The following is a 57,671-nucleotide window of genomic DNA, read 5'->3' on the forward strand; positions in this document are numbered from 1 at the left end:
ACAACGCCTCCAACAGCACCCCACGCACGCCCCGCAAGGGCGCTGCTTTGCGCCTGGTGTCCACCAAAGACCTGGAGCGTGATGACTGGCTGGAGGTTCGCCGTACCGGCATTGGCAGCTCCGATGCCGCTGCAGCGATTGGCCTCAATCCCTACCAGTCCCAGCTGGAGCTGTGGATGCAAAAGACGGGCAAGGGTGATCTACTGCCAGCCGTCGATCCTAATGATGACACCAGCCCCATGTTCTGGGGAACGATGCTGGAGCCCATCGTGGCAGCCCATTACACCAAGCGCACAGGCAACAAGGTGCGCCGAGTGAATGCAGTTTTGCAGCATCCTGAACACCCTTGGATGCTGGCCAATGTGGATCGAGAAGTGGTCGGCTCTTCGGAGGTTCAGCTTCTGGAGTGCAAGACAGCAGGCATCCATGGCGCTCGCCTGTGGCGTGACGGTGTTCCCGAGTATGTGCAGCTGCAGGTGATGCACCAGTTGGCCGTGACTGGCCATCGTGCAGCTGACGTAGCAGTACTGGTCGGCGGTCAGGAGCTACGTATCTTCCGGATCGAGCGAGACGAGGCCTTGATTGCCCGCCTGATCGAGATGGAGCACGCATTCTGGCAGATGGTGGAAAGCAAAATGCCGCCTGCTGGGGATGGTTCGGACAGTGCAGAAAAGGCCTTGCGTAGCCTCTATCCAAACAGTGCAGGCGATGACGTGGACATGACTGATGACCCAGGTCTCAATGCCACGTTTGAAGCCTTGCTGTTGGCCCGAGAGCAACTCGATGCTGCACAAAAGCAGGAAGCCCGTTTGCGTCAAGCCATTCAGATCCACATGGGCGAAGCTGGCAAAGCCACGTTTGCCTGCGGTGGCAGCGTGACATGGCGGCGCAGCAAGGATGGCCAAGTGTTCAACACAGCGCAGTTCAACAAAGACCATCCAGAGTTGGCCAAGGCCTATATGTCCACGCGGGCTGGATCTCGACGGTTTTGCGTCAATGAATCGTAAGCGCTTACTCTCACCCCCTCTATTTATCCATCCCCCTATGCTCTCTGCGGCTCACAGCCCCAGAGAGCTTTCTTTTTTTTTGGGAGCAAGACATGATCAAAGGTTTGATGATCACCCCGCCTGTAATTGGCCGGATTTCGATTGGCAAGGTGGTGGAGAAGAACGGCAAGCGCCTGCCAGAGAAGGACGATGAGTTCACCATCACCACGCAGGTCCAGCAACGCGGTCAGTGGGTGCTACACCCCTTGGATGAGGCTTTGCGCCAGAGCCAAGCGCCTGTTCAAGTTTGCAGCAGCATAAAGGAAGGCTCAGAGCCTTCCGATGTGCAAAGTGAAACTTCCACAAACACTGCCCCCGGTCGGCAAGGCAAACGCTCACTCAAGGACAAGATAAGCGTGACAGATACAACAACGGCTGCACCGAGCACTGCAAGGCGCAAGCTACGCAGCATTCCAGTACGGGTGCTATTCAACGATCCAAATTTGAACCTCCGAGCTGATTACTGCATGTTCGATCGCAGCACCGCTCGCCCGCTGTGCGTGGGCAATGGCGAGAGTTGCAAGCGCGTGACAGATAAAGGTCTGGAGGAGCTGGCCTGCCCAGGTCCTGATGCTTGTCGATTTGGCATGGTAAATTGCAAGCCCTATGGCCGCTTGAACGTGAGTATTGGCGACAGCGATGAGTTGGGCAGCTTTGTGTTTCGCACCACAGGTTTCAACAGCATTCGCACTCTGGCAGCGCGGCTGCAGTACTTCGCTGCTGTCTCTGGCGGGCACCTGGCGTGCATGCCACTGGAGCTCAAACTGCGAGGCAAGTCCACCACCCAATCGCATCGCTCAGCCATCTACTACGCGGACCTGATCGTGCGCAGTGGTTTGTCTTTGAATGCAGCCATCGCACAAGCCCAAGAACACACGGCTCAGCGCCAAGCGGCTGGCTTTGATCAAACGGCTTTGGATGCTGCTGCACGACAAGGCTTTGCCAGCGGCAGCTTTGAAGATACGCCAGACGAAGCCGGTGCGATTGTTGAAGAGTTCTATCCCATCTCTACAGAAGAATCCACCAGCGAAACCTAATGCAACCCCATGCACCGAATCCACCTGCGCAGGTGGATTCGGTGTGAATCTTCAGCAGTCTTTTTTTGAATAGACTGCTTTAGAAAATTCAAAAGATCAGGTCGTGCAAAATAGCTGTTGCACTTTTTACAAACAAGCATCTCCTATCGGCATGACTCAGCCGAGGTCGAATGCTCAAGAAACGAACCACAAAGAAATGACCAGCATTCAACAACGTGCAGAGCTGCAGCGCCGCATCTGGGCCATCGCCAACGAAGTCCGTGGGGCCGTCGATGGCTGGGACTTCAAGCAGTACGTGCTGGGCACCCTGTTTTACCGCTTCATTAGCGAAAACTTCGCCAGCTACATCGAGGCCGGTGATGACAGCATTGACTACGCTATGCTGAACGATGCGGTTATCACCCGTGACATTCGTGAAGATGCCATCAAAACCAAGGGTTACTTCATTGCCCCCAGCCAGTTGTTTGCCAACATGGCGGCGACTGCCCACAGCAATGACAGCCTGAACACTGACCTGGCTGACATCTTCAAGTCCATTGAAGCGTCTGCCAACGGCTACCCGTCAGAGCGAGACATCAAAGGCCTGTTTGCCGACTTTGACACTACCAGCAACCGCCTGGGTAACACCGTGGCAGACAAGAACAAGCGCCTGGCTGCCGTGCTCAAGGGCGTGGCCGAACTGAACTTTGGCGAGTTTGGTGACAACCAGATTGACCTGTTTGGCGATGCGTACGAATTTTTGATCTCCAACTACGCGGCCAATGCAGGCAAGTCTGGCGGTGAGTTCTTCACGCCCCAGCACGTCTCCAAGTTGATTGCGCAGCTGGCCATGCACAAGCAAACCAGCGTCAACAAGATCTACGACCCCGCCTGCGGCTCTGGCTCGCTGCTGCTGCAGGCCAAGAAGCACTTTGATTCGCACATCATCGAAGACGGCTTCTTTGGGCAAGAACTCAACCACACCACGTACAACTTGGCGCGGATGAACATGTTCTTGCACAACGTGAACTACGACAAGTTCAACATCCAGCTGGGCGACACGCTGGAAGACCCGCAGTTTGCCTACGACAAGCCGTTTGATGCCATCGTCTCCAACCCGCCGTATTCGGTGAAATGGATTGGCAGCGACGACCCCACCCTCATCAACGATGACCGCTTTGCGCCTGCAGGCGTGCTGGCACCCAAGTCAAAGGCTGACTTAGCCTTTGTGATGCACGCACTCAGCTACCTCTCTAGCAAGGGGCGCGCAGCCATTGTGTGCTTTCCGGGCATCTTCTACCGGGGCGGGGCGGAGCAAAAAATCCGCAAATACCTAGTGGATAACAACTATGTAGAAACCGTGATTGCGCTGGCACCCAACCTGTTCTTTGGCACCACCATTGCCGTGAACATTATGGTGTTGTCCAAACGCAAGACAGAGAACACCACCCAGTTCATTGACGCCAGCGGCCTGTTCAAAAAAGAGACCAACAACAACGTGCTTCTGGATACGCACATTGAGCAGATCATGGCCGCCTTTGACAGCAAGGCCAACCAAGACCACTTTGCGCAATCTGTTGAGCTGGAGAAGATTGCCGCCAACGACTACAACCTGTCCGTCAGCAGCTATGTAGAGGCCAAGGACACCCGCGAGGTGGTAGACATTACCCAGCTCAATGCCGAGCTGAAAACCACCGTGGCCAAGATCACCGAGTTGCGTGCCCAGATTGACGCCATCGTGGCAGAGATTGAAGGCGAGGAGTTGGATGCATGAGCGATGTCATCATCTACACCACGGATGACGGTGCCACCAAAATCGACCTTCAGCTTGAAAACGGCACCGCCTGGCTCTCACAGCTGCAAATTGCCGAGCTGTTTCAGACCAGCAAGCAAAACATCAGCAAACACATTCAAGCGATTTTTGACGACCAAGAGCTGGATGAACAGGCAACTGTCAACCAACAGTTGACAGTTCAAACAGAGGGCGAGCGCGAAGTCTCGCGCAGCATCACCCTCTACAACCTCGATGTGATCCTGGCCGTCGGCTACCGTGTGCGCTCACCACGCGGTGTGCAGTTTCGCCGCTACGCCTCTACCGTTCTCAAGGAATACCTTGAAAAAGGCTTCGCGCTGAATGACGAGCGTTTGAAGGGCTTGGGTGGCGGCAATTACTGGAAAGAGCTGCTCGATCGCATTCGCGACATCCGTTCCAGTGAAAAAGTCATGTACCGTCAGGTGCTGGACTTGTACGCCACAGCAGTCGATTACGACCCCAAAAGCGAAGCCAGCCTGCGCTTTTTCAAAATTGTGCAAAACAAACTGCACTATGCCGCCCATGGGCATACCGCCAGCGAAGTCATCTACCTGCGCGTAGATAGCAGCAAACCCTTTGCGGGATTAAGCAGCTTCAAAGGAAGCCAGCCCACCCAGGCCGAGGCCATGGTTGCCAAGAATTATCTGGATGAGCAAGAGCTCAAGGTTCTCAACAACCTCGTGTCGGCTTACTTCGATCTGGCTGAAATCAACGCCATCGAACACAGAGAAATGCACATGGCCGACTTTGTGCGTGAGCTGGACACCATACTTGGGTCTGCAGGGCGCAAGTTGCTGGATAACGCGGGCAAGATTTCGCATGCCCAAGCTGAAAGCAAAGCCAAGGCAGAACTGCAAAAGTACAAAGCCCAAACCTTGGCCAGTGTAGAAAAAGCATACCTCAGCACCATCAGCACGCTGGAAAAGCAAGCCAAAAAAGAGAGCCGTAAAAAATGAGCAATGTGAATTTTTTGGAGAAGCTGCTGGATGGCGTGGCAGTGGAGTGGAAGCCTCTTGGAGACGTAGGAAGCTTCATTCGTGGAAATGGAATGCAGAAAAAGGACTTCATTGAAGACGGATTTCCTGCTATTCACTATGGTCAGATTTACACAAAGTATTCGCTTTCTGCCAAACACACCTTTTCATTTATTTCCAATGATTTATCAGCCAAATTAAAGCAAGCCAAATATAACGATTTGCTATTAGCAACAACATCTGAAAATGATGAAGATGTTGTAAAGCCATTGGCTTGGCTGGGTGATGCTACAGCTATATCTGGTGACATGATGATTTTTAGGCATCAGCAGAATGTTAAATATCTGGCGCACTTCTTCAAAACAGGACAATTCCAAGAAGAAAAAAAGAAATATATTACTGGCGCAAAAGTGCGTAGAGTTTCTAGTGGTGATTTATCAAAAATAAAAATCCCCATCCCCTGCCCAGAAAACCCCGAAAAATCCCTTGAAATTCAGGCTGAAATCGTCCGTATTCTGGACGCCATGACCGCCCACACCGCCGAGCTTACCGCCGAGCTTACCGCCGAGCTTACCGCCCGCATGAAACAATACAACTACTACAGAGATAAGTTGTTGAGTTTTGAAGATGGGGAGGTGGAGTGGAAAACGCTGGGTGATATTGGCGATGTGAAGATGTGCAAGCGAATTCTTAAAAATGAAACCCAATCAGAAGGGGATGTGCCTTTTTATAAAATTGGAACATTTGGAAAAAAGGCTGATGCATTCATTTCTCTTCAAATTTACGAAGCATATAAAAATAAATATTCATTTCCCCAAAAAGGCGACATCCTGATATCAGCATCAGGAACAATTGGTCGAACAGTTAAATTTGATGGGGAACCTGCATATTTCCAAGATAGTAATATTGTCTGGATTTCAAATGATGAGAAAAAAGTGCTCAATACATACTTGTGGCACTTTTATAAAATAGCAAAGTGGTTTGTATCTGAAGGTGGAACAATTGATCGTTTGTATAACGACAATATTAGGAAGACCAAAATTCCTGTTCCATACCCTAACGATCCATCAAAATCATTTGCTGAGCAAAAACGTGTAGTCGCCATCCTCGATAAATTCGACACCCTCACCACATCCCTCGCAGAAGGCCTCCCCCGAGAAATCGAATTGCGCCAAAAGCAGTATGCCCATTACCGCGATTTGCTGCTGAGCTTTCCCAAGCCCGCAACGGTTTGACCTTGCAGCGCGGCGCCTTGCTTGCAGGGCTCTGCTGTAAGCATTTTTGGCCTCTAGTGCTTACTGGGACTGCGTAAGCAGCTATCAATAGAGTAGTAAACGCATCCAACCTTTGATTACCCTTAGTCTGTCCTTCGACCGCCTTCAAATGCCCGACTACCCATGAGTGAATACCAAACCATTGCGGAATCCAGCACCTTCATTGTTCTGAACAAGTACACGCCGCAGTGGGAGCCGGTCAACCCCTACCAGACGGAAGACGCGCTGGAGCGCGAACTGGTGCAAGATTTGGTCAATCAGGGTTATGAGTTTGTACCGGGCCTGAACTCGCCCGAGAAACTGCTGGCCAATGTGCGCGTGCAATTGCAGGCGCTCAACAAGGTGCAGTTTACCGATGCCGAGTGGCAGCGCTTTGTGACTAACTGGCTGGACAAGCCTAGCGACAGCATCGTGGACAAGACCCGTAAGGTGCACGATGACCATGTGCACGACTTTGTGTTTGATGACGGGCACATTCAAAACATCTACCTGCTGGACAAGAAAACCATAGCCCGCAACAAGGTGCAGGTGATCAAGCAGTTTGAGCAAACTGGCTGCCACGCCAACCGCTATGACGTGACGATTTTGGTCAATGGCCTGCCGCTGGTACAGGTGGAGCTGAAAAAGCGCGGTGTGGCCATTCGGGAAGCCTTCAACCAGGTGCACCGCTATAGCAAAGAGAGCTTTAACAGCGATAACTCTTTGTTCAAGTACCTGCAGTTGTTCGTGATCAGCAACGGCACGGACACGCGCTACTTTGCCAACACCACGCAGCGCAACAAGAACAGCTTTGACTTCACCATGAACTGGGCGAAGTCAGACAACAGCCTGATCAAAGACCTCAAGGACTTTACCGCCACCTTCTTTCAAAAGCACACGCTGCTGAATGTGCTGCTGAACTATTCGGTGTTTGACGTGAGCAATACGCTGCTGGTGATGCGCCCCTACCAAATTGCGGCCACCGAGCGCATTTTGTGGAAGATTACCAGCAGCCACGAGGCCAAGAAGTGGAGCAGCACGGAGAGCGGCGGCTTTATCTGGCACACAACGGGTAGTGGCAAGACCTTAACTAGCTTTAAGGCAGCGCGGTTGGCTACGGAGCTGGAGTTCATCGACAAGGTGTTTTTTGTGGTGGACCGCAAGGATCTGGACTTCCAGACTATGAAGGAGTACCAGCGCTTCTCACCCGACAGCGTGAACGGCTCAGACAGCACGGCGGGCCTCAAAGCCAATTTGGCCAAGGACGACAACAAGATCGTGGTCACCACCATTCAAAAGCTCAACAACCTGATGAAGAGCGAGGCCGACTTGCCCATCTACGGTAAGCAGGTGGTGTTCATCTTTGACGAATGCCACCGCAGCCAGTTTGGCGAGGCGCAGAAGAACCTGAAGAAGAAGTTCAAGAAGTTCTGCCAATTTGGCTTTACCGGCACGCCCATCTTTCCGCAAAACGCCCTAGGCGCAGAAACCACGGCCAGCGTGTTTGGGCGCGAGCTGCACTCTTACGTCATCACCGATGCGATCCGCGACGACAAGGTGCTGAAGTTCAAGGTGGACTACAACGATGTGCGCCCCAAGTTCAAAGCCATCGAGCAAGAGCAAGATGAAAAAAAGCTCAGCGCAGCCGAAAACAAGCAAGCCTTGCTGCACCCGGATCGTATTCGTGAGATCACGCAGTACATCCTGACCCATTACCGCCAAAAAACCCACCGTCTCAAGCCCGGTGCCAAGGGTTTTAACGCCATGTTTGCCGTCAGCAGTGTGGATGCAGCCAAGGCGTACTATGAGAGCTTCAAGGCGCTGCAAGCGGGCAGCGACAAGCCTTTGCGGGTCGCCACGATCTTCTCGTTTGCGGCCAACGAAGAACAAGACGCTATTGGCGACATTCAGGATGAAAGCCTGGATACCTCTGCCATGAACAGCAGCGCCAAGGAGTTTTTGAGCGCTGCCATCAAGGACTACAACGGGCTGTTTAACACCAGCTTTTGCGTGGATGGCGAGGGCTTTCAGAACTACTACCGTGATCTGGCAAAGCAGGTCAAAGCCAAAGAGATCGACCTGCTGATTGTGGTGGGCATGTTCCTCACGGGGTTTGACGCGCCCACGCTCAATACGCTGTTTGTGGACAAGAACCTGCGCTATCACGGGCTGATGCAGGCGTACTCCCGCACCAACCGCATCTTTGACGCTACCAAGACCTTTGGCAATATTGTCACCTTCCGCGATTTGCAGCAGGCCACCGTGGATGCCATTACCTTGTTTGGTGACAAGAACACCAAAAACGTGGTGCTGGAGAAAAGCTACAAGGAGTACATGGAGGGCTTCACCGACCTGGTCAGTGGTGCAGCGCGGCGTGGCTTTTTGGAGGTTGTCAAAGAGCTGGAGGAAAAATTTCCAGACCCTGCTGCCATCGAGAAGGAATCTGACAAAAAAGCCTTTGCCAAGCTGTTTGGCGAGTATTTGCGCCTGGAAAACGTGCTGCAAAACTACGACGAGTTCGCCAGCCTGAAAGCCTTGCAAGAGGTGGACTTGAGCGACGCTGCTGCTGTCGAGGCCTTCAAGGCCGAGCACCACCTGAGCGATGAAGATCTGCAGGCTCTCCAAACGGTCACTATTCCCTCTGAGCGCAAGGCACAAGACTACCGATCAACGTACAACGACGTGCGTGACTGGATACGCAAAGAAAAGCAAGGCGACGATACAGCCGCATCGACCATAGATTGGAACGATGTGGTGTTCGAGGTGGATCTGCTCAAGTCCCAAGAAATCAATCTGGACTACATCTTGGAGCTGATCTTTGAGAACAACAAAAAGACCAAGGACAAGGCCACGCTGGTGGAGAATGTGCGCCGCGTGATTCGCGCCAGCATCGGCAATCGGGGCAAGGAAGGGCTGGTGGTGGACTTCATCAACCAAACTAACCTGGACCAAATTGGCGACAAGGCCAGCGTGATTGATGCTTTCGGCCAGTTCGCTCAGGCTGAGCTGCAACGTGAAGCACAGGAGTTGATCAACGATGAAAAACTCAATGCAGATGCCGCCAAGCGCTACATCACCACATCCCTCAAGCGCGAGTACGCCAGCGACAGCGGTACAGAGCTCAATGCCGTGCTGCCGAAGATGAGTCCGCTCAATCCACAGTACCTGACCAAGAAGCAAACGGTGTTTGGGAAGATCGCTGCGTTTGTGGAGAAATTTAAGGGGGTGGGCAAGCAAATTTAAAGAAAAGAGCTTGCCAGGAGCTTGATGTCGGAGGCGTGGAGGCTGCAAGGCACTTCTACAACTGACCCGCTGTTTCCCTTCACACTCGACTCTATGTCATTCACATAGTTTTTAAAAATTCATTCAGATAAATTCTTTGCAGCGCCTGGGGCTAACTTTAATCTCTGCTTAGACGTTCACACCAGTTCTTATGGCAATTTGTTGATTTCCATCCAGAAGTGACCCACTAGCCCCCGTGTCACGTTTTGTCACCCCAATTGACAAAAATTTGACGTAATGTTCAATGGCTATCAATTAATTTCTATATCCACAGCCAGCCTATCAACCAGCACATCTAGAGGGAAAGCGCATGACAGTACCCATCCAGCTCCAATGCCTACCCCGCCGCAAGAGATCGACTCTCCAGCGCGCCATGCCTTTTGTGACCCTGCTAGTTCTAGCTGTCATGGGATTAGCAACGTTCAATGCCATGGCCGCTGACGTTGCACACCCGAGTATTAAGTTGGGTGCACACCGTTCGTCACCCCACTGAGCTCGGCAGCATCAACCTCAAAAATTTTCACTACAAGCCTGCAGATGCGGGCTTTTTTTTCCACGAAAAAGCATCCATGCACACAGCAAACACGACCTGTAACCACCGCTTGGAGCCATGGATTCCAGCACTGGCACTCAGGGCGATTGCAGGCCGCAGTTACACGGTGCCCACAGCCGTGGCACGGTAACGGCCGGGAGGCCTATGGTCGCTGTACTGGCTGCTACCGTGCAAATCCAAACGTCTTGCACAAAGGCGCTGGTATTTGTGAAGCTCTAGATGGATAACCAAATAAAGGGCATGCCTTCACACGGCACATGCCTGATGCCGTATCAGCCGCAACTCAAGCTGTAGCCATCGCGCCCATTGTCCTTGGTGGCATACAAGGCCATGTCAGCCAGCTTCAGCAACTGCCCCAGACCGTAGTTGCCAGGGGTTCTGGTTAATGCTGCTACGCCAATGCTGATTGTGGGGCGCAGCACCTGTCCGTCATCCTGCTCCAGCGCCAAAGCACGAACGGCCTTGCACAAGCGCTCAGCCGTTGCACAAGCTTCATGCCCGTCTACACCCTGTAGGAGCAAGGCAAACTCTTCGCCTCCAATCCGTCCCAGCAGCTCATTTGGCCGCAACGTCTGGATCACCGCCTTACTCACGGCCTTCAAGACCTCATCTCCGGCCGAGTGCCCATAGGTATCGTTGACCTTTTTAAACCAGTCCAGATCAAGCATCAGCATCGCCACAGGCCTGCTGTCATGGGCCAGCCGCACCAGTGCCCTCTGCGAGCGCTCTACGAATGCGGCCCGGCTCAGCATACCCGTCAAATGGTCATGAGTGGACAGGTGCTCCAGCTTCTGCAGCGTCTCTCTCCACTGTGAACGTGCACACGCCACGGTCAGCATCGTGACACTTAGCATGGCCAGCCCCAAGCGCATCGACATCGCGGCCGACACGTTCTGGTAGCTGAAATCAAAGCCCGCCCACACAAGGACGAGAACATGCCACGCGCCAATCAAAAAGCACAACAGCGATACGGCAAACACTTTGTAGCTGAGTGCGCACAGGATCAACCCCGGCAGCACCAGAAGTTGTGCCCCTGGCCCGCCGATATAGAGCGCCACGCACATCAATGTCACCAAGGTGGCCAAAGGCAAAAGAGACAAAGCGCCATCATTGCCAAACAAATGCCGCAGCTCACGCATCGGCGGTGCGTTGAGCAGCAAAGGCACAATCAGCATCATGTGCATGGCCTCTGCACCAAACCACATGACTGCCGTGCGCTGCCAGGGGCGTTGCATCAGGTACTGCACCATGCAGCCTCCCAGCACAGCCCCGACAACACAGGCAATGGCAACACCCACCAGCAAATGGAGTACCCCTGTGGGAGTGCGCATATCGATCACATGACTGGTGCGCGAGCGCAGGTACAACCACCCTGCCGCCACGCCGGCCATATTGGAAAATGTCAGCGACAACACCTTGGGCAGCCAAACTTCACCCACGTAGCTGCCCAGCAGATAGCCACATGCCGCCATGGCCCAGCCTTGTGGCTGCGCCATGACAGGAAAGCGCACAATCAAGCCCACCATCAGAGCGTCGGCAATCCAGAAGAAAGAAAGCTGCTGGGGCGACTTGATAGCCGTCGCGGCCGCACACGCTACAAAAATTATGCAGCCCAGTACTAGGTGCTCAAGCATCAGCCCAGCAGACTGGCGTCTCGTTTGAATCTCCAACACAGACATGGGCCCCCCCCCTTGTCGGCAATGGTTCTACTGTGCCCAGTCACGCCGACGAGTGAATAAGCAATAGCTCAACCAACGAAGCACTCACACTTTTTCGCAAGGTAACTGTCGCACACCGCCTCTTCGCATGTAGGACAAGGCGATGAACGGTACACGAGCACCCCCACCTGCATGCAAGTTCTCATCTTGCAGACGGTGTATTGCAGGTGATAAATGTACCTGTTGACACAAAAAAAACCGTCTCAAAAGACGGCTCACTGATGATTACCCCTACAGGAGATTTCCTACGCCCACTCAGTCCCACTTGAAGCGCCGAGCAGGCGCAGTCTACGCTTCACCTCTTTTCAATTTTCACTCTGAGCCTGAGTGCCCCCTTCAAGTACCCCAGGCACGCCGGCATCCGCGGGCATCGGCGCTTTTACGACACAGTTGAGCGATTCCAAGGCGGAGAACGCCACACCATTCTCGTCAGCTTCGGCGTAGCAGATATCGACGTCATTGGTGGTGAGGAAGCTTTCTTGATGCAGCTACAGCGCACCAACGTTGCGGTTTCACGCGCGATGGGGAAGTGCATCATTGTGAGATAGCCCCCTGAATCTCCGGACACGGTCCATCGTTTATCTTTGAGATAGGCATAGGACTGTGCGTATGACTAGACATACAGAGACGATTGAGGTCATCACCCGAGACCAGCGCAGGCGACGCTGGTCGGCTACCGAGAAGGCGGCCTTGGTTCGCAAAACTTATGAGCCAGGCATGAGCGTGTCGCTCGTAGCCCGCCAGGAGGGTGTGTCAGCGAGCTTGCTATTCACTTGGCGGCGACTGGATCGTGAAGGCGCGCTGGTGGCCGTGAGCGCAGGCGAAGCGGTTGTGCCAGCTTCGGAACTGGCCGCAGCTCGCGCCGAGATCGCCAAGCTGCAACGTGTGCTGGGCAAAAAGACCTTGGAGAACGAGATACTCAAGGAAGCCGTGGAGCTCGCCGCCGCAAAAAAGTGGATTGCGCGCTCGCCCTTGTTGCCGGGGGACGACCAATGAAGTCGGTCTGCTCAGCGCTGGGTGTGGCGCGCTCGAATCTGTATGTGCGCCATCGCAGGCCCAGTGACTGGCGAGATGGCCGCAGTGGCCGTGCGCCAGCCCAGGATGAGGCATTGCTGGTCGATATTCGCCGCCACATTGCCGAGTTGCCTAGCTATGGCTATCGCCGCGCCGGTGCGCTGCTCAATCGAGAGCGGCGTTCGCAAGGTCAACAGGTGCTGAACCACAAGCGCATCTATCGGGTCATGGCGCAGCATCGACTGCTGTTGCCCAAGGCGCCCAAGCGCCGGCATTCGAGCCGTGTTCACGATGGCCAGGTCAGTGTGCCGATGAGCAACATGCGCTGGTGCTCTGACGGCTTTGAGATCAAGTGCGATTCGGGCGAGACGGTCACAGCCACCTTCGCCAAGGACTGCTGCGACCGGGAGATCCTGGCCTGGCGAGCTTGGAAGGGCAAGGGACTTGCGGGAGAGCCGGTGCGCGATATGCTGGTGGAAGCCGTGGAGCGGCGCTTTGGCACGGTTGAAGCCGTGCCCCTGGAGCATGAATTGGAGTTCCTTACCGACAACGGCAGCGCCTACATCGCGCACGAGACGCGTGGCATTGCTAGATCGCTGGGCTTGAAGCCGATCAACACGCCCGTGTGTAGCCCGCAGAGCAACGGCATGGCCGAGAGCTTCGTGAATACCTTCAAGCGCGACTACATGAGCCGTATGGACCTGCGTGACGCGCCGACGGTGCTGGCGCAATTGCCGGGTGCGTTCGAGCACTTCAACGAAGTTCACCCGCATTCGAGTTTGAAGATGATGTCGCCCAGGGAGTTCCGACGACGGCAGAATCACCCCGCCCATCAGGGCTAACTTAGCGACTGGATGGTGTCCGGAACTACGGGGGCAAGATCAATTGTGATGCCGGATGCGCTCGCTGCCCACATTCCGGAGGACAAGCGCGCCCTTGCGACCGCTCACGCGCTCAAGGACTATGTGGAAGAGTTCTGCAATGTGCGATTGGATACCCTGCTCCAGCAGGGAGCTGATAGTCGGCCTGGACAAATTCGGTATCGCGGATAAAAGATAAGCTGCAATGTCCCTACGGTAGAAAGATTTCAGGCTGTCTGTGCATGCTTCAGCCTGACATACCGACCTACCGACTGGGAACTACACAGCAGCAATCAGATGCTTAATTAGGTAGCTTTGAGCCTTCTAGTAGCTATCCAGCTGTTAAGTAGAGTTTCTAATTCTCTGGCTACCAAACTCACCAATGCGTTCTAAATTTATGGACAACCATTAATCAATGTATGTCGGATGACGGTAGCAAATGGCAGGTCCGCTGTAAACGCCAACTCCTGAGCTAGCTCTTGCTCAACAATAGGTCGCCATTCTTCTTCGAGGAAATTTGCGGCATATTCAGCCCATATCTCAAGGTTCTGCATGTAACCTTTCGCGGCAGCATGACGCATATAAGGAAGACCGCCACCTAGGAGATTCAGTATGCGAATAGTTTCCTGTGCTCGGTGCTGGTTGCCTGCCGTCAATCCAGCTTTTGGATGTATGCCACCTTGCGGATCGAACATCAAGAATTCATCTGGATCGTCAATGTCAGGCTTAATGAGATCGCTAGGGTTATAAGGACCGCATTTATCTTTGTGGTCACCGCAAGTATCAGAGCGGTTACAAGAGCCAAAGAAGTTCTCCCAGTCAAATGTCCCCTGAGGATAGCGGCCACGCTGACGAAAATGCTCAATATGACTTCGGTCAATACTAATTTCCGCCTCACAGTAGGCACAGCGCCCACCTTGCATATCACAGAGCTTTGCCCTGATTTCGCGACGAACCTCCCAAGTAAGAGTATCCCAATTATCGCGGCCATGGTGGTAACGCTGAAGGCTGGCCGGTGCCTGCACATTACGATGCAAACGATGCATCAGTTTTTTTCCTTAGCAGGATTAGGCATGGAGGGAAGCTTTTGTTTGAACGCTTGCAGACGAATCATGCGCTCACATTCGTGCATAACAGGGTGGTTTTGCGAGAAATGTTTAACCAACTCTGCACGCAACTCAACACCTGCTTCTGAGTCATGTAGGTTCTGCAGGATCAATGCATGATATTCGGAAAGCTTGCGAGCTTCGGGTACATCGGGAATGGGGTTGACTCCCATAATAGCCGCCAGCACATCGGCGCTAGCCACTCCACGAGTCTGCGTAGTGACATGTTCGACAACCACGACTCTTTGACCTGACTCGGGGTCTTTAGTGGGAACAAGTTTACGGATACAAGATGCGTCCACACTGGTCAATACCTGCGGACTATGAGTTGTCACAATGAATTGCAACTTCGGGAAGGCTTTACACAACGAACTCAAGATGGATTGCTGCCATGCAGGGTGCAAAAACATGTCGACCTCGTCAATCAGCGCAATGCCAGGGGTCTCCAGGGCAGCATTTTCTCCCAAGTGAGGGTTGAGCTTGTAAGCACGAAAAGCTAAGTCGGCTACCATGGCAATAGCATTACGGAGTCCATCACTGAGCATGTCTACAGGCATAACTCCATACTCCGGGTGGTGCATCACTAATTGTTGATTGTGACGCTGGCTGTACTCGATGCTATGCCAGCCAGTTGCATCCTCAACCAAGGCATCCACAGCTCTCTGGATAACCTGCACTGTGTGCTCAAAGCGCTGACCTGTGGCATCCAAGTCATTTTTGCTCTGCAAAGCAGCTATCTGACTTTCCAGATAACTACGGTACACCCAACCATACCAAGCAGTAAAAGCCTTGAAGCTGGATGCATACGAAAGACAGTTCAAATAACCAGAAGTTCTGGAATATTGCGCACTATCAAGCACCGTATCCTTGGCTTCGGAGGTAAAACGTCCTTCAAACCACAGGCGCGAAGTTCCTAAGTAGGAAACCAATGGAAGGGTAACGTCTCCCTGGCCTTGGCGAACCTGCTGCTCCAGTGCTGTAGCGGCAGCGGTGATTTTCTTAGTGGTCTTATCGGTCAGCGTGTTGGTACCCGCTTTGATGCGCTCACGAGTCTGCATCCAAATCTGCGCTGCAGACTCGGAATGAGATCGGCCTGTTGCCGCTATGCTGGACGGCAACTGTGGTTCCATATTGCCATCCCGTTGCTGACTCAGGCGTACATCTGAAGGTTGAATTGTGGCCGACTTCCCAGTCTGGCTTCCCAAGTCAAAGCCCTTGACGAAAGCCCATACTGCTACGCGTGCAGCATCCAGCACTGTTGTCTTACCTGCCCCGTTAGGAGCAATCAGCACAGTGAGCGTCGGATGAAAATCTATCGTCAGCTGTTCAAAGCAACGGTAGTTTTTGAGGGTCAATTCATCAAGGTACATAGGCTCAATTGTCGCAGTTCGGCACAACAGCAATCACGGAAACGCTGCAATTGCAACATCACTCTTAGGCGAAATTCTGACCGACCTCAGTAGCCTCTAGTTATTGCCGTAGAGGGAAGCAGCAATTGAACGAATCACTCAATTCCTTTCATTACTGCTATCCATACCAATTCTTAAAAGCGCTTCAATGCCAAGCAATACAAAACCACCTTCTATTTAGCTCGCGTAGCAACTCCATCTTTTGTTATAAAAGCAGCCCAAGTGTCCATTAGATCACGACGTTGTTCCAGCAAGTCAGTGCGGTGATAAGCCGCCTCAACCCTATCTTTGATCGTGTGTGCCAGCGAGCGCTCAGCCAAGTCCCTAGAGTAGCCTTGCTCGCTACACCAATCGCGGAAGCTAGAGCGGAACCCGTGGGCTGTAGCAACCCTGCCAGGGACATCGCTCTCTACCTTCAACCTGCGTAGCAGCGCGGTAATCGCCATATCTGAAAGTTCCCCCCGCACCCGAACGGAAGGAAACACCAAGCGTTCATGCTGATACCTCTGCTCTTCGAGAATTTGCAAAGCTCTAGGGGACAGTGGAACACGGTGAACCAGCTTTGCTTTCATTCTCTCAGCAGGAATGATCCAAACAGCATTTTTCCAGTCCACTTCGGACCATGTCATGCCTCGTGCTTCGCCTGAGCGGCATGCCGTCAAAATTACGAATTCAAGCAGCCTACGCGATACGTCCACACGGTCTTTAGTACGCAGATGCTCCTGAACAAAAGCAGGAATCTTTCCCCAGGGCATTGCCGGATGGTGCTGCGTACGCACTGCTTTTCCGGGCTGCTGCGGCAAGAGATGAGTGACCACATCCACAGGATTCGATTGACAGTGGCCATGCGCCCAGCCCCACGCCATCACGGTATGGATTCTTTGCTTAACCCTGCTCGCAGTCTCCGCCTTCTCAAGCCAAATAGGCTTGAGCACTTCTGCGACGTCTGCAGGCTGAATCTCTGCGAGCAGCTTTGACCCTAACTTTGGGAACACGTATTCAGTAAGGGTGTTGATCCACTGCTGCCCATGCTTTGGATTCTTCCATCCAGGCAGCAAGTCTTTATGCAGGATCTCTGCAGCCTCTTGAAAGGTCGGAGCCTTTACTGCCTCCTCTTCCAGCGCCTTCTCTGCCAAAGGATCCTTCCCTTCGGACAGCATCACCCTCATGGCGATTGCGCGCTTCGCTGCCTCGGCAACACCAACTTCTGGGTATGAGCCCAAACCAGTATTTCTACGCTTACCGGAAACGGGGCTCACATAGCGCAACACCCATTTGCCTCGCCCTTTGGTTTTGGTTGGGTGCAATGCCAACCCCGTCACGCCGCCGTGTGGAATTGCGGTACTTTCAGGTTTGATGTTTCGAGCTTTTGCGTCTGTGATCACTGCCATCGGAGACCTCTACCGGTATGCCATCCAGTATGCCATCGGTATGCCATTTGGTATGCCACGGGACATTAGATAGAGTTGGACGATTTCACACAATAAAAAACAAAAACTCTTTAATAACAATAACTTGCAAACAAAAAATAAGACTTCAAAAGATCTATTTGGACTTTTTATTGGAGGACACAGCCTCCGCCAAAAAACGCAAAAACCCCCTTGATTCTTCAAGGGGGTTTTTCTGTTTCAGCCCCGTCAACCCTCACCGTTTCACTCAGGCGTTGAGAGGCATATCTTCCGCTGTTCGCTCTGAAGCTCTTTGCTCGCCCGATGTGTCGGCATGTGCTTTGCTGACCATGTCCATGGCTGCCAGGTAAGCGAACACCATGCTGGAGCCCACAGGGTTGCCTCCTCCTGGGTACGCCTCTCCACTGACCGCTGCCATGGTATTACCAGCTGCGTAAAGACTGCCAACAGGCTGTTGAGTGACATTGAGCACCCGGGCTCGGGTATCGGTCTTCAAGCCACCCTTGGTGCCCAAATCCGAGAGCCCGAATGCCATGGCGTGAAATGGCCCCTGCTCCACCGGCGTCATCGGCGCTTGGCCACCGGCAAACATGCGGTCATAAGCCTCGTCACCCCGACCAAAGTCCGGATCTTTGCCTTCCATTGCAAAGTCGTTATAGCGAGCCACGCTGGCCTGCAACGCATCCGCTGGTACGCCAATAAGCGTGGCCAGCTCCGCAAGGGTCGGGGCTGAGCGCAGCAAGCCAGCCTCACGGTATTCAGCCAGATCGCCAATCGGCAGGTTAGGGTAAAGAATGGGCGGATTACCTTGATCCCGGTGATCAAATACGAACCAGCACGGCAGCTGCAATTTCCCGGCCTTCTGCGCCTCAATCATGGCCCGGCCGCCACGGTCATAAGGTGTGGACTCGTTCATAAAGCGCTGCGCATCCTGGTTCACGAGCAGACCACCCACAAAGCCAAGGGTAAAGGTAGCGCGCCCGTTGGGTCGCATCAGGCCCGGAGACCACCAAGCCTGGTCCATCAGGTCCACATCCGCACCAATTTCCAGCCCTGCCAGCAGCGCCCCGCCATCGTTGCTCGGTGGTGCCATGGCTCCTTCAACCTGGCCCGGAACACCAAAGCGCCTGCGCAGATCCGCGTTGTGTTCAAAGCCTCCCGCTGCCAGCAGCACCCCCTGGCGGGCCAAAATGCGGCGCTTGCCATGCGGAGTACGCACCACCGCGCCTTGCACCTTCCCATCTTCGTAGACCAAGGACTCAAGACGATGCTCAAGCCGCAGGTCTGCATTGGGCATATTGGAGAGCGCATGCAGAAAGCGACCAATCAGCGCCTGGCCTCCAATCAACTCCTCAGCCAGCGGAGCCGCGGCCTGCTCTTCCGCCAAGGTTGGACGCAATTGCGCACGCAGGCTGCCCAGCGTTGCTGCGGGCAACGGCATCGGCACGATGTGACGACCGCTGGCACTGGCAGTGTCGAGGCCTCCGTAGTAATCAGGCCAGGGGAATGCAACAAAGGCCAGGCGCGGGTCTTGCTCCAGGTAATCCACCAGCCGCACACCTGTGTCCAGATACGTGTCCTGCAGTTCACGCGAGGTGCGATCACCCACCACGGCATGGTAGTAAGCACGGGCCTGTTCCAGGTCCACATCTCCACCGGCACGATGCAAAGCGGCATTACCGGGGAACCACATGCCACCACCTGAATAGGCGCTGGTGCCACCAAAGCGGTCGCTACTTTCCACCAGCACGACTGACAGCCCTTCTCGCGCTGCCGTGTAGGCCCCTGTCATACCGCCTGCACCCGATCCCACTACCAGCACATCGCACTCGTCATCCCATTGCATCGACTGTCCCTCTATGAGTTGGCCTATTGGCTTGGCCTGTTGAGTTGGCATATCGCGGACATGGCCATGCACCTGTTCAGAGTCTGCAGTGACCTCACATCCACTGCGAGCTATCAGACCGAGGCAGCACTCAACAGGCAATCGGGAATTTCGATCTTTTCACGCGGAGCATTTACCGTGAGTACGCCCGGCGCCTATAGACGTTACAGCCCGTTGCCACGTCTCAAATGCGAGATGAAATGAGCACACCAAGGGGCGGCTATGCGGCTTTTTAGGTGAAGAGATATGGGATGCTGAAAAAACAAAAGCCCCGACTGCATATGCAATCGAGGCTTTGAATTTCTGGCAGGGGAAGAAGGATTCGAACCTTCGCATGCTGGAATCAAAATCCAGTGCCTTAACCAGCTTGGCGACTCCCCTAGAAGACTGCTATTGTATTACACATTTCTGGCGCCACAGAGAAACTTGCTGACAAATACAAAGACAGCAAGTTTTACGACGCTCTGATGATTTCCCAAGCCCTTGATGCCAAGCAGGCGCCTATCGCTACCCGATCAGCTTGCGCCCCCACTGACACGGAAACAAGCGCCTCGTTGTACTGCCATTTCAACAGAGGCCTGCACCGCCGTTCAGGTCTGAAGTCTCCAATCACGGCATGAGATGCATACCGCCCCCGAAGAGCGCCATCCCGACGCAAAGCCCAGATTATTCGGAGCGCATCAGCAGCAATTTTGTATAGTCATATAATTGACTATACATATATAAGACATAACTTCTTGAAATCAAGGAACTGCCCACGCCATGAAATTCACTCTGAACGGTCAGGAAGTGGATGCGCAAGACGCCGCCTCCGACACCCCTCTTCTCTATGTGCTGCGCAACGACATGCAGCTCAACGGCCCCAAATTCGGCTGCGGCCTGGGGGAATGTGGAGCTTGCGCCGTACTGATCGACGGCAAGGTCGCGCGTTCGTGCTCGGTGCCACTCAGCGTTGTGCAGGGCAAAAAGGTCACCACTCTGGAAGGCCTGTCGCCCGATGCATCCAAAGCTGCCAATGCCAAAGCATTGCAAGACCGAGCCGTACTGGACGTGAGTGCAGCCAAGAGTGAAACCCAGGTCACGCCCCGCACCTACACCTTGCATGTGGTTCAGCAAGCCTTTGTCGATGCTCAGGCTGCACAGTGCGGCTACTGCACCAACGGAATGATCATGGCTCTGGTGGGCCTGTTCAATCAAAAGCCCCAGGCGACAGACGATGAGATCAAGCACGCGCTATCTGGCCACCTGTGCCGCTGCGGCACCCATGTCGAAATCATGCAGGCGGCCGCACGTGCCCGCGAACTGATAGCTCAGGGTCACAGCCCCGCCATTCCCACAGCTGCCGCCGCTGGTGCACCACAAGAACAAAAGGCTGCTTGATCATGAAATTTTTCACCAAAGACAATCAGGCCCAGCTCACCCGTCGTCAGCTGCTCAAGGCAGGCGGCATGCTCATGGTTGGCTCCGTGGCTGGCGGCCATTTGCTGATGGCGCAAACTGCTCCTGAAGCAGCGGCCAAAGGCGCTTTTCCCATTCCATCGGCCAAGCTGGTGGACAGCTTCATCGCCATTGGCGCGGATGGATCGGTGACCGCCTACAACGGCCACGTGGACCTGGGCACAGGCGTGCGCACGGCCCTGGGCCAGTTGGTAGCTGACGAGTTGTATGTGGACTTCGCTGCCGTCACCATGGTGCTGGGGCACACGGCCCGCACTCCAGACCTCGGCCCCACAATTGCGAGCAACACGATTCAGGTTTCCTCCCTGCCCATGCGCCATGCCGCAGCGCAGGTGCGCCAGTTGCTGATCAAGCTGGCCAGCGAAAAATCCGGCATACCCGCTGACCGCATCACTACGCAAAAGGGCTTTGTCATTGCCGGTGGCAAGCGCTTTGGCTATGGCGAGCTGGTGCAAGGCCAGGATTTGCAGATCGAAGTGGACGCAAAGATTGAACTGCGCAAATCCGGCTTTGAATATGTCGGCAAATCTGTGCAGCGCGTGGACATTCCCAACAAGGTGCTGGGTGCCCTCACCTATATCCACGACCTGCGCGTGCCCGGCATGCTGCATGGCCGTGTGATTCGCCCGCCCTATACCGGCGCAGATGCTACGGCGCCTCTGGGCTCCAGCCTGGTTTCTGTCGATGAAAAATCCATCGCTCACCTTCCCGGCATTGTCAAAGTCGTGGTGCAAGGCGACTTCGTGGGCGTGGTGGCCGAGCGCGAGGAGCAGGCCATTGCAGCCATGCGCCAGCTCAAGGTCACCTGGAAGGAATGGACAGGCCTGCCCGACCTGTCGCTGAACGGTTTGCACAAAACGCTGGCCGATCACACTAAGACCGATCGCGTGCTGCAGGAAGACGAAGGCTCGCTTCAGGCCGTTGAACAAGCCAAGATCCAGCTGACCCGCGACTATGTCTGGCCCTACCATGCTCACGGCTCCATCGGTCCATCCTGCGCCATTGCTGAAGTGGGCGACGGCAAAATCCAAGTCTGGACGGGCTCGCAAAATCCGCACGATGTGCGCAAAGACATTGCCAAGCTGATGGACGTGGAGGGTGACAACATCAACATCACCCGCCTGGAAGCCTCGGGCTGCTATGGCCGCAACTGCGCTGACGATGTCTGCTCCGATGCCGTGCTGATGGCAGCCGCCGTAGGCCGCCCCGTTCGCGTCCAACTGATGCGCGAGCAGGAAGCTGGCTGGGAGCCCAAGGGCACCGGTCAGCTGATCCGCGTACGCGGCGGTCTGGACGAGCAAAACAATGTCGCTGCCTATGAGCTGCGCACCTGCTATCCGTCCAACAACGCTGCGGCTCTGGCCCTGATTCTGACGGGCAAGGTGCCCAACAAATCCGATCTGCAACAGATGGGTGACCGCACTGCCATTCCACAGTACGAATACCCCAAAATGCGCGTCATTTCGCAGGATGCGGTGCCCATTGTGCGTGCCTCGTGGATGCGCGGTGTCTCCGCTCTGCCCAATGTGTTTGCGCATGAATCCTGGATTGACGAATGCGCCTATCTGGCCAAGGCTGACCCCATTGAATACCGCCTGCGCTATCTGAAAGACCCACGTGCCGTGGCACTGATCAAAGAAGCGCAAAAGCAATGCAACTGGCAGGAAGGCCCCGCACACCGCAGCCCTGCGCCTGATGATCAGCGTCTGGTCAAAGGTCGTGGCTTTGCCTATGCCCGTTACTTCCACAGCAAGTTTCCCGGCTACGGTGCCGCCTGGGCAACCTGGGTGGTTGATGTGACCGTGGACCGCGAAACCGGCGAAGTCAAGGTGGATAAGGTCTTTGTCGCCCAGGACACCGGCGCCATGGTCAACCCCGCAGGCGTGCGCCACCAGGTGCATGGCAACGTGGTGCAGGCCACCAGCCGCGTACTCAAGGAGTTTGTCACCTTTGACAAGAGCGGCGTTACTTCTGTGGAATGGGGCGGCTACCCCATCCTGCGCTTTGATGAGCTGCCCGAAATTGACTCGCTGCTGGTAGAGCGCCCTGATGAAGCCCCCATGGGCGCGGGCGAATCGGCATCCGTGCCCAGTGCAGCGGCGGTGGCTAATGCCATCTTTGACGCCACCGGCGTGCGCCTGCTGGAAGTGCCCTTCACGCCCAGCCGCGTGCTGGCCGCACTCAAGGTCGCCAAGACAGCACCCGCTGCATCCAAGTGAGCCACAGAACAGAGACGATCAAGATGAATACTTTCAAAAAAATCGTGGTGGGTGGCGCTGCATTCGTGGTGGTGCTGGCCGCTGCCGGTCTGGCACTCACACATCAGGGCGAGATTGCACCGCAAACCAGCATTCCCACAGCCCAGTTCACCCCCGAGCAGATTGCCAAGGGCAAGCTGCTGGCTGCCATGGGCGACTGCGCGGTCTGCCACACCGCTGCCAATGGCAAGACCAATGCCGGCGGCCTGGCCATGCCCAGCCCCTTTGGCACCATCTACACCAGCAACATCACGCCCGATGCACAAACCGGCATTGGCAGCTGGAGTTTTGAAGCCTTCGAGCGCGCCATGCGCCATGGCGTGGACCGCGAAGGCCAGTACCTGTACCCCGCCTTTCCCTACACCGCCTTCAGCCGCGTCACCGACGATGACATGAAGTCGCTCTACGCCTTCCTGATGAGCGAGCCCGCCGTGGAAAACGAGCCGCCCAAAACGGCGCTGAACTTCCCCTACAACGTGCGCCGTGGCATTGCAGCCTGGAACTGGCTCAACCTCAAGCCCGGCGTCGTCAAGGATGACGAAAAGCAAGCCCCCGAATGGAATCGCGGTGCCTATCTGGTTGAAGGTCTGGGCCACTGCAGCGCCTGCCACACGCCGCGCAACTCTCTGGCCGCTGAAAAGACGGGCGAGTTCCACTTTGCGGGTGGCAGCGCCGAAGGCTGGGACGCCCCAGCGCTGACAGCCAAGTCGCCATCCCCCCTGCCCTGGACACAAAGCGACCTCATCGACTACATGAAGACCGGCTTCTCGGCACGCCATGGCGTGGCCGCCGGCCCCATGGCCCCTGTGGCCCACGGTCTGAGCCAGCAGCCCGATGCTGACCTCCATGCCATCGCCACCTATCTGATGAGCTACCGCGATGCCAGCGCTGCCCCCGGTGATGCTGAAGCGCTGATCAAGGAAAAGACGGCAACACCCAAGCTGGCGCTCGATTCCGAAGGCTACCGCCTCTACCAGGGTGCCTGCATGGCCTGCCACCGCGCAGATCCGTCGGCCAGCACTTTTGGTGTGCGCCCGCAACTGGCGCTGAGCACCAGCTTGCACGCCGATTCGCCTGACAACGCCATCATGGCGGTGCTGGAAGGTGTGCAAAAGCCTGCGCATGCGGAACTGGGCACCATGCCCGCCTTCCGCCATGCACTCAGCGATGCGCAAATTGCCACCCTGCTCAACACCATGCGCGCCCAGTACGGCGTGGCCGAGTGGAGTGATCTGAAGAGCAAGGTCGCAAAGCTGCGCCAGCAAAGCGCCGCCGCCCACTAAACACTGAGGGCGGACACCACGGCCTTTCCGCGACCTTCAGCAGGTATCGGGAAGGCCTTTTTTCTGCATCAATCTGGCCAAAGGTTTAGGGTTCATACATCTGACACGCCCCCGCCAGACAGCAAACTACCCGCAGATTTTTCAATCTCTGAAAGCAATCAATGGACAACATCGACGTCATGGTGCTCAAAGCCCTGCTCGACTGGCGCAGCAACGGTCAGCACGCCCTGCTGGCCACCGTGGTGCGCACCTGGGGCTCATCGCCTCGTCCAGTCGGCTCGATGATGGTGCTGCGTGAAGATGGCCGTGCCATTGGCTCCGTCTCGGGCGGCTGCATTGAAGACGATCTGATTGCACGCCACACCCGTTCCCTGAATCAGAACCTGGGCATTGCCGACGGTGCGCCGCAGTTCGTGCGCTATGGCGTCAGCGCCGATGAAGCCCATCGCTTTGGCCTGCCATGCGGCGGCACGCTGGAGCTGCTGCTGGAATTCAACCCCGATGCCACCCAACTGCAGCAACTGGTGCAACTGCTGGAAGGCGGCGCACTGGTGCAGCGCAGCGTGAACTGCGAAAGCGGCGCTGTTTCGCTGGTCGTTGCCAACGAACCAGACACGCTGGAATTTGACGGTCACACCCTCGTGAACCACCTGGGCCCTGGCTACCGCATGCTGCTGATTGGCGCTGGGGCACTGGCTGAATATCTGGCCACCATGGCGCTGTTCAACGGCTTTACCGTCACCGTCTGCGACCCTCGTGAGGAATACATGGGCAGCTGGTCCGTGGCTCAAGTCAACAAAGTTACCGACATGCCTGACGATGCCGTCACCGCCTTCAAGCCTGATGCGCGCAGCTGTGTTGTGGCCCTGACGCACGACCCCAAGCTCGACGACCTGGCCCTGCTCGAAGCCCTCCACAGCCCCGCTTTCTATGTCGGTGCAATTGGCTCACGCCGCAACAACCATGCGCGGCGCGACCGCATGATGGAGCACTTTGACGAAACCGAGGAATCGCTGGCCAAGCTGCGCGGCCCGATTGGTCTGTACATCGGCAGCAAGACCCCGGCCGAGATCGCCGTGAGCGTGATGGCCGAAATTCTGGCCGTAAAAAATGGCGTTCCCCTGCCTCAGGCCATGTCGGTAGAAGCCGCCAAGCAGGAACACGACATTGCCATGAACGAAGCCAGCACGGCGTGTGCCATTCCGGAAATCGTCAGCCCCGCAAGTGCCGCACGGCCGCAGTAATGGCCCCCGCATAGCACGCAGAAAGTCGCACTGTCACAAGTGCTTTCATCCCCCTTCATAGAAAGTGCTGCCTAAGGGGCGCACTATGCTTTTGGAAGCACTCAAGCGGCGTACCATTGCCGCCTGAATGACGACCGCCTCCAAAAAGAAAACACCTGCGCGCAAGCGCAGCACGGCCTCCAGGGCTGCTGCTTTCAGCCTCTCCCGCGCCAAGCGCTTTGTTCTGTCTGCCGGGGCCGCTGCGCTGGCCAGCTTTCAGATTGCCAGTTGCAGTTTCAACCCCGCATGGTCGGCGGAAAAGCTGATCAATCAGGCCCTGTCCGCGCTGGAGCTACCCGCGCTGGATGCCTTTCGCAAGAATGGCTGGCCCGGCATGGGAGACGCGCCAGCTCACTCCAGCCCCGTGGGCGGCACGGTGGGCCGGGCCGACATCACGGCGTCCAGCCAGCCGCTGAATTTTTCCAGCTGCCCGCAGTTCTTTCCTGGCGGCCACGCCCCCTCTCTGCAACTTCAGCCCCATGAACGGGAGCTGTGCTTTACCGCCTTTGCCGTGCTGCACAACGGCAGCACCAAAACCCCGGTCTTTGTGGCCGAGCGCCTAAACCGCGCATCGCTGCAGAAAGCGCAGGGGCTGGAGCGCACTGACAAGTTCTATGCCGATGCCCGGCTGCCCCGCGCCGAACGCTCGGAACTGGACGACTACAAGCGCTCCGGTTTTTCGCGTGGCCATATGGCACCGGCGGCCGATATGAGCACCCCCGAGGCCATGGCGCAAAGCTTCAGCCTTGCAAACATGGTGCCGCAGAACCAGCAGCACAACGCCGGCGCCTGGAGCCAGGTCGAGCAAGCAACCCGCAAATATGTGCTGCGCGCCAAGGGCGATGTCTATGTTTTCACGGGCCCGGTGTTCGCCAAAAATGCGCCAACGATTGGCCCGAACAAGGTAGCCGTGCCTGACTACATCTTCAAGCTGGTCTATGACGCCACCACAGGCAAGAGCTGGGCGTACTGGCAGGCCAATAGCGCAGACACCCGTATGGGCCCGCCCATCAGCTACGAAGAGTTCACACGCCGCACGGGAATGCCGCTGCTGTCAGGTGCGAGCCAGTCTCATACCTGATGCGAATCTGCGACGGCTATTGATAAAAAAGTGAGCTGCAAGTCCCACCTATCCATTGGTTTCAAAGGATTTTTAATATCAATCTATGAACCCAGCTGCGCTAGACGCTCTCTTTTTTGAAACCACCAGCGTTCTCTGGGCATAAAAAAAACGCTGGACGTTCGCACATCCAGCGTCATTTTCAGAGCTAAGGCCAGCGCCCCGCCTTCAGCGACAAATTAGAAGGTGATGACCTTGTCTGCTGCCAAAGTCCAGTCGGCCAGTTCTGGCAAGGTGCCAATTTCCACACCTTGAATCAAGGTCAGCTCAGCCAGACCACGCGCCAGCGCGCAGGTGCGGCACAGCTTAAGGGTCACACCTTCGGCCACCAGATGCTCGACCATAGCCTGCAGGTCTGTTCCAGCGCCGTCGTGCTGGTTAGGCAAGCCAACCACCGTCGCGTCGGACATCAAAAACACTTTCACTTCAGGCTTGTCATCGTGGCCACGCAAGGCAGTGGCCACACGCAGAGCCGACAGGCAACGCTCGCTGCCATAAGGCGCAGCGTGAACGATCAAAACGATTTTTTGAGACATAAGAACTCTGATTTCTGTAATTCACACCGCCAAAAACTGGCGCAACCCAACTCAGAGATGCCAAGCAAGAGCCGCCTCGCGGCGGGGCCGCCCAGGCGTAAAGCGCCTCAGGGGGTGTCACCTCATCGACGGATGAGGTATCGAATAGTCGGCCCATCCTGCTGAATCTCCAGCACTTCATAGCCGTGGTTCTTGGCGTCCAGTGGAATGTTGTTGATGGACTGCGGGCAATCCGACACGACTTCCAGAATCTGGCCCGGTTGCAGGCTGGGCATGGCTTCCAGTGTGGCAACTGCGGGATAGGGGCAGGGCTCGCCCAGCATGTTCAGGCGGAAGTCGGGAATGTATTTGCTATCACTCATGATGAATCCTTTGATTACGCAATGCGCGCTGCCGCAGCGGCCAGACGGGCCTTCTTGGCAAAGAAATGCTTTTCCCACCACAGCACCAGGCCCAGGGAGATACCCAGCATCACATAGGTCACCAGCAGGCCCCCTTGCGGGCCCAGCTCCTTGAGCAGGTTGACCTTGTCATAGTTGGTGGCGATCGCGGGGGCCAGGTCATCCCAGACCAGCGCCAGCAGCGTGGAGCCGATCACATTGCCCAGGCCCACCCACCAGTAATGCACCTGGCCTTCAACGGCGCGGTACATCCAGCCGGTTTCGCAGCCACCCGCCAGCACAATGCCAAAACCGAACAGCAGGCCACCAATCACGGCGTTGGGGCCGGCCCAGAAAATCTTGGGGTCCATGCCCAGTTGCACATAGCTGTAGATGCCAATCGTGCCCACTGCCATGCCCGCAATGATGGCCTTGGCCATCTGGGTGCGGCCCGTGATCCACAGGTCGCGGAAGGCCGAGGTAAAGCAAACCTGGGCGCGCTCAATAATCAGGCCAAAGGCCAGACCAAACAGAATGGCCATGCCTAGCTTGGGCGCTTCAGCAGCCTTGCAGATGCCCCAGGCCACGCAGGCCAGAAACAGTGCCATGCCAATGCGAAAACGGCGCTTGGCCTGGGCCTCGCTCTGCTCCAGTGGCTTGGGTGCATTGACCTTCTCCAGCTTCACTGGAATGCGGAAGATGGGCAGCAGGCTGACCTTGGCACCGGCCAGCGAGCCAATGGCCGTGGCAATCGCAAAGAACCATGCATGCAGCGAAAACTGAGGAATACCGGTGAAGAACGCCGCCAGATTGCAGCCCATGGCCAGACGCGCACCAAAGCCCGCGATGATGCCGCCCACAATGGCCTGAAACACGCGAATGCGGTGGTTGGGCATACGCAGCTTGACGTTATTGGCCCATAGCGCCGCCGAAAAGCACCCCACGAACATGCCGATGATCATCAGCCCGTCCACCCGGGTCAGCGGCGTGCCTTGCAGGCCGATGACCTTGAAGTAGCCCCAGTTGCTCAAATCCACGCCCGCAAACTGCAGCAGGTGCCCGCCCCAGCGGGTGAACTCGCCCGTAACGGCCCAGAAGGTGCCGGTAATGCCGAAGTAGTACGCAGATAAAACGCCCGCCGCAATCACTGCAGGTACGGGCGACCAGAAACGCACCAGGTATTGGTGCTTGAAGTCTTGCCAGCTCATTTCAATTTCCTGCCGCGCCTATTCACGCGACGTTTTCCGATCGGCCAGCAAAAAACGCAAAAACCCAGAGGATTTTTGCGTTTGAGTGCCCGCTGATGCGGCGATAAAAGATGCCCATCCATGGGCAGCAGGCGGGAAGGTCACCCACCTGCACAGGCTGGCAATTATCCGCCTCTGCCCTCAGGCAGGTGCGGCGGAAAAATTTACCTTACTTGGCTGCTGCGCCACCAGCAGCCGGGCTTGCAGCAGCCGCTGGTGCTTGCGGCGCAGCCGTTTCAGCAGCAGCGGCTGCAATTGGCGCGGGGTGCCAGCTGGCAGGCAGCACCACATTCAGCCAGCCCAGGCGCCAGGCCAGCAGCAGCGCCAGCACCACGCCAGCCACCAGCCACAGGCTGTTGCGCAGGCGGTGAGAGTCGGCAAATGGGTCCGCCAGATTGCGCTTGGCATTCAGGGGCACCTTGGCCGTCTGCGACAGGCTCTGGCCCAGCCCCAGGTTGATGTTCATGCGGCCATTGATGGCCCAGCCGCTGGCGTCCAGGATGGGGCCCAGGCTGCGCTGGCGCAGCTTCAGCCAGGCAATCATCATGCTGGGGCCGGAGATGGCGAGGATGATGCCCAGAATGGCCACCGGAATCCACGGGCCCAGTTCAATGAACTTGCCAAAGATGCCTACGGCGACCGCACTCAGGGAACCCAGTGCCACGCCAATGGCGGCCACAGTGCCTACATCGGTCTTGCGCGGTGCAGCGGTAGCGGCCAGGTCCTTGGGCGCCGTGGTCAGCTTGGCTGCACTCTCGCCCAGGCTAGTGTTGACCAGATCGTTCTTGGCCGCCGCATGCTTGGCCACCTGCTCTTCAATCATGCGCAGGAACTTCTTGTAAGGCGAGAAGAAGGCCTGGCCAATGCTGGTGGGGTTGTCGATCAGTTTGACGATGGTGGCATCCCAGTCATTGCCCGCACGGTCATAGAAGACGCCGTTGCGGCCCACGAACAGAAAGTCCACATCGCCGGCGGTGAAGGCCGCCACAATGGTTTTCTTCTCGCCTTCGCGCTTGCACTCGCAATAGGCCAGATAGGTCTTGGCCATGGCAGCCAGTGCGGAATGCGCGCCAGCGTCGGCCACTTCCACAGTCAGATCGCAGCTGCGGCCATCCAGAAACAGCGTACCTGCCTGAAAAGCGGCGCCTTCGCGGCGGTAAAAGCGCGAGAAGGAAACAAAGTTGTTAAGCAGCTCCAGCAGATCTCGCTGCAGGCGAATGAGCTTTTCCAGCGCCATGGCCTGTTCGCTGTGCTCTTTCTCGGCCTCATCATGATCCAGCAGCGCCAGCAACTGGGCTTCCACACCGCTGCTCAGCAGGGCCTGTACTTCGGCTTCAGGCAGACTGCCCAGCGGCGTTGCCGGGCAGGCGGCCAGCCATTCCTGGCACTGGGCCAGCGTGCTCTTGAGCTGCTCCCACTGCGCCTGCGTCAGCTGTACCAATGCCTCGCCAAATACGGGCTTCACTGCCTGCTCACGCAAAGTCTGCAAAGCACCGGCCCAGGCAGGGTTCACGCCAGCCACCAGGGGCAGCACGCGCTCTCCAGTCACTGCAGCCAGTGGCAGGGCGGCAATGCTGTCAGAGCCATTGTTCAGCACCTGCGCGCCCAGGGCGGCATAGCCTTCTTCGGTGGGGTTGAGCGGCGCCAGCGCGCGCGGGTCAAACTCCACCAGCCCTGTGCGGGCAAAAAAGTCATCCACCTTGGCCTGTACGGCATTCACCGCCTCTGCAGCCGCCAGCGCCAGGGCGCGGGGCGTGAGCTGGCAGCCCAGTTCAGCCGCCTGGGCAAACCAGGCCTGCAGGGCACGCGCATCGGCAAAGAAGGCTTCTGCACGTGGGCGGTCGATGCCCGCTACGCCGTCGCAGCCATCCACGCTGCCATAGGCCTCCTGAATACGGGTAATCAGCGCAGTCAGCACCTCATCCGATTCCGCCGTGGCGCTGGAAATCACGCCATCGCCGTTGAAGCGCAGCGCCTGCAGCGAAGCCAGACGCTCCTGCACCTGCGCCAGCGTGATGGCACGGGCATCGCTTTGCCCCGCCAGCGCCAGCACCCGCTGCGCTTCAGCCAGCAGCATGGCGCCCTCTTCGCTGCTGTCGTTGATGCTGGCCAGTTGCAGCACATCACCGCCATCCGCCAGCACCTGCGGGTCTTTTACCCGCGCAACGGCCCATTCGCAGGCAGCCACCAGCTCAGGTGGGCGAATGCGGCCATCCTTGCTGACGTCAATCAAATCCAGCGTTGCACCGTCGAACTCTATGCCTCGCGTCGGGCAGGCCAGCGCGACCCAGAGCTTCTGATCCAACTCACCAATGTGGGCAATGTCCTGGCCGGTACGGATCACAACCTGATCCACATCGCCAGCACGGAAAAACTGCCACTCGTACTGCTGCTCCATGAAACTAACAACTCCTGGGCGCCTTGCCCCTGTCAAACACGCAAACACTCAGGCACCACTTGCGCAGTGCGCTATCAAAACCTGAAGTGTAAAAGTCATCAAGCTGACAAATTGGCGATATTTGTGAACTCTTGCATCCAAATACAGGAACTTTTCTCAAAGCTGTGCAAGAATAAAGTTATTGTTTAGATACTTTATTTCCTCAACGCTGCCGCCAACAACTGCCATGAGCACCAACGCCTCCGCCCAGACCCGTGACAAGCTGCACCTGCAGCTGGCCCGGCTCTTTCGCAGCAAGATAGCGACCGGCGAGTGGGCCGTGGGCCAGAGCATTCCCACGGTGGAAGAACTGGAAGCGCTGCACAGCGTCTCGCGCACCACCGTGCGCATGGCGGTCAGAGCGCTGGTTGATGAAGACCTGCTGGAGACCCGAAAGCGCGGCGGCACCAGAGTCATGGGGCAGCCATACAAGCCGCCATCATTTTTGCTGCCAGGCAGCTGGCAGCAACTGGTGGCATTTGGCGAACAGATCGAGCCCATCACACTGCATACCGCGCACGACTGCATCCCTCCCATTCCTGCGGGCTTTCCTCAGCCCGGACAACTGGCCGATGCCTATGTGCATTTTCTGCGCGCCCACACCCATGACGACGCACGTTTTTGCCTGTCCGAGCTGTATGTGGAGCAAGGCCTGTACCCCGAGATCGAAGTCCAGCTTGAGGACGCCACGCTGGCGCAGGCACTGGGCAGCGCGCCGTCGCGCATCGCCGCCGCACGCCAGCACCTGAGCGTGACCCTGGCCGACGAGCTGATTGCCGAACACCTTGGCGTGCCACTGGGCACGGCCTTGATCCAGGTCTTGCGCTGGGCCTGCAACCCGCAGGGCGTGCTGATTTACTGGGCCAAGATTCGCTACCGCAGCGAGTATGTGCACATTGAAATGGACATGCTGCAGCAATGAGCGCGCCAAGCCAAATATTCAAAATCAATAGCAGATAGCGCATATTCCATAAGCGCTACAACCCGTTTTTAACGATATCGATTCAAGGAGATGAACATGGCATTGAACGAAACCCACGACACCGGCCTGCAAAGCTGGGTGGCCAGCGCCAACACCGGCAAGAGCGACTTCCCCATCCAGAACCTGCCCTTCGCGGTCTTTCGCCGCACTGGTAGCAGTGAAGCCTTTCGCGGCGGTGTAGCCATTGGCGATCAGGTGCTGGACATGGCCGCCGTGCGCGATACCAAAGCCCTGCACGCTGATGTGCAGGCGCAGGTCGATGCCGCTGCTCAGGGCAAGCTCAATGCACTGATGGGCATGAACCCCGCACAGTGGTCGGCCCTGCGCCTGGCCCTGTCGCGCGCCCTGCGTGCTGGCGCGGCCGCCGAAGCCGCACTCAAGGCCTGCCTGGTGCCGCAGTCCGACGTTGAATACACCGTGCCCGTGCAAGTGGGCGACTACACGGACTTCTACACCTCCGTCTATCACGCCACCAATGTGGGCAAGCTGTTTCGCCCCACCAACCCGCTGATGGAGAACTACAAGTGGGTGCCCATCGGCTACCACGGCCGTGCCTCCAGCATCCGCATCTCGGGCGTGGATTTCAAGCGTCCCAAGGGCCAGCTCAAGGCACCTGATGCCAATCCCGCTCTCTTGCCCTGCAACCGTCTGGACTACGAACTGGAAATGGGCATCTACGCCGGTGCAGGCAACCAATGGGGCGATGCAATTGGCATTGACGACGCGGAAAACCACATCTTCGGCCTGTGCCTCTTGAACGACTGGTCGGCCCGTGATGTGCAGGCCTGGGAATACCAGCCGCTGGGCCCGTTCCTCTCGAAGAACTTTGCCACCAGCATCTCGCCCTGGGTGGTGACGCTGGAAGCACTGGCGCCCTACCGCACTGCCTTCACGCGCCCCGCCGAAGACCCACAGCCCCTGCCCTACCTCAGCTCTGACGCCAACTGGCAAAGCGGCGCGCTGGATGTGCAGCTGACCGTCGCCATTCAGACCGCCCAGATGCGCGCTGCGGGCCAGGAAGCCGCTCAAATCACCCAGACCAGCTACCGCCACGCTTACTGGACCATGGCGCAACTGGTGGCCCACCACACCGTCAACGGCTGCGACCTGCAACCTGGTGACCTGATGGGCACAGGCACGCTTTCCGGCCCCACAGCCACCGAAGCTGGTGCGCTGCTGGAAATCACCGAAGGCGGCAAGAACCCGCTGACCCTGCCCAATGGCGAAACCCGTACCTTCCTGCAAGACGGGGACGCCGTGGTCTTCACCGGCTGGTGCGAAAAGCCCGGCGCAGCCCGCATCGGCTTTGGCGAATGCCGGGCCACGGTGCTGCCCACCGCCTGAGGCTTTGAACGCTTCGACTAACGCTTCTGATTAGATAGCTGCTCGCGCTTATTTAATAAGGGCTTCAGGCTGAAAAGGCTTCAAATCTAATCACCAGCCCCGCCGCGCCGCCCGCAAGGCCGCGCGGCTTTTTCAGCCCATGCTGGAGAGGTCTGGATGCTGAAAGCAGCGCGCTTCGCTCACTCAGCGCATATTGCCGATGATGGAGGTCCTCGCATCCTGCATCTTTCTTATCAACGCAGCCATTTGTTCAAACGCCTCGTTTCTTTTGGCTAAAGCGCTCTGCAACCGAAGCATGTCCATCTGCTGAAATGGGCTCAAGCTATCCATCACCGTCTTGACCTGGTTGAACATCACCACACCAAAACCAGAGGCATCCTTCCCCGCACAATCCAAGTCCAAATTGGTCTTCTGCGCGCAGAAATCGCGCCAAAGTTGGTCGTCCTTCCCGTTCTGGCTCAATGCCTGCTGCAAATCCTGGATACGCGCATTCCGAGCTTGTTCTTTTTCCATTTGCGCCTTAATTTGCTGCTCAAGCAGGCCCGAGCGCTCCTGCTGCATTCCCAGCATCAATGCCATTAGCTCCTCATTGGAGAGGGAACTCTTGAGAATTCCGGCAATACTGGGCTCACCTTGTTCGCTCAGCACACTGCTACTAGCCAAGGTACTGACTTTGGCCTGCACCTTGACTTGCGCAGTCCCTGTGCGGCAATAGCTGTACAGGCTCGATTTCGACACCACCCGCGTCAGCCCGGGGCCGCAAGCAGGCGGCGTCTCGTCGAAAACGCTGGCATTGTCCTGCGCAGCCAGCGCCTCGCGCAGGTTCAGCTCGGGCAACTGCTTGCTGGCAAAGGCTGGCATTTCGTCCATCCGGTCATAAAAATCCAGATACTGCTGCAGCGTCACACCCGAAGCGCCCACATCGTCCATCAGATCCACAATACGCCCGTCCAGGTCGTCAATTTCGGCCAGGATGGCCTGTGGATCACGTGTGCCTTCGTGCTCGGCCATGGCATTCCACAGTTGCTGGTAGAACTCGACTTGCTTGCGCCGCAGGCTCGCAGGGTCCACGAATGTGGATGCCCCGCTGCCCTGCACCGCCGAATCGCCACCATTGCGCTGCACGGATTCCAGAATGGAAACACGCACCCCATCCAGCAGCCCGGGCTGGCTGCTGTCCACCAGAGCTCCCGTCGGCGTTACGCCATAGACGACATAGTGACTGACCTGGCTGCCCTCCACCTCCAGCGGCGTTTCCATGGAGAATCTTTCGCCCGGCTTCATCTCGCTGACAGGCGTGACGGCCTCGCTCTGCGCTCCATCAGGCTTGCTGCCGCCATCACCGCCTCCGCAGCCGACCAAAGCGCCTGCCACCAGCGCCAGCGTAGTGATATGTTTCCATCGATTCATGATTGGTCTCGCAGCATTCGTTGTAGATAGCCGGATTAAGCCCCTCACTGCCCACGCTGACCATCACTGAAATTGGGTATTTTGAGGTGAGGATCTGAAGCTCCAGTCTGGCGCAACATGCTGCTGATTCCGCAAACAAACGGCTTTGTGTCGGCTTTTTCACAGCAAGCGTGCCAACGCCCATTTGTAAGCTCATGACACAATTACCCTCATGCCTGCTGCACCGGACTCTCTGCACCCCGCCGCCTCTGCTTCTTCTTCACAGCGGCAGGAGCCTGTGCTCAACCCCGCCAAGAGCCAGGCCAGCAGCCCACTGCCCGCCTCTATTGCCGGTGCTTTTGCTGCTGCGGCTTATTCCATGCAGCACAGTCTGGAGCATGAAAGCCTGCCGAACGAGGAAGAAGACCCCGGCCTGCTGCCCCAGCTCTATGCCAGCCGCATAGGCCCACGCTCACAGGCTTATTACCTGGCGCAATTCAAACGCTTTGATGCGCTGGACCGCAGCCTGCCCAGCTGGAATATGGCTGCGGCCTTTTTCACTCTGGCCTGGTGCTGCCTGCGCGGGCTGTGGCAAGAAGCCGCCAAGTATCTGGCCGCTATCACAGCGGTGGCGCTGATCTGGTGGTTTGGCCTGCGCCCGGCGCTGCCCGGCGCCATTGCCCTGGGCCTGGGCGCTGCGCTATGGCTGGCCGCAGTGGCCGTGCCTGGCCTGCTGGGCAATGGCTGGTACTGGCGCACAGTGCGCCAGCAAACACTCAAGGCCATTGCAGACGCCCCCAATATGGCCCAGGTGCACAGCGCATTGCAGGCCCAGGCCGCGCCAGCCCATCAGAAGCTGGCAGCCATGCTGGTACTGGCCCTGCCACTGGCGGCCGCTGCTGGAGCAGGTCTTGCGCTGCTGCCCGCAAGGCAAGCACCTTCCGCAAAAACCACCACCCCTACACCGACATCTGTACCAACATCCGCACCTGCTGCGCAGAACGCTGTCCAGACCGCTGTTACACCCAAGGCTGCTATTGCGACTTCCGCGCCTGTCGCCACGCCTGAAACAGCGCCCGCCACGCCAGCGCCTTCCACTGTTGATGAAAGCTCTGCAAGCATCACGCCGAAGCCTGCCGCTGAAGCCGGTGAGGCCGCTAAGGCCGCAGCAGCTGCGCCAGCCACCGCGCCTGCTGCCAACCCCGCCCCCAAACGAAGTGCTTCCGCGGATCTGCAGCCCGGCAAGTTCTATCTGAATGTGGGAGTGTTCTCAGAGACAGGCAATGCGAGCACCGCCATAGCCGCCCTGAAAAAGTCAGATCTGCCGGTCATCAGCCAGACCCTGCCCAGCAACAAGGGCGAAGTCACCCGTTTGCGCAGCGGCCCGTTCGACAGCCGCAAGCGGGCCGAAAAAGCGGCTCGCAAACTGGAAAAAGCAGCACTCAAGCCCGTCGTCTTTCAGGCCACCGAAGCCCAGGCGCCCAGCCCGACCTCTCCTTAAACAGAAGCTGCTACCACTTCATTGAAGCCATTTTTCATGAGTATTAATGGCATAGTTCAATATAGACATACACCTGCAGCTTCTATTTTGATAGCAATCCAACTGCAACAGCTCATTGCACTTTATGGGCGAGCCAGCACACAAGACCTGCCAGACCCGCTATCGTGTGGGGCATGACACGCTATAAAACTCCAGGTTTTCGACTCTGCTGCAGCGCAGCTGCTCTGACCCTGCTGCTGGCAGGCTGCGCCACCACGGATTCGGGCACTTCCCCCAGCCGTCCGGCCACACCCAGCGGCACGCTGACGACTGGCAGCGCCGTCATCACGCCAGCCCCCACACAGCCCGCACCGCCGATTCGCCAAACGCAGACCTGCAATGCCAAGCCGGTTCAGCTCTATATCGGCCATAACACCGTGCCTTCCACGCTGGAGATGATCCGCAAGAAAGCCGGAGCCTACAGCGTGCGCGTGCTGGCCGAGAATCAGCCCAGCACCATGGAGTTTGACCAGGAGCGGCTGAACGTCATTACCAACGACGCTGGCAAGATCACCGCCCTGCGCTGCGGCTAAGCACCAGATGCTGAGCGATCAAAGAAACATTTCCTGCAGATCGCTCAAGAAATCAAAGCCACGTTCCGTGGGCACCACGCGGCCCAGGTCGCGGGTAATCAGGCCCTTGGCCTGCGCCTCATCCAGTCCCTTAGCAATGGACGACATGGGCAAGCCCGTGCGCTCCATGAATTCCTGCAACGCAAAGCCACCGCGCAGGCGCAGCGCATTGAGCATGTATTCAAACGGCAGATCGGCGCGCTTGACCTCGTTGTCCTGCGCCAGCGGCGTACCCGCCAGCGCCATGTCCATATAGCGTGCCGGATCACGGAAGCGCACCTGGCGCACGATGCGATGGGCAAAGCTCAGCTTGCTGTGCGCACCCGCGCCAATGCCCAGGTAGTCGCCAAACTGCCAGTAGTTGCTGTTGTGAAAGCACTGGTGGCCGGGTTTGGCATAGGCCGAAACCTCGTAGCGCTGCATGCCTGCCGCCGTCGTGCTGGCCGTAATCAGGTCCAGCATGTCGTAAGCCGTATCGTCCTCGGGCACCACGGGCGGGTACTTGGCGAAATAGGTATTGGGCTCAATCGTCAGGTGATAGATGGACAGATGCGGCGGCGCAAACGACAGCGCCGTATCCACATCGCGCTGCAAGTCGGCGATGGACTGACCGGGCAGCGCATACATCAGATCGATGTTGAAGGTCTCGAAATTGTCGGCCGCCTCGCGCACTGCCGCCTGGGCCTGCGCCGCATCATGCACACGGCCCACGGCCTGCAAAAAACGGTCATCAAAACTCTGCACACCAATGGACAAACGGTTCACGCCTGCACCGCGAAAAGCCTTGAAGCGGTCTTTCTCGAACGTGCCGGGGTTGGCCTCCATCGTGATTTCGCAGTCCGGCTCCATGCGCAGCCGCGCACGCAGCCCGGCAATCAGCTTGTCGATGGACTCTGGCGAAAACAGGCTGGGCGTGCCGCCGCCCATGAAGACGCTGTGCACCGTGCGTCCCCAGATCAGCGGCAGCGCCGACTCCAGATCAGCCATCAGCGCATCGATATAACGGTCTTCCGGCAGCGCATCCGTGCCCTTGCGTGCCTCATGCGAGTTGAAATCGCAGTACGGGCATTTCTTGAGGCACCAGGGCAGATGCACATACAGCGACAGCGGCGGCAAGCTGCCCAGCTGCAACGTGCCGGGGCGCATGTAATGCTGAATATCGCGCTGCACCGCAGCTTCTGCAGTCTCGGTTTGAGGCTGAATGGGGATCATGGGAGTGTTTTATATCTAGTTCAGGCAAAGACCAATGCAGCCAAAACTAGCACAGTCCCAGCCAGAGGTGCCGAGCAAGGACCTAGGCGGCCCCGCCGCCGCCCCGCAGCGAGGGCATCAGCGCGCAGCGCGTAGAGAAAGGGGCGCCCGGCTAGGGGGAAGGCGGGGGCGCCTAGGCAAAGCGCCTCAGCAGGTAACGCTAGTTACAGCCATCTTTCTTTCACCATCGCCAGCATCTTCTGCGAAGACATGCCACGGTGGCTGTGCGCATGTTTGACCTCGGGCGTCATCTCGGCAAAGGTCATGCCCAGCTCAGGAATCAGCAGCACGGGGTCAAAGCCAAAACCATTGCTGCCACGGCGCTCTGTCGTGAGCTGTGCCTGCACACGGCCCACGGCAATCAGCGGTTCGGGGTCCTTGGGCGAACGCACGCCCACCAGGGTGCTGACCATGGCGGCGCGGCGGTTTTCCACGCCCTGCATCTGCTCCAGCAGCGCACGCACATTGTTGTCATCGCTTTTCTCGTAGCCGAACTGGGTGCAGTAGTAAGCGGTATCTACGCCAGGCAGGCCACCAAAGTGGTCCACGCACATGCCAGCGTCGTCGGCAATGGCGGGCAAGCCGGTCTTTTCGGCCGCAAAACGCGCCTTGGACAAGGCGTTTTCCACAAACGTGCCGTAAGGCTCGGGCGCTTCACCCTCGAACAGGTCGCCCTGGCAGATCAGTTCCACGCCCAGAGGGGCGAACATGGCTTGCAGCTCAACGAGCTTACCGCGGTTGTTGGAGGCCAACACAATTTTCATGATAAAACCGCGCAAGTGCTTTTGGCACCTGCGCTATACGCTATTGATTCAGTAGTATTCAGCCGCTGCCTGCGGCCAGCGCCGGGCCTGCAAATGTGCAAATGGCTCAGGAGCGCGTCTTTTGTCGCTCTGCAGAGCGGCGGATGGCTTCATTGATCTCGGCAATCGATCGCTCGATGGCCTCGTCATCCATTTCATCCTCGCATGCTTCGAGCGGCCCCATCTGTATCGTGGATTCAAAGCCCTGGTCATCAATCTCCTGCGTGGAGATGGACGATGGCTCGAACACATTGGGAGTCTCCCACTCCAGCGCCAGCACCGTGACGTTGTCGCTGCTTTCCCCCGCCCGCTTGAGCGCGGTATCCACCAACTGCGGCACCAGCTGCGCCACGGGCTTGCGCCGCATGATGTGCAGCAGCTCGGCATTCGGCACGCTGCCCCACAGGCCATCAGAGCACAGCAGAATCTGGTCGCCCTGCTCCAGCCGCTTGGCCTCGCTGACGTCATAAATCGGCTTGGATGGCGATCCCAGGCAAGTGAACAGCACGTTGCGGTTGGACTGCGTCACCAGACCCGAGACCTTGCGCATCTCGCTATAAGAATGGTCGCGCGTGCGCTCTATCAATTGCCCGTCGCGCACCCAGTACAGACGCGAGTCACCGCAATGCGCCCAGTGGGCATGGCCATCCTGCACCACAGCAGCCACCAGCGTGGTGCGCGGCGTGTCCATCATGCCTTTGGCACTGGCGTAGCGCAGAATCTGACGATGGGCTTGGAGCAAAGCCTCTTCCAGAAAGGCTTTGGGGTCCTGCAGCGTGGGCTTGGCCTTTTGCTGAAAATGCACAGACACCACCTGCAGCGCAATCTGCGCTGCGATCTCTCCATCAGGGTGCCCGCCCATCCCATCTGCCAGAACAAACAAGGCAGACTCACGCGTGTAGCAATAACCCATGCGGTCTTCGTTGAGCGCACGCCCCCCGCGTCGGCTCAGCTGGAATACGGAAAATTTCATAATTTGCGCTTGCTGCTGTCAGGCACTGTGTCTCTTTCCGAACCGCCAATTTTCTGCAGATTCTTCTTGGCGTCATGCACCATATTGTCGAACTGCATGCGCATGCGTTCCTGCACCTTGAGCTTGGTGTAGCGACGCTCCCCCTCGCGGCTGAGTTCCTTTTGCAAGGCAAAAACCGACTGCGGGCGCGATAAAGGGTCCATGGCCATGCACCACTCAACCACCTCGATCAGGTTGTCAGAGTACACACCGCGCAATTTGCCCAGCGCAACCGACAGGCGGTCCTTATCCTGACGCTGAGGCGCTTCGTTCGGCGGCGTCCCCTGCATGCAGGCATAGATACAGGCGCCAATGGCGTAGATATCCGTCCACGGGCCCAACTGCGCATCGCGCCGATACATCTCGGGCGCAGCAAAGCCCGGGGTGTACATGGGACGAATGAAGTTGCCTTCCTTGGACAGCACTTCACGCGCCGCACCAAAGTCGATCAGCACCGCCTTGTCATCATTGGTGATGAAGATGTTGGCTGGCTTGATATCCAGGTGCAGCATCTTGTGCTGGTGCACGATGCGCAGGCCGCGCAGCACCTCATCAAACAGCGAGCGAATGGTGGACTCGCGAAAGACCTTGTCGGCCTTGAGATCGCGCGCCGTGACAATGAACTCCTGCAGGGTCGCCCCCTCCAGATAGTTCATGACCATGTACACGGTCTCGTTTTCGCGGAAGAAATTGAGCACGCTCACCACAGAGGCGTGCGAAATTTGGGCCAGCGAGCGCCCCTCCTCGAAAAAGCTTTTAAGCCCGAGGCGATACAGGGAGAGCTTCTCTGGCACAACAGCAGGCTGCAGCTCGTTCGGAGCACGGGTGGCCAGCGAGGCAGGCAGGTATTCCTTGATTGCGACTTGCTTACCCTCGGAATCCAAGGCCAAGTAAACAATCCCGAACCCACCGGAAGAAATCCTGCGTACCACCCGGTATCCACCAATCGTGCTGCCAGGCGGCAATGGCGCGGGCTTGATTTTTGTAGACATTTTTTACCGGTAAACCTCAAGGATGATTCGAAACCCGGATAATCGGGAAATTGCAAGCATCCATCAAAAGTCCAATGCCAGTTTACAGCATGACCGGATACGCCAGTGCTCAGCACAGCGCATCCATTGAGGGTGGTCAAGAGCCCCAATCGAGCAGCCGTCTGGGCCTTGAGATCCGTGCGGTCAACAGCCGCTTCCTGGATTTGTCCTTCCGCCTTCCCGACGAACTGCGCGCCCTTGAACCGGCCCTGCGCACCTTGCTCACCGCACGCCTCAAGCGCGGCAAGGTCGAAGTGCGAGCGGCCATCGACGTCACCGACAACCAATCCCTGTCCATTCCCAGCGCCCCGCAATTGCAGCGTCTGGTGACTCTTCAGGACTCCATCCAGGCCTGGCTGCCCAAGGCCCGCGACCTTTCCGTGGCTGATGCGCTGCGCCTGTGCAGCGGCTCCAGCACCACCAGCACAGACTGGAGCGAAATTGCCCCAGCCTTGGCCGAGCAAGCCATCACCGAGCTGCTGGCAGCCCGTGCCCGTGAAGGCGAACGTCTGGCCGCCATGCTGCTTGACCGCATCAAGCAGTTGCGCGAGCTGGCCAAGACCGCCACACCACTGGTTCCCCAGTTGGTAGAGCAGCAGCGCCAGAAATTCCTCGATCGCTGGAAAGAGGCCATGGCTCTGGGTGAAGGCTCTGTCGCCCCCGAAGCCGCTCAGGACCGTGCTCTGGCCGAAGCCACGGCTTTCGCCATTCGCATTGATGTTGCCGAAGAAGTCACCCGCCTGGGCTCTCACCTGGACGAAATCGAGCGCCTGCTCAAAAAGGGCGGCGACATCGGCAAACGTCTGGATTTCCTGATTCAGGAACTTCACCGCGAAGCCAATACGCTGGGCTCCAAATCTGCCACGCTGGAACTGACCCGTATCAGCGTTGACATGAAGGTGCTGATCGAGCAAATGCGCGAACAAGTGCAGAACATCGAATAAGCAAACCCTGAGCGCATGCACCCCATGCGCTCAAATTCATGCTCCCCATTCATGCCCAAAGTCATGGACCATCCTGGAAATCTATTTGTCGTATCGGCCCCCAGCGGCGCTGGTAAATCCTCTCTGGTGCGCGCGCTGCGTGAATTCGATGCGCGCGTCTACCCTTCTGTCTCCCACACCACACGCGCACCACGTGGCCAGGAAAAGCATGGCCGCGAGTACTACTTTGTCTCGGACGCCGAGTTCGACGCCATGGTTGCCAACAATGGCTTCGTCGAATGGGCCAATGTGCACAGCCGCCGCTATGGCACGGCCAAGAAGTCGCTGGAAGAGCGTATCAAGGGCGGCACCGATGTGCTGCTCGAAATCGACTACCAGGGCGCATTGCAGGTCAAGAACGCGTTTCCCAATGCTGTGCTGATCTTCATCCTGCCTCCCAGCTGGGATGAGCTGCGCGCACGTCTGGAAAACCGTGGCGAAGACACGCCAGAAGTCATTGAGCTGCGCCTGAAAAATGCCTCGGAAGAGATGGCGCAGGTCGCAAAATTTGACTTCGTTATAATCAACGAATTGTTTGAGAGCGCGCTTTTTGATCTGAAAGCGATCATCCATGCGCAACGTCTCAAATATGCGGCCCAGCGGCGCCTTCGCGCCGACACCTTCGAGTCGCTCAACATCCCTGAATCCAACTGACCGTTCCCGGAGTTCCTGATGGCACGCATTACCGTTGAAGATTGCCTGGAGCAAATCCCCAATCGCTTCCAGCTCGTTTTGGCCGCTACTTATCGCGCCCGTATGCTCAACCAGGGTCACACACCCAAGATTGAGACCAAGAATAAGGCCGGCGTCACCGCCCTGCGCGAAATCGCAGAAACCAAGGTGGGCCTGGAAATGCTGAAGAAGGTGCCGGGTTAACCTGTTGCATCGCAGCACCAAAACGCACAATTAAGCACCGCTAGTCGGTGCTTTTTTGTTGCCATTAACTTGCACTAAGGACTTGCACGCTACATTTAAGGAATATGACAGCGGCCCAGAACTCGACGATTGCTTCCTCCACCCCGGCACCGGCCAAGCCTCAGCGCATGTCTGCTGAGCAAGCGGCCAGTGTGTCTGCTGCTGCGTTTGCCGGTCTGATGGAACACCTCAGTTACCTGGACGCCGACAGTGTGGATCGCGTCAGGCAGGCTTATGTCTACGCCGACAAGGCCCACACCGACCAGTGGCGCAGCAGTGGTGACCCCTACATCACCCACCCGATCGCCGTCACAGGCATCTGTGCCAACTGGAAACTGGACGCCCCGGCCCTGATGGCCGCCCTGCTGCACGACTCCATGGAAGACTGCGGCATTACCAAGTCCGACCTGGATCAGCGCTTTGGCGAAGATGTGGCCGAGCTGGTTGACGGGCTGACCAAGCTGGACAAGCTGCAGTTCAACAGCCGCGAAGAAAACCAGTCCGAATCTTTCCGCAAGATGCTGCTGGCCATGGCCCGCGATGTGCGCGTCATCCTCATCAAGCTGGCCGACCGCACCCACAATATGCGCACCATGAGCGACATGCCGCGCAGCAAGTGGGGCCGCATCTCGTCTGAAACGCTGGAAATCTATGCACCCATCGCCCACCGCCTGGGTCTGAACCAGACTTACCGCGAGCTGCAGGACCTGTCGTTCAAGCACCTGCACCCCTGGCGCTACGCCACACTGGAAAAAGCCATTGGCCGCTCGCGCACCCGCCGCCGCGACCTGGTGCAGCGTGTGCAGGACGAGGTCAACACCGAATTTTCCAAGCAAGGTCTGCCAGTGCGTCTGGTGGGTCGCGAAAGCACGCTGTATTCGCTGTATCTGCGCATGCAGAAGAACCAGCTGAGCTTTGCCAAGGTCACCGACATCTACGGCTTTCGCATCATGGTGCCCAAGGTTCTGGACTGCTACACCGCTCTGGGTGTGCTGCACCAGAAGTACAAGCCCATGCCGGGCCGCTTCAAGGACTACATTGCCATTGCCAAGAGCAACGGCTACCAGTCGCTGCACACCACACTGGTGGGCCCTTCCAGTGTCAGCATCGAATTTCAGATCCGCACGGAAGAGATGAATATCGTGGCCGAGGCTGGCGTGGCAGCACACTGGCTGTACAAGGCGCAAAAAGGTCACGACTCCGAACAACTGTCCACCCAGTGGCTGCAGTCCCTGCTCGACATTCAGAACGAAACCCGCGATGCGGCCGAGTTCTGGGACCATGTCAAAGTGGACTTGTTCCCTGATGCGGTCTACGTGTTCACACCCAAGAGCGAGATCATGGCCATGCCACGCGGCGCCACCGTGGTGGACTTTGCCTACGCCATTCACAGCAAGATCGGCCATCGCACCACTGCGGCCAAGATCAATGACGAAGAAGTACCGCTGCGCACCGAACTCAAGAGCGGTGATGTGGTGCAGATCATCACTTCCGAGACTTCTACGCCCAACCCCGCCTGGCTGAGCTTTGTGAAGACGGGCCGTGCACGCTCCAAGATTCGTTCATTCCTCAAGACCGCCGCCCAGACCGAAGCCGGGCAGCTGGGTGAAACCCTGCTGGGGCAAGCTCTGCGCGCCGAAGGCATTGATGCCATTCCGCTCCAGGATGATGCCAACAAGGGGGTCTGGGACGAGATTTTGCGCATCACAGGCAACCGCACACCGGCCGATCTCATGGTCGATATCGGCATGGGCCGCCGCATTGCTTCGCTGGTCGCCGCACGCATGACCACCTTCATGGCCAAGCAAGGTGTGCGCCCCGATGCCCTGCTGATCACCCAGGAACGCTTCAATACCGACAACCGCCCCTTCCAGGGCGCCGTCACGCTCAATGGCGATGAAAGCAGCTCGGTCTATTACTCGCATTGCTGCCGCCCTGTTCCAGGCGACCCCATCCTGGGCTACCTCGGTGGCCAGGGTCTGGTGGTGCACCATGCCCACTGCAGCAATGCACTAAAGCTGCGCGAAAAAGATGCTGACCGCTTCATCACGGTGGACTGGGCCGACGATGTGGCCAGACTCTTTGAAGCTGGCATTGTGGTTACCGTGCAGAACAACAAGGGTGTGCTGGCCCGCGTTGCGGCCGAGCTGGCCAATGCCGAAGCAGACATTGTTCGGGTGGAAATGACCGATGAAGTCGCTGTGGGCACCACCGATCTGCGCTTTGTAATTGCAGTGCACAACAATGTTCAGCTGGAAAACGCACTGCGCAATCTGCGCCGCCTGCATTCCGTGGTGCGAGCCAGCCGCGTCATGGCCTGACGAGAGCCTGGCAGACTGTAAATTGTTGCAAGCTGCCAGCCTGTTCTGACAGGCCGCAGCCTTCAGGGCAGCCATGAAGAGGCGACAATGGCTGCATGCCTTACACCGCTTTTTCCCAGCCCCGCTCACTGCTTGTCATTGCCTGTGTGGCAGCGGTTTCACTCGCGGGCTGTGCCAGCCGCCCCGAAAATATTCCCACTACGCCATCTGCACCTGCAGCGCCTATCTCGGGTGTGGTTGAGCCGACCTCCGTTGCACCTGAAGAAGGCCGCCCGCGCCTGGATGCGCAAGGCTTTGAGCGCTGGAAACAGGCTTTCATGGTCAAGGCCGGCGCAGCAGGCATCAGCCCAGCCACCCTGCGCAATGTCAGCAACGCACGCCTGCGTGCCAGCGCTGTGAACTCCGACCGGGCCCAGCCCGAATTCACACGCACGCCCTGGCAGTATCTGGATGGTGCGGTATCGCCTCTGCGCATCAAAAACGGCAAGGCCAAGATGCAAGAGGCAGCGCCCGCCCTGCAATCTGCGGCCAAGCGCTACGGCGTGCCCGCCACGGTGATCGCAGCCATCTGGGGCATGGAAAGCAATTACGGCAGCAACTTTGGCAATTTCTCCACCATTGATGCGCTGGCGACCCTGGCCTACGAAGGCCGCCGCGCCGAATGGGCGGAAAAAGAGCTGATTGCCGCACTGCGCATCATCGACAACGGCGATATCGATGCTGCCCACATGATGGGCTCCTGGGCTGGAGCCATGGGTCACACCCAGTTTCTGCCCTCTGTGTTCCTGCAATATGCGGTGGATGCCGACGGCGATGGCCGACGGGACATCTGGGGCTCCATGGCAGACGTCGCGGCCTCTACCGCCAACTACATTGCCAGCTCAGGTTGGAATATGAACGAGCCCTGGGCCGTTGAAGTGCGCCCGCCTGCCAACTTCGACTACGCTCGTACCGAGCTTTCGCAGCGCCAAAACAGCAGCGCCTGGGCCAGCGAAGGCGTGCAGACCATTAGCGGGCAGGCTCTGCCCACCATGGCAGGTGCAGCCATCATCGCCCCTGCAGGTGCACGCGGCCCGGCCTTTATGGTGGGCAGCAACTTCCGCGCCATTCTTCGCTACAACAACTCGACCAACTACGCACTGGGCGTGGGCCTGCTGTCACAGCAACTGGCGGGCAATGGTGGCGTGATTGCAGACTGGCCAAGAGATCTGGCCCCGCTGTCGCGAGAGCAGACCCGCGCACTGCAGAACTCGCTCAACCAGCGCGGATTTTCTGCTGGCACCGCCGATGGGGTGATGGGCCCCGCAACCCGTGCAGGCCTACGGCAGTATCAGCAAAGCCAGGGGCTGGTTGCCGACGCCTACCCCACGCTAGAGCTGCTGCAGCGCCTGCAAGCGGGCATGTAGTCAGGCATTTCAACGCGCATCTGAACATGCAAATATGAGAGCAATTTGCGCACGCCAGATATTGAATCTCAGTTCAAACCAACTTGAATTCAAGATAAAGCCTGCGCACGCAGCTCTCAAAACAAAAGCGCGACACCGTAAGGCTGTCGCGCTTTTTGCATGAATGGGCGAGTGATGTGTACAAGCTATGCGCCGGCTATTGGGCTCGCTCCGGATACTTCACATCCAGAACTTCCAGCATGCGCACACCGGCAGGCGTAGGCAGAGCAACTTCATCGCCGATACGGGCCTTGAGCAGCGCACGTGAGACAGGCGCAATCCAGCTGACCTGGTTCAGCGCGCTCTCAGCCTCATCGATACCCATGATGGTGATGCTGCGCTCAACACCCTCGTCATCCACATAAGTCACGGTTGCGCCAAAAAAGACCTGGTCACTGCCTGCATGCACAGCAGGGTCCACCACTTCGGCAATTTCCAGGCGCTTGGTCAGAAAGCGAATACGTCGATCAATCTCGCGCAAGCGCTTTTTGCCATAAAGGTAGTCGCCGTTTTCCGAGCGGTCACCGTTGCTGGCCGCCCAGTGGACGATTTCCACAATTTTGGGCCGCTCGTTGTCAATCAGCTCCAGCAGCTCGTCTTTCAGGCGCTGGTAGCCTGCAGGTGTGATGTAGTTTTTGCCACCTGCGGGCAATGGCGGCAAAGCGCCGACTTCATCATCGTCGTCGCCATCGGATTCTTTGGTGAAAGCCTTGCTCATAGACCCGATCTTCACACAGATCCGAGCACTGCAAACCCAGTGAAGGTTTAAGGCCAGATACGAAAAAGCCTCAGAACCTTGCGATTCTGAGGCTTGTCGTTTTGGTGCGGCTGGCAGGAATCGAACCCACGACCCCTTGGTTCGTAGCCAAGTACTCTATCCAGCTGAGCTACAGCCGCTGAAGCATTGATTATATCCCGTTTTGGCGAAGATTTCGGGAAAACCCGGATTTTTCAGCTCACCCCCTCAAAGTTGCGGCATGGCGCGCTCAATCAAGGCATCGAACGGCGCCGATGCATCCAGCGTACCAAACGCCAGGCCATGCGCTCCAGCCAGTCTGGATTGGCAAAATGCTGACGCCACATTGCCGGGCGCAGCTTGCAGCAGCAAAGCGGCCTGCAAGGCCAGAGCCATGCGCTCAACAATATAGCGGCTGCGCAGTTCCAGAGCAGCTGCATCGTTGAGCACCTGATCCAGCCACTGAGCTTCCTGATCCAGCGCCGCGCTTTCCCCTCGCACGCGGTACAGCTCTGCAAACAAGGCATCGCGCACCTCAGGCTCTCGCCGCAGCGCACGCAACACGTCCAGACACTGCACATTGCCACTGCCCTCCCATATGGAGTTCAGCGGTGCCTGCCTATAGAGACGGGGAAGAATGTTTTCCTCCACATAGCCAATACCGCCTAGGCATTCCTGTGCCTCGTTCACAAACACCGGAGCGCGCTTGCATATCCAGTACTTACCCACGGCTGTAACCAGCCGGGCCAGCGCGGATTCATGCTCATCATGCGGTGCACGGTCCACCGCGCGTGCGATGCGCATGGCCAGCGTAGTTGCTGCCTCGCTTTCCAGCGCCAGATCGGCCAGCACATTGCGCATCAAAGGCTGCTGCACCAGCGGTTTGCCAAACACACTGCGCTGACTGGTGTGGTGCAGCGCCTGCACCAAGGCCTGGCGCATGCCCGCTGCCGAGCCCACGGCGCAGTCCAGCCGGGTCAGCGCAACCATCTCCAAAATAGTGGCAACACCCCGCCCTTCACCCCCTACCAGATAAGCCGTCGCGCCTTGGAACTCCACCTCTGACGAGGCATTGCTCCAGTCGCCCAGCTTGTCTTTGAGGCGCTGAATACGCACCGCATTCAGACTCCCATCATCCAACACGCGCGGCAGCAGAAAACAGCTGAGCCCAGTCTCAGTCTGCGCCAGCACCAGATGCGCATCGCACATGGGTGCCGAGAAAAAGAACTTGTGCCCCACGATTTCATAGCTGCCATCCGCCTGCGCAATGGCCCGCGTGGTATTGGCACGCACATCAGTGCCACCCTGCTTTTCCGTCATCCCCATGCCGATGGTGCAAGCTATCTTCTGGCCTACCGGTAGACTGCGCGGGTCATAGTCGCTACCCAGCACCTTGGGCAACCAGATCTGCGCCAACCTGGGATTGCGGTGCAGCACCGGCACTGCCGCATGCGTCATGGTCAGCGGGCATCCCGTACCTGCCTCTGCCTGCCCGGAAAGATAAGACAAAGCCGCGCGCACCACATGCGCCCCCTCTTGATCCGCATGGTTCCACGAAAAGCTGTGCACCTGCGCCGCCATGCTGTGCCGCATCACATCGTGATAGGCCGGATGAAACTCCACCGCATCAATGCGCCGACCATATCGGTCAAAGCTGTGCAGCACAGGCTTGTGTGCGTTGGCCTGCTCACCCAGCTCCATCAACGGCCCACCGCAAATCGCACCATGCCTGCTCAAACGCTCGGCAGCCCAACCTCCGCCCTCCCGCTGCACCGCTTCCTGCAATACCCGGTCGCTGCTCCAGGCGTTATACGCAGGCAGGGGCAGCGGCTGGTTGAGAACTTCATGCGTCAGAAACTCATCTTTGACAGACATAACGCGGCCTCCCAATTGCTGATGGCGACAGCACAGCATGGCACGAATGCAGATACAGGCTTGTCACCTGCTTGCCAGTCCATCCACTGAATCAAATTGCATAGCATCCAGCGCTTTACTGACAAACACTAGCAATTGATTTGAAGCTGAAGCACAAACGAAAAAGCCTCAGAACTTTTCAGTTCTGAGGCTTAACGTTTTGGTGCGGCTGGCAGGAATCGAACCCACGACCCCTTGGTTCGTAGCCAAGTACTCTATCCAGCTGAGCTACAGCCGCGAAGCCGTAATTCTATCCGCAAAAATGACTACCCCGAGACAGTTACTGCAATTTCCTGCAAACTAGCGAAAACATTCGTCGAGATTCAAACCCGGAAAGACAAAAGCCCCAGAGTATTTCTACTCTGAGGCTTGTATCTGGTGCGGCTGGCAGGAATCGAACCCACGACCCCTTGGTTCGTAGCCAAGTACTCTATCCAGCTGAGCTACAGCCGCATTGGCGGAGAGGGTGGGATTCGAACCCACGGTACGTTATTCACGTACGCCTGATTTCGAGTCAGGTACATTCGACCACTCTGCCACCTCTCCTGTGTGTCGAAGCTGAAATTATAGCCTAAAAATTCAGGCCTTCAGCAAAGTTTTGCCGCCCATGTACGAAACCAGTGCTTCTGGCACGGTGATGGAGCCATCGGCGTTCTGATAGTTCTCCAGTACAGCGACCAGCGTGCGGCCAACAGCCAGGCCGGAACCGTTCAGGGTGTGCACCAGTTCGTTCTTACCCTGAGCATTCTTGAAGCGTGCTTGCATGCGGCGGGCCTGGAAGGCTTCGCAGTTGCTGACCGAGCTGATTTCGCGGTAGGTGTCTTGCGCGGGAACCCAGACTTCCAGGTCATAGGTTTTGGCAGAGCCAAAGCCCATGTCACCAGTGCACAGGCTCATGACGCGGTAGGGAAGGCCCAGCTTCTGCAGCACGGCTTCGGCATGGCCCGTCATCTCTTCCAGTGCTTCGTAGCTCTTTTCGGGGTGGACGATCTGCACCATCTCGACCTTGTCGAACTGGTGCTGGCGAATCAGGCCGCGCGTGTCGCGACCGCCGGAGCCAGCTTCGGAACGGAAGCAGGGGCTGTGTGCAGTGAGCTTGATGGGCAGACGGTCTTCCGCCAGCACTTCGTCGCGCACCAGATTGGTCAGAGGTACTTCGGCCGTAGGAATCAGGTACAGGGCCGCGGTGTCGGGCACTGGTTCGGCGTCCTGACCGCCCTTTTGCGCGGCAAACAGATCGCCCTCAAACTTGGGCAACTGGCCTGTGCCCTTGAGCGAATCGCTGTTGACGATATAGGGCACATAGCATTCGGTGTAGCCATGCGCTTCGGTCTGCAGGTCCAGCATGAACTGCGCCAGTGCACGGTGCAGGCGGGCGATCTGGCCTTGCATGACGGTGAAACGAGCGCCGGTCAGCTTGATGCCGGATTCAAAGTCCAGACCGATGGGCGCGCCCAGATCCACGTGATCCTTGATCTGGAAGTCAAAGTTTCTGGGCGTTCCCCAGGTACGCACCACCACATTAGCCGCTTCATCAGCGCCAACGGGCACGGATTCATGGGGCAGATTGGGCACAGCCGCCAGCATGGTCTGCAACTCGCTCTGAATTTGATCCAGACGCGTGGCGGACTGTTCCAGCTCGCTCTTCATGGCGGCGACTTCGGCCTTGGCGGCTTCGGCAGCGTCTTTCTCACCCTTGCCCATCAGCATGCCAATTTGCTTGGACAGCTGATTACGCTTGGACTGCAGCTCCTCCGTGCGCGTCTGGATGGACTTGCGTTCGGATTCCAGCGCCTTGAAGGCTTCCACGTTCAGGAAGGCTTGGGGGTTCTTGCGGGTCAGCAGTCGGGCGACGACCGAGTCCAGATCTTTGCGGAGAAGTTGAATGTCGAGCATAGAGTGAGATTTTAGAGCGACTGGACTTCCCATGGTTTAGACGGGAAAGCAGGCAACAGTCGGCTTCTGGGCAACTATCAAAAACAAAGCGCCTTGCGCAAGCTATTCATAGAATTTCAAATGAAATACATCTGAAACGATTGAATAACCAGCGCAAGGCGCTATGAAAGAAGAAGTCTTTGCGTTCAGTGGCCTGTTTCAGGCGCTTTGCGCACTTCGATTTCCAGGCCTGTGGCAGCGTCGATCTTCAGTCCCTTGGGCAGCGGGAACTTGATGGTTTCCTCAATGCCGTCCATCTTGCGCACGGCTACGGCGCCCAGCTGACGAATGCGTGCGATGACTTCATCCACCAGCACTTCAGGGGCTGAAGCACCTGCCGTCAGGCCCACGCGGGCCGCGCTGATAAACCACTCTTCTTTCAGCTCACCCGCGTTGTCCACCATATAGGCGGGCGTGCCCAAGCGGTCCGCCAGTTCACGCAAGCGGTTGCTGTTGGAGCTGGTGGGACTGCCCACAACGATAACCAGGTCGACCTGCGGCGCGAGCACCTTCACGGCATCCTGGCGGTTTTGCGTGGCGTAGCAGATGTCTTGCTGCTTGGGCTCGCGCACCAGCGGAAAGCGTGCCTTGATGGCGGCCTTGATGCCTGCAGCGTCATCCACAGACAAGGTGGTCTGCGTCACCACTGCCAGCTTTTCGGTCTGGCGCGGTGCCACCTTGGCCACATCGGCTTCGTCTTCAACAAGGTGAATGCCCTCGGAAAGCTGACCCATGGTGCCTTCGACTTCCGGATGACCTTTGTGGCCAATCATCAGAAATTCGTAGCCTTCTTTGGCCAGCTTGGCGACTTCCACATGCACCTTGGTGACCAGCGGGCAAGTCGCATCGAAGATGCTGAAGCCACGGCGCTCGGCCTCCTGCTGCACGGCCTTGCTGACACCATGCGCCGAAAAAATCAGCGTGGCGCCCGCCGGGACTTCGTCCAGCTCTTCAATAAAGATAGCGCCTCTGGCCTTGAGGTCATTGACCACAAAGGTGTTGTGCACGATCTCGTGGCGCACATAGATAGGCGCGCCAAACTTGGTCAGCGCCCGCTCCACGATCTCGATGGCGCGATCGACCCCGGCGCAAAAGCCGCGCGGCTCGGCCAGCAGAACTTCTTTGGCGCCCAGCACGTCAGAGCACCCCGATCAGCTTGACTTCAAACGTCACGGGCTGGCCTGCCAGCGGGTGGTTGAAGTCAAAAAGCACGGCACCATCTTCACGCACCTGCACCACCGCGCCTGCGTAGCTGCCCAGGCCATCGGGCGTGGGAAACTGCACCACATCGCCAGCGGTGTACTGCTCATGCGGGTCGCCCAGCTCATTCATCAGCTTGCGGGCCACCCATTGCATCATCTCGGGGTTGCGCTCGCCAAAGGCTTCGCCAGCGGCCAGCTCGAACGTGGTGTGCGTGCCTTCTGGCAAGCCCATCAGCTTGTCTTCCATGGCGGGGGACAGCTCTCCAGCGCCCAGAGACAGGGTCGCGGGCTTTTCGCTGAAGGTGTTGATCACATCGCCTGCAGGCCCGGCCAGGCGGTAATGCAGGGTGAGGAAGGAGCCTGCCTGCACAACGGGCAGGTCCGTAGCGGCGGCGGTGGAGGTAGCGCTTGTGGTCATGAAAGTCCCGATAAACTGGCCCGTATTGTAGAAAATCCCTCATGCCCCCGCGCTGTGTGCTGCGGATAGCCTCTTCACCACGCCCACTCACCTGCTCGCTCACATTGCCTCATGCCCATCAAAGACCTGCCTCTGGATGCCCAGCCGCGCGAAAAGCTTGCGCAGCGGGGGCCGGCTGCGCTCTCGGATGCGGAGCTGCTGGCCATTATTTTGCGCACCGGCATGGCGGGCAAAACCGTACTGCAGATGGCGCAGGAGCTGCTTCAGTTGCCGGGCACTGGCGGTATCGCCGGGCTACTGGCAGCCAGTTACCAGGACCTGAGCAGTGTCAAAGGCCTGGGCCCCGCCAAGCGGGCCGAGCTGATGGCCGTGCTGGAGCTGGCCCGTCGAGCCACCGCCCAGCAACTGCGTGAGCGGGAAGTGCTTGCCTCACCCGAGGCGGTCAAACACTATCTGCAACTGCACCTGGCTGCCAAAAGCCATGAAGTCTTTGCCGTGCTGTTTCTGGATAGCCAGAACCGCCTGTTAGCCCTGGAAGAAATGTTTCGCGGAACCCTGACGCAAACTTCGGTTTACCCTCGTGAAGTGGTGCTGCGCGCCCTGCACCATCAGGCCGGTGCGGTCATTCTGGCCCACAACCACCCCAGCGGCAGCGTGCAGCCCAGCACGGCCGACAAGTCGCTGACCGCCACGCTCAAAGCCGCTCTGGCGCTGATTGATGTCAGCGTGCTGGATCACATCATCGTGGCGCCGGGCGCAGCGTGCTCCATGGCCGAGGAAGGCCGGCTATGAACCACGCTCATCGCTCTCTGCACGATCTGGCGGGCATCTCACGCCAGCTCAAAATCGCCCGCGAGCAGGCCGAGGCGCTGGCAGCCGCTCAGGCCGAGGCCCGTGCCGCCCGCGAGCGTGAACGCAATCTGTTTACGCTGAGCATTGGCAAGATTTCCCCGCTGCGCTCACGCAACGAAGTCAGTTTTCAGGAGCCTCCGCCCTCTCCCCTGCCCTTGCAGCTGGTTATCGACGAACAAAACGTGCTGCGCGAGGCCATGAGCGATGAGTTCGACGTCAGCACCTTGCTGGATGTGGATGACCAGCTGAGTTTTCGCCGCCCCGGCATTGGCCTGGATGTGACGCGCAAGCTGCGCGGCGGGCAGTGGAGCATTCAGCGCCAGCTAGATCTGCACGGCCTGCGCTCTGACGAAGCCCGCGAGGCGCTGGGCCAGTTCATTCGCCTGTCGCACCGCACCGGTGTGCGCTGCGTGCGCATTGTGCATGGCAAGGGCCTGGGCTCGCCCGGGCGCACGCCGGTGCTCAAAGGCAAGGTTCAGCGCTGGCTGGTGCAGAAAAAAGAAGTTCTCGCTTTTGTGCAAGCACGCCCCGCCGAGGGCGGCGCTGGCGCATTGGTTGTGCTGCTGCAACCGGGCAAGCGCAAATTATTCTGAGCCAACCGCTTTCATTTTGATAGCTGCCTGCGCTTATTGCGCCGTGGCTACAGCATCAAATCGCCTTATCTTCCCTGGGGTACGTTATTGAGCGGCAGCGGCAAGGGGCCCATATCACGACCATAAATGCGGCGTACGCGCTCTGGCACCGTGGGGTGTGATTCCAGCCAGTCTTCCAGGCGGCTGGCATGGGGCGTCTCAGCCAGCAGCATGTGCTGCACCAGCCGGTGATCCAGCCCTGCGTGGCCGCGCAGATCAGCCTGCCAGCTGCCGTACTGGCGCCGCGCTATCTCCCGCTGGGTCAGCACCTTGCGCAGCACGCCGCCCAGCCCATCTTTGCTGCGCGTCCATTGCACGGCACGCGCATCGGCCAGATATTCGCGCTGGCGCGAAACGGCAGCTTTCAGCAACTGCCCGCACAACCAGCCCATAAAGCCCGCCGCCTGAATGAATGCGCCAAACCATTGGGTAATCAGTGTTTCGCGCTCGCGCATGCTCTGGCCAAAGTTATGAATCAGCTCCAGCCCATAAACCATGCCCGCCAGCTGCATGTTCAGCCGCGTATCGCCTTCGCGCAGATGCGATAGCTCATGTGCCACCAGCCCCTGCATTTCTTCACGCGTCAGTTGGTCCAGCGCGCCTTGCGTGACGGCGATGATCGCGTCCTGCGCATCCCAGCCCGCTGCAAACGCGTTGATGGCCTCGGCACGCGCCAGCACCGTGACCTGCGGCGATGGCCAATGTGCGGCAATGCACATTTCATCCACGATGTTGCACAGTTGCTGCTCTGCCAGAGAACTGCCCGGCCTGGCCTCACGCGCGCCCACCCTCTCGGCCAACTTGCGCCCGCCATGGCGCAGCTGGTCCAGCTCTATCCAGCAGCCGCCCAGCACCAGCAGCAGCGTCATGCCGATATTCACAGCGGTGAAACCCACGGGATATTTCCAGCCGCCAAAGGCCATCGTCCCCAGCCACCAGGCCAGCGTCAGCCCCAGATGCACCGATGCCACCACAGCCAGCACACACAGGCCAAACGCCAGCAACAGCCAGCGCGTGCTGCGCCGGGCTTCTTGTTGCCGATCCCAGAAGCGCATGACTTAAAACTTGACTTTCGGGGCTGCGCGCTCCTGCTCATTCTGGGTGGACGCCAGCATGTCCATATGCACAAACCCCGCCAGTCGCGCCACGATGAGGTCGGGGAACCGCCCCGCCTGATTATTGAAATCCAGCACCCCATCGTTATAGGCTTGGCGCGCAAAGCCAATGCGATTTTCGGTGCTGGTAATTTCTTCGCTGAGCTGCTGCATGCGCGCATCGGCCTTGAGGGTTGGGTAGGCCTCTGCCAGCGCCATCAGGCGGCCCATCTGTCCACCCAGCACCTGCTCTGCCGCCATGAGCGCACCCATGGCCTGCGCCTTGCCTGGTGACTGGCGCGCTCTGTCTGCCGCGCTGACTGCCTCACCACGCGCGCGAATCACGGCTTCCAGCGTCTGGGCTTCGTGCTGCATATAGCCGCGCGCAACCTCTACCAGATTGGGAATCAGGTCATGACGGCGCTTGAGCTGCACATCAATCTGTGCAAATGCGTTTTCCACCCGATTCTGGTGGGTGCGCAGCCGGTTGTACACGGCGACCACCCAGACCAGAAGCACGACCAGCACCACCGCCACCAGCGCGAAATATCCCATCTCAAGCTCCCTCCATGAATTTGCGCATCATAGCCAGCGCCATGAAAAACCCGCCATGGCGGCCAGCACCATGGCGGGTATCAAGGATGGCAATGCTTACTTGGAAAGATCGATCTGGTACTTGCTCATGCCCTTGCCCGAACCATCATCGGCGGCCAGCATGGAAACACCATTCAATGCCGCAGCCTGCGCCACACTCAAGGCCGCAGTGCCCGAGCTGAACACCACCGGGCCAACCGTGGCGACCTTGGTAAAGCGCCAGCTCTTAGCGGCACCATTGGCCGCACGGGTGACTTGCGGGTTCTTGCGCACATACTCGATCACCACATCGCGGTTGGCGTCAGGCGAGGCCCAGATGGCCGACGAGCCGTCGAGCTTGGGAATAAAGCTCTTGCCGCTGGTGGCACGATAGTTGTTGGTGGCAATCACAAATTCCTGCGCGGTATCGATGGGCTTGCCCAGATAGGTCAGGTTCTTGATGCGGCTGCCCTTGGGCTGGGTCACATCAATTTCGTACTGCACATCCGCTGTGGTGAACATGTCGAAGTTGTAGCCGGGGAAGCTGCTGATGAGCTGCTGCTCCGCAGTCTTGTTCACATCAATCTGGTTGAAGCGCTGGGCCGCAGCTTCCAGCCAGTCTTTGATGTCGGCGCCGTTCACCTTCACCCCATACACGGTGTTGGGGTACAGATAAAGATCGGCTGCGTTGTAGATGGCCAGCGGGCCAGCGGCGACATCGGTGAAGTCCTTACCGCCCTGAAAGCCCGACTTGAACGGCGCGCTAACGGACAGCACGGGCAAGCTGGCGTACTGCGGCAGATTGGCCTTGATGTAGCTGGCCACATAGCTTTGCTGCGCCTGGTTGACGATCTGGATCGCCCCGGGGTCGCCCACATCGGCAAACAGCGTGCTCATGCGGAAGTCAGTGCTACCAATCGGCGTTTTCACATAGCTGATGGCTGCCTGATGCTGGGTTTCAATCAGCGGTGCAATCGCCGGGTCAGCATCGACAAATACGGTGGTGCCTGCCGCATCCTTGTTCTGGATATTGCGCAGCTCGCTCTTGCTGCCGGTCTTGGCTACGCTCCACTTCTTGCCATCCCACTGCAGTGGCAACTGGATCACGCCCAGCGCCTTGCCCCAGGAACTGGCCATGACAGCAGGCACACCGTTGACCGTTCCGGCCTGGTTGTCCACACCGCTCTGGCTAAATGCAGGCTTGGCCGACAGATCGGGGAAGACGCTGTGCTGGTGCCCCATGACCATGGCATCAATGCCCGCTACCTTGGACAGATACAGGCCCGGGTTCTCCATGGTGGCCGAATAGGCTGATCCATCCATGCCGCCATGCAGCAGGGCCACCACCACATCAGCGCCCTTGGCGCGCAGCTCTGGCACATATTTA

Annotated in this window: 45 protein-coding genes, 5 tRNA genes and 1 pseudogene (2 of these 51 only partly in view); 24 read left to right on the top strand and 27 right to left on the bottom strand. The window is 58.0% G+C overall.

The annotated features are described in order from the left end of the window. The 6 genes and pseudogenes from JDW18_RS17210 to JDW18_RS17235 form a co-directional block, all read left to right on the top strand. Positions 1 to 1,007, top strand: partial view of a YqaJ viral recombinase family nuclease gene (locus JDW18_RS17210; RefSeq protein WP_218240672.1) — the 3' portion only. It extends 55 nt beyond the left edge of the window; 1,007 of the gene's 1,062 nt are visible here — the last part of the coding sequence; the start codon falls outside the window, past its left edge; the stop codon is at positions 1,005 to 1,007. Between the two features lie 92 nt (positions 1,008 to 1,099). Then, a pseudogene (locus JDW18_RS17215) lies at positions 1,100 to 2,071 on the top strand (recombination directionality factor); the annotation flags it as partial. A gap of 208 nt (positions 2,072 to 2,279) precedes the next feature. Further along, complete coding sequence (locus JDW18_RS17220; RefSeq protein WP_218240676.1) at positions 2,280 to 3,836, top strand: type I restriction-modification system subunit M; 1,557 nt, start codon at positions 2,280 to 2,282, stop codon at positions 3,834 to 3,836. Further along, positions 3,833 to 4,831, top strand: a complete 999-nt coding sequence (locus tag JDW18_RS17225) for a virulence RhuM family protein (RefSeq protein ID WP_218240677.1) — start codon at positions 3,833 to 3,835, stop codon at positions 4,829 to 4,831. The genes JDW18_RS17220 and JDW18_RS17225 overlap by 4 nt, the downstream gene beginning before the upstream one ends. Beyond that, positions 4,828 to 6,084 carry a restriction endonuclease subunit S gene (locus JDW18_RS17230; RefSeq protein WP_218240678.1) on the top strand — a complete coding sequence of 419 codons (1,257 nt, stop codon included), beginning with the start codon at positions 4,828 to 4,830 and terminating at the stop codon, positions 6,082 to 6,084. Before JDW18_RS17225 ends, JDW18_RS17230 begins: the two co-directional genes overlap by 4 nt. Before the next feature lie 162 nt (positions 6,085 to 6,246). Beyond that, positions 6,247 to 9,345, top strand: a complete 3,099-nt coding sequence (locus tag JDW18_RS17235; RefSeq protein ID WP_218240679.1) for a type I restriction endonuclease subunit R — start codon at positions 6,247 to 6,249, stop codon at positions 9,343 to 9,345. 864 nt (positions 9,346 to 10,209) lie between these two features. Here the strand turns inward: JDW18_RS17235 and JDW18_RS17240 are convergent. Beyond that, positions 10,210 to 11,187: a GGDEF domain-containing protein gene (locus tag JDW18_RS17240; protein ID WP_218240681.1), complete on the bottom strand. Its 978-nt coding sequence runs from the start codon at positions 11,185 to 11,187 to the stop codon at positions 10,210 to 10,212. Positions 11,188 to 12,077: 890 nt separating this feature from the next. On the opposite strand from JDW18_RS17240, the gene JDW18_RS22885 reads away from it, so the two are divergent. Together JDW18_RS22885 and JDW18_RS17250 are read left to right on the top strand one after the other, a co-directional pair. After that, positions 12,078 to 12,203 (top strand): hypothetical protein, encoded by a 126-nt coding sequence (locus JDW18_RS22885; RefSeq protein ID WP_425514812.1) that lies wholly within the window; start codon positions 12,078 to 12,080, stop codon positions 12,201 to 12,203. 61 nt (positions 12,204 to 12,264) lie between these two features. Further along, positions 12,265 to 13,511, top strand: a protein-coding gene (locus JDW18_RS17250; RefSeq protein WP_425514746.1) for an IS3 family transposase whose coding sequence is annotated in 2 segments (ribosomal slippage) — positions 12,265 to 12,595 and positions 12,595 to 13,511 — 1,248 coding nt in all. Because the reading frame shifts where the segments join, the coding sequence is not laid out codon by codon here. A 413-nt stretch (positions 13,512 to 13,924) separates the two neighbouring features. Here the strand turns inward: JDW18_RS17250 and ptuB are convergent. The 5 genes from ptuB to JDW18_RS17275 form a co-directional block, all read right to left on the bottom strand. Then, a complete protein-coding gene (gene ptuB / locus JDW18_RS17255) occupies positions 13,925 to 14,575 on the bottom strand; it encodes a retron Ec78 anti-phage system effector HNH endonuclease PtuB (RefSeq protein ID WP_218240682.1) in 651 nt (216 codons plus the stop codon). Next, on the bottom strand, positions 14,575 to 16,005 hold the full coding sequence (locus JDW18_RS17260; RefSeq protein ID WP_218240683.1) for an AAA family ATPase: 1,431 nt from the start codon (positions 16,003 to 16,005) through the stop codon (positions 14,575 to 14,577). The genes ptuB and JDW18_RS17260 overlap by 1 nt, the downstream gene beginning before the upstream one ends. 212 nt (positions 16,006 to 16,217) lie before the next feature. Next, positions 16,218 to 17,435, bottom strand: a complete 1,218-nt coding sequence (locus JDW18_RS17265; protein WP_218240684.1) for a tyrosine-type recombinase/integrase — start codon at positions 17,433 to 17,435, stop codon at positions 16,218 to 16,220. Positions 17,436 to 17,700: 265 nt separating this feature from the next. Next, complete coding sequence (locus tag JDW18_RS17270; protein ID WP_218240685.1) at positions 17,701 to 19,299, bottom strand: FAD-binding protein; 1,599 nt, start codon at positions 19,297 to 19,299, stop codon at positions 17,701 to 17,703. Positions 19,300 to 19,642: 343 nt separating this feature from the next. Beyond that, positions 19,643 to 19,719, bottom strand: a tRNA-Gln gene (locus tag JDW18_RS17275). Between the two features lie 381 nt (positions 19,720 to 20,100). Between JDW18_RS17275 and JDW18_RS17280 the strand changes: the two genes are divergently transcribed. The 5 genes from JDW18_RS17280 to JDW18_RS17300 all read left to right on the top strand — a co-directional run bounded on the left by JDW18_RS17280 (position 20,101) and on the right by JDW18_RS17300 (position 26,701). Further along, on the top strand, positions 20,101 to 20,718 hold the full coding sequence (locus JDW18_RS17280; protein ID WP_218240686.1) for a (2Fe-2S)-binding protein: 618 nt from the start codon (positions 20,101 to 20,103) through the stop codon (positions 20,716 to 20,718). A gap of 2 nt (positions 20,719 to 20,720) precedes the next feature. Next, the gene (locus JDW18_RS17285; protein WP_218240687.1) at positions 20,721 to 23,015 is read left to right on the top strand and encodes a xanthine dehydrogenase family protein molybdopterin-binding subunit; all 2,295 of its coding nucleotides are present in this window, start codon (positions 20,721 to 20,723) and stop codon (positions 23,013 to 23,015) included. Between the two features lie 23 nt (positions 23,016 to 23,038). Further along, positions 23,039 to 24,337, top strand: a complete 1,299-nt coding sequence (locus JDW18_RS17290) for a c-type cytochrome (RefSeq protein ID WP_218240688.1) — start codon at positions 23,039 to 23,041, stop codon at positions 24,335 to 24,337. A gap of 161 nt (positions 24,338 to 24,498) precedes the next feature. Beyond that, positions 24,499 to 25,581: an XdhC family protein gene (locus JDW18_RS17295; RefSeq protein WP_218240690.1), complete on the top strand. Its 1,083-nt coding sequence runs from the start codon at positions 24,499 to 24,501 to the stop codon at positions 25,579 to 25,581. A 127-nt stretch (positions 25,582 to 25,708) separates the two neighbouring features. After that, positions 25,709 to 26,701, top strand: a complete 993-nt coding sequence (locus JDW18_RS17300; RefSeq protein ID WP_218240692.1) for a DNA/RNA non-specific endonuclease — start codon at positions 25,709 to 25,711, stop codon at positions 26,699 to 26,701. Between the two features lie 218 nt (positions 26,702 to 26,919). On the opposite strand, the gene JDW18_RS17305 is transcribed toward JDW18_RS17300, so the two are convergent. From JDW18_RS17305 to JDW18_RS17320, 4 genes are all read right to left on the bottom strand, one after another. Continuing rightward, positions 26,920 to 27,276: a DsrE/DsrF/TusD sulfur relay family protein gene (locus JDW18_RS17305; RefSeq protein WP_218240694.1), complete on the bottom strand. Its 357-nt coding sequence runs from the start codon at positions 27,274 to 27,276 to the stop codon at positions 26,920 to 26,922. A 122-nt stretch (positions 27,277 to 27,398) separates the two neighbouring features. Further along, entirely contained in the window at positions 27,399 to 27,638 is a 240-nt protein-coding gene (gene yedF / locus JDW18_RS17310; RefSeq protein ID WP_218240696.1) for a sulfurtransferase-like selenium metabolism protein YedF, read from the bottom strand. 14 nt (positions 27,639 to 27,652) lie between these two features. Next, positions 27,653 to 28,864: a selenium metabolism membrane protein YedE/FdhT gene (gene yedE, locus JDW18_RS17315; RefSeq protein WP_218240698.1), complete on the bottom strand. Its 1,212-nt coding sequence runs from the start codon at positions 28,862 to 28,864 to the stop codon at positions 27,653 to 27,655. Between the two features lie 208 nt (positions 28,865 to 29,072). Next, positions 29,073 to 31,301: a hypothetical protein gene (locus JDW18_RS17320; RefSeq protein ID WP_218240699.1), complete on the bottom strand. Its 2,229-nt coding sequence runs from the start codon at positions 31,299 to 31,301 to the stop codon at positions 29,073 to 29,075. A 226-nt stretch (positions 31,302 to 31,527) separates the two neighbouring features. Here JDW18_RS17320 and JDW18_RS17325 point away from each other — a divergent pair, with 226 nt between their 5' ends. Continuing rightward, positions 31,528 to 32,262, top strand: coding sequence for a GntR family transcriptional regulator (locus JDW18_RS17325; protein ID WP_218240701.1), 735 nt, complete (start codon positions 31,528 to 31,530; stop codon positions 32,260 to 32,262). A 96-nt stretch (positions 32,263 to 32,358) separates the two neighbouring features. Beyond that, positions 32,359 to 33,666, top strand: coding sequence for a fumarylacetoacetase (gene fahA / locus JDW18_RS17330; RefSeq protein WP_218240703.1), 1,308 nt, complete (start codon positions 32,359 to 32,361; stop codon positions 33,664 to 33,666). 183 nt (positions 33,667 to 33,849) lie between these two features. On the opposite strand, the gene JDW18_RS17335 is transcribed toward fahA, so the two are convergent. Then, the gene (locus JDW18_RS17335) at positions 33,850 to 35,076 is read right to left on the bottom strand and encodes a hypothetical protein (protein WP_218240705.1); all 1,227 of its coding nucleotides are present in this window, start codon (positions 35,074 to 35,076) and stop codon (positions 33,850 to 33,852) included. 211 nt (positions 35,077 to 35,287) lie between these two features. Between JDW18_RS17335 and JDW18_RS17340 the strand changes: the two genes are divergently transcribed. After that, positions 35,288 to 36,556 carry an SPOR domain-containing protein gene (locus JDW18_RS17340; protein WP_218240706.1) on the top strand — a complete coding sequence of 423 codons (1,269 nt, stop codon included), beginning with the start codon at positions 35,288 to 35,290 and terminating at the stop codon, positions 36,554 to 36,556. A gap of 173 nt (positions 36,557 to 36,729) precedes the next feature. Beyond that, positions 36,730 to 37,128 carry an I78 family peptidase inhibitor gene (locus JDW18_RS17345; protein WP_218240708.1) on the top strand — a complete coding sequence of 133 codons (399 nt, stop codon included), beginning with the start codon at positions 36,730 to 36,732 and terminating at the stop codon, positions 37,126 to 37,128. 18 nt (positions 37,129 to 37,146) lie between these two features. On the opposite strand, the gene hemW is transcribed toward JDW18_RS17345, so the two are convergent. The 4 genes from hemW to JDW18_RS17365 all read right to left on the bottom strand — a co-directional run bounded on the left by hemW (position 37,147) and on the right by JDW18_RS17365 (position 41,225). Beyond that, positions 37,147 to 38,379: a radical SAM family heme chaperone HemW gene (hemW, locus tag JDW18_RS17350; RefSeq protein WP_218240709.1), complete on the bottom strand. Its 1,233-nt coding sequence runs from the start codon at positions 38,377 to 38,379 to the stop codon at positions 37,147 to 37,149. Positions 38,380 to 38,582: 203 nt separating this feature from the next. Then, positions 38,583 to 39,182 (bottom strand): non-canonical purine NTP pyrophosphatase, encoded by a 600-nt coding sequence (locus tag JDW18_RS17355; protein ID WP_218240710.1) that lies wholly within the window; start codon positions 39,180 to 39,182, stop codon positions 38,583 to 38,585. 106 nt (positions 39,183 to 39,288) lie between these two features. Next, complete coding sequence (locus JDW18_RS17360) at positions 39,289 to 40,194, bottom strand: PP2C family protein-serine/threonine phosphatase (RefSeq protein WP_218240711.1); 906 nt, start codon at positions 40,192 to 40,194, stop codon at positions 39,289 to 39,291. After that, the gene (locus JDW18_RS17365) at positions 40,191 to 41,225 is read right to left on the bottom strand and encodes a serine/threonine protein kinase (protein ID WP_218240712.1); all 1,035 of its coding nucleotides are present in this window, start codon (positions 41,223 to 41,225) and stop codon (positions 40,191 to 40,193) included. The genes JDW18_RS17360 and JDW18_RS17365 overlap by 4 nt, the downstream gene beginning before the upstream one ends. An 89-nt stretch (positions 41,226 to 41,314) precedes the next feature. On the opposite strand from JDW18_RS17365, the gene JDW18_RS17370 reads away from it, so the two are divergent. The 5 genes from JDW18_RS17370 to JDW18_RS17390 all read left to right on the top strand — a co-directional run bounded on the left by JDW18_RS17370 (position 41,315) and on the right by JDW18_RS17390 (position 46,889). Next, complete coding sequence (locus tag JDW18_RS17370; RefSeq protein ID WP_343216771.1) at positions 41,315 to 42,208, top strand: YicC/YloC family endoribonuclease; 894 nt, start codon at positions 41,315 to 41,317, stop codon at positions 42,206 to 42,208. 63 nt (positions 42,209 to 42,271) lie between these two features. Next, positions 42,272 to 42,901 (top strand): guanylate kinase, encoded by a 630-nt coding sequence (gene gmk, locus JDW18_RS17375; RefSeq protein WP_218240714.1) that lies wholly within the window; start codon positions 42,272 to 42,274, stop codon positions 42,899 to 42,901. Between the two features lie 18 nt (positions 42,902 to 42,919). Further along, positions 42,920 to 43,123, top strand: a complete 204-nt coding sequence (gene rpoZ, locus JDW18_RS17380) for a DNA-directed RNA polymerase subunit omega (protein WP_158385060.1) — start codon at positions 42,920 to 42,922, stop codon at positions 43,121 to 43,123. Between the two features lie 104 nt (positions 43,124 to 43,227). Then, complete coding sequence (locus tag JDW18_RS17385) at positions 43,228 to 45,483, top strand: RelA/SpoT family protein (RefSeq protein ID WP_218240716.1); 2,256 nt, start codon at positions 43,228 to 43,230, stop codon at positions 45,481 to 45,483. A 95-nt stretch (positions 45,484 to 45,578) separates the two neighbouring features. Continuing rightward, complete coding sequence (locus JDW18_RS17390; RefSeq protein WP_218240717.1) at positions 45,579 to 46,889, top strand: lytic murein transglycosylase; 1,311 nt, start codon at positions 45,579 to 45,581, stop codon at positions 46,887 to 46,889. Between the two features lie 196 nt (positions 46,890 to 47,085). On the opposite strand, the gene greB is transcribed toward JDW18_RS17390, so the two are convergent. The 9 genes from greB to JDW18_RS17435 all read right to left on the bottom strand — a co-directional run bounded on the left by greB (position 47,086) and on the right by JDW18_RS17435 (position 53,133). Beyond that, positions 47,086 to 47,646 carry a transcription elongation factor GreB gene (greB, locus tag JDW18_RS17395; RefSeq protein ID WP_218240718.1) on the bottom strand — a complete coding sequence of 187 codons (561 nt, stop codon included), beginning with the start codon at positions 47,644 to 47,646 and terminating at the stop codon, positions 47,086 to 47,088. Positions 47,647 to 47,748: 102 nt separating this feature from the next. Then, a tRNA-Arg gene (locus JDW18_RS17400) sits at positions 47,749 to 47,825 on the bottom strand. 67 nt (positions 47,826 to 47,892) lie between these two features. Next, positions 47,893 to 49,539 (bottom strand): isovaleryl-CoA dehydrogenase, encoded by a 1,647-nt coding sequence (locus JDW18_RS17405; protein ID WP_218240719.1) that lies wholly within the window; start codon positions 49,537 to 49,539, stop codon positions 47,893 to 47,895. 200 nt (positions 49,540 to 49,739) lie between these two features. After that, a tRNA-Arg gene (locus JDW18_RS17410) sits at positions 49,740 to 49,816 on the bottom strand. Between the two features lie 138 nt (positions 49,817 to 49,954). Further along, positions 49,955 to 50,031, bottom strand: a tRNA-Arg gene (locus tag JDW18_RS17415). A gap of 2 nt (positions 50,032 to 50,033) precedes the next feature. Beyond that, a tRNA-Ser gene (locus JDW18_RS17420) sits at positions 50,034 to 50,124 on the bottom strand. Between the two features lie 33 nt (positions 50,125 to 50,157). Continuing rightward, positions 50,158 to 51,474 carry a serine--tRNA ligase gene (gene serS / locus JDW18_RS17425; RefSeq protein ID WP_218240720.1) on the bottom strand — a complete coding sequence of 439 codons (1,317 nt, stop codon included), beginning with the start codon at positions 51,472 to 51,474 and terminating at the stop codon, positions 50,158 to 50,160. A gap of 185 nt (positions 51,475 to 51,659) precedes the next feature. Continuing rightward, positions 51,660 to 52,649, bottom strand: a complete 990-nt coding sequence (ispH, locus tag JDW18_RS17430) for a 4-hydroxy-3-methylbut-2-enyl diphosphate reductase (RefSeq protein WP_218240721.1) — start codon at positions 52,647 to 52,649, stop codon at positions 51,660 to 51,662. Position 52,650: 1 nt separating this feature from the next. Further along, a complete protein-coding gene (locus JDW18_RS17435; protein ID WP_218240722.1) occupies positions 52,651 to 53,133 on the bottom strand; it encodes an FKBP-type peptidyl-prolyl cis-trans isomerase in 483 nt (160 codons plus the stop codon). Positions 53,134 to 53,244: 111 nt separating this feature from the next. On the opposite strand from JDW18_RS17435, the gene radC reads away from it, so the two are divergent. Then, positions 53,245 to 53,925 (top strand): RadC family protein, encoded by a 681-nt coding sequence (radC, locus tag JDW18_RS17440; protein WP_218240723.1) that lies wholly within the window; start codon positions 53,245 to 53,247, stop codon positions 53,923 to 53,925. Then, positions 53,922 to 54,578 (top strand): Smr/MutS family protein, encoded by a 657-nt coding sequence (locus tag JDW18_RS17445; RefSeq protein WP_218240724.1) that lies wholly within the window; start codon positions 53,922 to 53,924, stop codon positions 54,576 to 54,578. Before radC ends, JDW18_RS17445 begins: the two co-directional genes overlap by 4 nt. Before the next feature lie 65 nt (positions 54,579 to 54,643). Here JDW18_RS17445 and JDW18_RS17450 read toward each other — a convergent pair whose 3' ends face one another. The 3 genes from JDW18_RS17450 to JDW18_RS17460 all read right to left on the bottom strand — a co-directional run. Next, the gene (locus JDW18_RS17450; protein WP_218240725.1) at positions 54,644 to 55,672 is read right to left on the bottom strand and encodes a M48 family metalloprotease; all 1,029 of its coding nucleotides are present in this window, start codon (positions 55,670 to 55,672) and stop codon (positions 54,644 to 54,646) included. A gap of 3 nt (positions 55,673 to 55,675) precedes the next feature. After that, the gene (locus tag JDW18_RS17455; protein WP_218240727.1) at positions 55,676 to 56,266 is read right to left on the bottom strand and encodes a LemA family protein; all 591 of its coding nucleotides are present in this window, start codon (positions 56,264 to 56,266) and stop codon (positions 55,676 to 55,678) included. 96 nt (positions 56,267 to 56,362) lie between these two features. After that, on the bottom strand, positions 56,363 to 57,671 hold the 3' portion of the coding sequence (locus JDW18_RS17460; RefSeq protein ID WP_218243966.1) for a bifunctional 2',3'-cyclic-nucleotide 2'-phosphodiesterase/3'-nucleotidase. The gene runs 767 nt beyond the window's last position; only the last 1,309 of its 2,076 coding nucleotides appear in the window; its start codon lies beyond the right edge, outside the window; the stop codon is at positions 56,363 to 56,365.

It is taken from the genome of Comamonas fluminis (assembly GCF_019186805.1).
Taxonomy (GTDB): domain Bacteria; phylum Pseudomonadota; class Gammaproteobacteria; order Burkholderiales; family Burkholderiaceae_C; genus Comamonas; species Comamonas fluminis.

Coding starts and splice junctions, on each gene's coding strand:
- JDW18_RS17220 (WP_218240676.1), top strand. CDS start 2,280: ATGACCAGCATTCAACAACGTGCAGAGCTGCAGCGCCGCATCTGGGCC.
- JDW18_RS17225 (WP_218240677.1), top strand. CDS start 3,833: ATGAGCGATGTCATCATCTACACCACGGATGACGGTGCCACCAAAATC.
- JDW18_RS17230 (WP_218240678.1), top strand. CDS start 4,828: ATGAGCAATGTGAATTTTTTGGAGAAGCTGCTGGATGGCGTGGCAGTG.
- JDW18_RS17235 (WP_218240679.1), top strand. CDS start 6,247: ATGAGTGAATACCAAACCATTGCGGAATCCAGCACCTTCATTGTTCTG.
- JDW18_RS17240 (WP_218240681.1), bottom strand. CDS start 11,187: ATGGTGCAGTACCTGATGCAACGCCCCTGGCAGCGCACGGCAGTCATG.
- ptuB (WP_218240682.1), bottom strand. CDS start 14,575: ATGCATCGTTTGCATCGTAATGTGCAGGCACCGGCCAGCCTTCAGCGT.
- JDW18_RS17260 (WP_218240683.1), bottom strand. CDS start 16,005: ATGTACCTTGATGAATTGACCCTCAAAAACTACCGTTGCTTTGAACAG.
- JDW18_RS17265 (WP_218240684.1), bottom strand. CDS start 17,435: ATGGCAGTGATCACAGACGCAAAAGCTCGAAACATCAAACCTGAAAGT.
- JDW18_RS17270 (WP_218240685.1), bottom strand. CDS start 19,299: ATGCAATGGGATGACGAGTGCGATGTGCTGGTAGTGGGATCGGGTGCA.
- JDW18_RS17280 (WP_218240686.1), top strand. CDS start 20,101: ATGAAATTCACTCTGAACGGTCAGGAAGTGGATGCGCAAGACGCCGCC.
- JDW18_RS17285 (WP_218240687.1), top strand. CDS start 20,721: ATGAAATTTTTCACCAAAGACAATCAGGCCCAGCTCACCCGTCGTCAG.
- JDW18_RS17290 (WP_218240688.1), top strand. CDS start 23,039: ATGAATACTTTCAAAAAAATCGTGGTGGGTGGCGCTGCATTCGTGGTG.
- JDW18_RS17295 (WP_218240690.1), top strand. CDS start 24,499: ATGGACAACATCGACGTCATGGTGCTCAAAGCCCTGCTCGACTGGCGC.
- JDW18_RS17300 (WP_218240692.1), top strand. CDS start 25,709: ATGACGACCGCCTCCAAAAAGAAAACACCTGCGCGCAAGCGCAGCACG.
- JDW18_RS17305 (WP_218240694.1), bottom strand. CDS start 27,276: ATGTCTCAAAAAATCGTTTTGATCGTTCACGCTGCGCCTTATGGCAGC.
- yedF (WP_218240696.1), bottom strand. CDS start 27,638: ATGAGTGATAGCAAATACATTCCCGACTTCCGCCTGAACATGCTGGGC.
- yedE (WP_218240698.1), bottom strand. CDS start 28,864: ATGAGCTGGCAAGACTTCAAGCACCAATACCTGGTGCGTTTCTGGTCG.
- JDW18_RS17320 (WP_218240699.1), bottom strand. CDS start 31,301: ATGGAGCAGCAGTACGAGTGGCAGTTTTTCCGTGCTGGCGATGTGGAT.
- JDW18_RS17325 (WP_218240701.1), top strand. CDS start 31,528: ATGAGCACCAACGCCTCCGCCCAGACCCGTGACAAGCTGCACCTGCAG.
- fahA (WP_218240703.1), top strand. CDS start 32,359: ATGGCATTGAACGAAACCCACGACACCGGCCTGCAAAGCTGGGTGGCC.
- JDW18_RS17335 (WP_218240705.1), bottom strand. CDS start 35,076: ATGAATCGATGGAAACATATCACTACGCTGGCGCTGGTGGCAGGCGCT.
- JDW18_RS17340 (WP_218240706.1), top strand. CDS start 35,288: ATGCCTGCTGCACCGGACTCTCTGCACCCCGCCGCCTCTGCTTCTTCT.
- JDW18_RS17345 (WP_218240708.1), top strand. CDS start 36,730: ATGACACGCTATAAAACTCCAGGTTTTCGACTCTGCTGCAGCGCAGCT.
- hemW (WP_218240709.1), bottom strand. CDS start 38,379: ATGATCCCCATTCAGCCTCAAACCGAGACTGCAGAAGCTGCGGTGCAG.
- JDW18_RS17355 (WP_218240710.1), bottom strand. CDS start 39,182: ATGAAAATTGTGTTGGCCTCCAACAACCGCGGTAAGCTCGTTGAGCTG.
- JDW18_RS17360 (WP_218240711.1), bottom strand. CDS start 40,194: ATGAAATTTTCCGTATTCCAGCTGAGCCGACGCGGGGGGCGTGCGCTC.
- JDW18_RS17365 (WP_218240712.1), bottom strand. CDS start 41,225: ATGTCTACAAAAATCAAGCCCGCGCCATTGCCGCCTGGCAGCACGATT.
- JDW18_RS17370 (WP_343216771.1), top strand. CDS start 41,315: ATGACCGGATACGCCAGTGCTCAGCACAGCGCATCCATTGAGGGTGGT.
- gmk (WP_218240714.1), top strand. CDS start 42,272: ATGGACCATCCTGGAAATCTATTTGTCGTATCGGCCCCCAGCGGCGCT.
- rpoZ (WP_158385060.1), top strand. CDS start 42,920: ATGGCACGCATTACCGTTGAAGATTGCCTGGAGCAAATCCCCAATCGC.
- JDW18_RS17385 (WP_218240716.1), top strand. CDS start 43,228: ATGACAGCGGCCCAGAACTCGACGATTGCTTCCTCCACCCCGGCACCG.
- JDW18_RS17390 (WP_218240717.1), top strand. CDS start 45,579: ATGCCTTACACCGCTTTTTCCCAGCCCCGCTCACTGCTTGTCATTGCC.
- greB (WP_218240718.1), bottom strand. CDS start 47,646: ATGAGCAAGGCTTTCACCAAAGAATCCGATGGCGACGACGATGATGAA.
- JDW18_RS17405 (WP_218240719.1), bottom strand. CDS start 49,539: ATGTCTGTCAAAGATGAGTTTCTGACGCATGAAGTTCTCAACCAGCCG.
- serS (WP_218240720.1), bottom strand. CDS start 51,474: ATGCTCGACATTCAACTTCTCCGCAAAGATCTGGACTCGGTCGTCGCC.
- JDW18_RS17435 (WP_218240722.1), bottom strand. CDS start 53,133: ATGACCACAAGCGCTACCTCCACCGCCGCCGCTACGGACCTGCCCGTT.
- radC (WP_218240723.1), top strand. CDS start 53,245: ATGCCCATCAAAGACCTGCCTCTGGATGCCCAGCCGCGCGAAAAGCTT.
- JDW18_RS17445 (WP_218240724.1), top strand. CDS start 53,922: ATGAACCACGCTCATCGCTCTCTGCACGATCTGGCGGGCATCTCACGC.
- JDW18_RS17450 (WP_218240725.1), bottom strand. CDS start 55,672: ATGCGCTTCTGGGATCGGCAACAAGAAGCCCGGCGCAGCACGCGCTGG.
- JDW18_RS17455 (WP_218240727.1), bottom strand. CDS start 56,266: ATGGGATATTTCGCGCTGGTGGCGGTGGTGCTGGTCGTGCTTCTGGTC.